This is a genomic window from Amphritea sp. GJ51-11, assembly GCF_055808735.1.
Map to the genome: position 1 here is coordinate 490001 of NZ_CM147881.1, position 57671 is coordinate 547671.

Below are 57671 nucleotides of genomic sequence, written 5' to 3' on the forward strand. Positions count from 1 at the left end.
TACCCCAAACCGACACAGGTGGTCAGGTAGAGAATACCAAGGCGCTTGAGAGAACTCGGGTGAAGGAACTAGGCAAAATGGTACCGTAACTTCGGGAGAAGGTACGCCGATGTGGGTGATAGGACTTGCTCCTTAAGCTCGCGTCGGTCGAAGATACTAGGTGGCTGCGACTGTTTATTAAAAACACAGCACTCTGCAAACACGAAAGTGGACGTATAGGGTGTGACGCCTGCCCGGTGCTTGAAGGTTAATTGATGGGGTTAGCTTCGGCGAAGCTCTTGATCGAAGCCCAAGTAAACGGCGGCCGTAACTATAACGGTCCTAAGGTAGCGAAATTCCTTGTCGGGTAAGTTCCGACCTGCACGAATGGCGTAACGATGGCCACACTGTCTCCACCCGAGACTCAGTGAAATTGAAATTGCGGTTAAGATGCCGTATATCCGCGGCTAGACGGAAAGACCCCGTGAACCTTTACTATAGCTTCGCAGTGGACTTTGATATTACTTGTGTAGGATAGCTGGGAGGCTTTGAAATCTGGACGCCAGTTCAGATGGAGCCAATCTTGAAATACCAGCCTGGTACTATTGAGGTTCTAACTCAGGTCCCTTATCGGGATCGAGGACATTGTGTGGTGGGTAGTTTGACTGGGGCGGTCTCCTCCTAAAGAGTAACGGAGGAGTACGAAGGTGCGCTCAGCATGGTCGGAAATCATGCATCGAGTATAAAGGCATAAGCGCGCTTGACTGCGAGACAGACACGTCGAGCAGGTACGAAAGTAGGTCTTAGTGATCCGGTGGTTCTGTATGGAAGGGCCATCGCTCAACGGATAAAAGGTACTCCGGGGATAACAGGCTGATACCGCCCAAGAGTTCACATCGACGGCGGTGTTTGGCACCTCGATGTCGGCTCATCACATCCTGGGGCTGAAGCCGGTCCCAAGGGTATGGCTGTTCGCCATTTAAAGTGGTACGCGAGCTGGGTTTAGAACGTCGTGAGACAGTTCGGTCCCTATCTGCCGTGGACGTTTGAGATTTGAGAAGAGTTGCTCCTAGTACGAGAGGACCGGAGTGAACGAACCTCTGGTGTTCGGGTTGTCATGCCAATGGCATTGCCCGGTAGCTACGTTCGGACAGGATAACCGCTGAAAGCATCTAAGCGGGAAGCCCCCTTCAAGATGAGATCTCACTGGGGCCTTGAGCCCCCTGAAGAGCCGTTCAAGACCAGGACGTTGATAGGCTGGGTGTGTAAGCGTTGTGAGGCGTTGAGCTAACCAGTACTAATTGCTCGTGAGGCTTGACCATATAACGCCAAAAGCGTTTGGGAAGCTGATAGATTAAGATACGACTGAAAAGTCACACGGATTAGAGCTTGTACAGCTCATCTCAAAGCAACACCGTTACAGGATTCTAATGACGCTTGAACTAACAAAGCGTTTAGTTCAATCGTTAGAGCAACCAGTTTTGCTTGGCGACCATAGCGAGATGGAACCACCCGATCCCTTACCGAACTCGGAAGTGAAACGTCTTAGCGCCAATGGTAGTGTGGGGATTCCCCATGCGAGAGTAGGTCATCGCCAAGCTTCAAATAAGAGACAGCCCCGATCATTAGTTTGATCGGGGCTTTTTCGTTTTGGGCGTTTTGTTTGCCAGCATAAGACTTAACTGTTGGCGCTGGTCTATCCCCTTCTAAGCAATCTCCGCCCCCCATTCTTACTGCTACAAAGGCTATACTGATATTTGTCATGAATCGTTGAAGTGGTCTATGTTATGGTTCACATCGGTTTGCCGTGTTCGCCCGAGTGGCTTTGCAGCTTGATTGGGGTGTTGTTTGGCTTGCTAGGAGGGGCAGTTATTTTATATATTGCCTATCTCGTTTATCAGGCTTGGCGCGATAATCGCGGCAACTGATTTCAATTACTAAGCAGGTAGATAATGTATACCGAAGAAGATATTCGCCGTTTACGTTGGCAGAGCCGCAGAGGCATGCTGGAGCTGGACGTACTGTTTGTGCCTTTTGTTGAAGACGCGTTTGCTGATCTCGATGAGGAGGACCAAGATCGATTTGTTAAATTACTCGCCTGTGAAGACACCGATCTATTTGTTTGGTTAATGGAGCGTGGTGAGGCAGATGACCCTGATTTACAACGTATCGTGCGGATAATTTTGGATCGTGTTCAGCCCGTTTCAAGTTGAGATAAAGCCCTCCGTCATTAGTCGGGGGGTATTTTTACTTCTAACTGTATTGTCACTGGTGTCGATATGGCTCTCCGGTCTGAGTGTTACTCTTCAGGTTGTACTTAGCCTTCTCTGTGGTTGTTATGTGTTTTATAGTTGGCCGCGCTTTATTTCCCTTACTCATCATCGTTGCATTACCGGATTGCGTTGGCTTGCGGATAAAAAGGTCTTGGCGGTCTGTCTCGTAGGGGAGGGCTGGGTAGAAGTTGAGGCAGTGCAACAGCGACTGTCGTTTCCATTGCTGCTTGGCCTCAGTGTCAAACTTAGAGGGGCGCGCAGAACAGTCGCTGTGGTGATCTGGCCTGATAGTGTTAGCGCTGATCAGTTTCGTAAGTTACGTGTGTTATTGCGGTTCGCACCACCGCCGCTTAATGCCAGTCATAATTAACGGGAGTTAGGATGGTATCCCTAGCTTCTAATCCGCTTTCTGGGTAATCAAGAGTGTAGTGAAGTCCGCGACTTTCCTGCCGACGCATGGCTGAGCGTATAATTAGATCGGCAACCACCGCTAGATTTCGTAATTCAAGCAGGTCTCGGCTTACCTTGTAGTTACTGTAATATTCGCTAATCTCTTGTTGTAATAGATCCACCCGATGTTTCGCCCGCTGTAGGCGTTTATTGGTTCTAACGATACCCACGTAATCCCACATGAAACGTCGTAGCTCATCCCAATTGTGGGCGATAATGACATCCTCGTCAGAGTCGGTGACCTGGCTTTCATCCCAGGCGGGTATCTCTGGCAGTTCTCCTAAGGGGTGGTTGTGGCTGATGATATGACTGGCAGCCGATGAGGCGTACACGATGCACTCTAACAGGGAGTTACTTGCTAACCGATTGGCACCGTGTAGTCCTGTAAAAGAGGTCTCTCCAATGGCATACAGCCCTTCTACATCACTCATACCATGTTGATTGACCATAATCCCACCACAGGTGTAATGAGCCGCCGGTACAACAGGTATGGCTTCTTTGGTGATGTCGATACCGTATTTTAGGCAACGTTCATATATAGTAGGAAAGTGTTGTTTTACAAATTCGGCGGGTTTATGGGAGATATCTAGAAATAGACAATCGCAGCCGAGGCGTTTCATTTCATGATCGATCGCTCTGGCGACAATGTCCCGTGGTGCTAGTTCGCCACGATCATCGAACTTGTCCATGAATCGACTGCCATCGGGTAACCGCAGTTTTCCGCCTTCACCGCGTACCGCTTCTGAAATCAAAAAAGATTTTGCTTGAGGATGGTATAGGCAGGTAGGGTGGAATTGATTGAATTCTAAGTTGCCTACGCGGCAACCGGCGCGCCAAGCCATGGCAATTCCATCTCCTGAAGCGCCATCAGGGTTGCTGGTGTAAAGGTAGGCCTTACTGACCCCGCCCGTAGCGAGTACCGTGGAGCCCGCTTTAAAGACGTCTACATGGCCGCTGTTATGGTCTAGGACATAAGCGCCAATACAGCGATTTTCAGGGAGGTTGAGCTTATGGCGTGTGATAAGGTCAACGGCGATGCGGTCTTCAAACAAATGAATATTGTTTCGGGCTTTGGCGCGTTCTATCAATGTTTGCTGAATCGCCTGGCCGGTCGCATCGGCGGAATGGATGATTCGACGATGGCTATGGCCGCCCTCTTTGGTTAAATGATACTCATTACCTTCACGGGTGAAGGGCACTCCTTGCTCAATAAGCCAGTCGATACTCTCTTTGCCATGTTCAACGGTAAAGGAAACAGCATCGGGGCGGCTTAGGTTGGCACCAGCGGTGATGGTGTCTTGAAAGTGGGCTTGAGTGCTATCCGTATCATCAAGAACGGCAGCGACACCACCTTGAGCTTGGTATGTCGAGCCGCTGGTGAGGCTGGCTTTACTGAGAACGGCGATTTTATATGAGTCTGGTAGCTGCAAGGCTAGTCCCAGTCCTGAGGCGCCACTACCAATGATCAAGACATCGAACTGAAACTCATTACTCATCTGCGCATTCTCTACCGCTATTATTTCAAGGGCTAATTATTGCTCGAACCACCGGTTGTGGGCCAGAGTATCGGGGTAAATTTATTAATTTTTTTTGATATAAGGGAACTTAGTGGCTAGAAAGGCCTCTTACCCTATAACTTAAGTTCAGCTCTGGTAAAGAGTTGCATGTAATAGGGGGTGGCATTCATACTTCCTTGTAGCAGCTGAGAAAAGCTACATTTGTTGGGAACTGTTCATACAATAAGGAATCGAATGTCCAGCGAGAGCCAAGCATCGATAGATCAAAAGCTGGTCAAGCGAGTTCAGGAAGGTGATAAAACTGCCTTTGATCTGTTGGTTAAAAAATACCAGCATAAAATAATCGGCCTAATAGGGCGATATGTTTATGACCATCATGAAGCGATGGATGTGTCCCAAGAGGCATTTATAAAAGCGTATCGTGCGCTACCGAATTTCCGCGGCGACAGCGCTTTTTATACATGGCTTTACCGGATAGCGATCAATACGGCTAAGAATCATTTAGTCGCTAAAGGTCGCAGACCACCGGATATGGATATCGACGTAGACGATGCCCATCATCTGGAAGGAGATAGCGGCTTAAAAGATATTGAAACCCCGGAGAATAGTTTATACCGGGATGAGTTGGCCCAGGTCGTTAGAAATGCGATGGATAAGCTCCCTCAGGATCTTCGCGCGGCATTGTCTTTGCGTGAATTCGATGGCTTGAGTTATGAAGATATAGCTCAAATTATGGATTGTCCGGTCGGTACTGTACGTTCACGTATCTTCAGGGCTCGGGAAGCGATCGATAAAGAGATATCGCCTCTGTTTAACTGACTTATATGCCTCCTCGTTGTAGGTGGTAAAGGATAACAGAGCGTTAAATTAAACAGTTGTGCTGTTTAGTACTAATAATGGGTGGAACGATTTCACCCTGTATCTGTAACGCAGGTACTTAATCCGTTAGGAGTTGGCTAATGAGCGAACAACCCAAAGAAGCTCTTTCCGCATTGATGGACAATGAAGTCGGTGACTTTGAGTTACGTAGCCTGTTGAAGCAGAGTGCTGAGAATCCTGCGCTGTCACAACAATGGCAACGTTACCATGTTGCCAGTTCGCTACTCAAAAATGAGCAGTTAGGTCGTGGCGATATTAGTGCTGCCGTTATGCAAGCTATTGATGCTGAGCCAGTGTTAGAAAAAGTAGCTGCTGATGTGGCTGAAAAACAGGGACTTTCTAAGAAAAGCTTCTTCAAGCCTTTGATGAGCATGGCGGTTGCCGCGTCAGTGACGGTGGTTGTTATTCTCGGCGGACAGAATTTTGGTCTTAATTCACCTGCGACCGTCGATGCCAGTTTAGCGCAGGCGCCTCAGCCTGCTACGAGTATGGGGCAGACAAGTCTTGTACCTTCTCGTAACTTGATGCGTGCGCAGTTTGGTGCTCCGGCGATTGCACATCAAGCGAATAGCGATAATGATAATATTATTCGCTTTAATGCCGGTCTAAATAGCTATATTCAGCAACATAATGTGTTGCGTCAAGGGCAGTTGGTCAGCTCAACACCGGGTTGGATTCCTGATGGATATTCTGCGGTAAAAAATGCGATGGCTCCCGGGGCCGAACTGACGGTGTTTAGTAATGGGGTTAACTCTTTTACGTTGAGCATTGAGCGTACCGGTAGTTCAGCTGTGCCTGAAGGTGCGACGCAAATGGGTGATATGGTTGCCGTTGGTAAAAAAGTAGATCAGTTCTTTGTCACCGTTGTTGGTGATGTACCTTTGATGGTGGCTGATCGGGTGGCTAATTCAATTGAGAAAATACAGTAATTAAACATGCTTGAAGAAAACGGTCGTGTTGTACGGGTTGGGTCTGACGCTGTTTGGGTTGAAATGATTAAACAGAGCGCCTGCTCGAGCTGTAGTGCACAAAAAGGCTGCGGGCAAAGCCTGCTAGCCAAAATTGGCGACGGTAAACGGTTAGAAATTCAAGTGGATAACCCGCAGCAGCTCGCTGTTATGGTCAATGACCAGGTGACCTTAGGGGTCGGCGAGCGATCATTTCTAACCGCTTCGTTACTGGTTTACCTTTTACCGTTACTGACCATGTTTATCGTTTCAGTGACCGTACAGCTGTCGGGTTTTTCTGAGCCACAAGTGATTTTAAGCGCTGTTTTGGGGTTAGTAGGTGGTTTCCTGCTAACCCGGTTTATGTCTGGTCTTATAAGCCAAAATTGCAGTTACCGACCGGTGCTGCTTCGTAGAGTTTGATTTACCTTTAGTAATCATTGATATGCAGGATAAACGATATGAAACTCGTCAGAGCGACTTTTAGTCTAGTTCTATTCTGGTTGTGCGTGAGCAGTGTGCATGCCGCATTGCCAGAGTTTAAGGATTTGGTAAAACAGACGTCTCCCGCCGTCGTTAATATTAGTACGGTGCAGCAGGTGTCTACGCGGGTTCAGGGAATGCCTGACCTTCAGCTACCGGAAGGGCAGCAGATTCCCGATATTTTCCGTCATTTCTTTCGTATCCCCGAAGGTTATGGTAATTCGCAGAAGCACAAAGCCCCGCAATCCTTGGGTTCTGGCTTCATTATCTCTGATGATGGTTATATTCTGACGAACCATCATGTGGTGGCTGATGCGGATAAAGTCATTGTCCGGTTGAGTGATCGACGTGAACTGGAAGCAAAGATTATTGGTTCTGATAAACGTTCTGATGTGGCGCTATTAAAAATTGATGCGACCGATCTGCCTGTGGTCAAAATTGGTGACTCTGCTAAAGCAGAAGTAGGTGAGTGGGTACTCGCTATCGGTTCTCCTTTTGGTTTTGATCATTCGGTCACGGCCGGTATTATCAGTGCCACCGACAGAAGCCTGGCGAATGAAACCTATGTTCCCTTTATTCAGACGGATGTGGCGATCAACCCAGGTAACTCTGGTGGCCCGCTGTTTAACTTGAAGGGGGAGGTTATTGGTATTAACTCCCAAATCTATACCCGTTCCGGCGGATTTATGGGGTTATCTTTTTCTATCCCGATGAATGTTGCGATGGAAGTCGTCGATCAACTGAAGGATAGCGGTAAGGTAAGCCGTGGCTGGTTAGGTGTGATTATTCAAGAAGTGAGTCGCGATTTAGCTGAATCTTTTGGCTTGGATAAGCCAGAGGGCGCGCTGGTTGCAACCGTGCTGCCGGATAGCCCAGCGGAAGCTGCGGGTATTCGTGAAGGGGATATTATTTACAGTTTTAATGGTCATCCGATTGATCGTTCCGGTGATCTGCCGCATCAAGTTGGCCGCATTCCGCCAGAAACCGATGCAACCGTGGGCGTTGTTCGTGGAGGCAAGAAACAATCGATTACCGTAACTATTGGCTTACTGCCTGCGTCGGGCGAAGTGCTGAAAACATCGGCTAACAATGAAAAAGCCTCAACCAATCGTTTGAATATCCATCTCAGTGAGTTGGATGATCAGTTACGTGAACGATTAGGGGTAACCTCCGGTGTTGTGGTGCGTCAAGTTGAAGAGGGCGCGGGCGCTGATTCCGGTTTGATGGTCGGTGATGTGATTACCATGCTTAATGGCGAAGAGATTAGTTCGATTGAATCCTTTGCTGATGCGGTTGAGGCACTGCCAGATAACAAAGCTGTGCCGATGCGGATCGTGCGTCGGGGTAGCCCAATGTTTATTCCGCTTAAACTTAAATAGTCTGTAGCGACTATACCGGGGGCTTTATGCCCCCTTTTGTTTATTTTCAGATGCGTTTCTCTTTGATGGTCGTAACAGATGAAATACGGTACACTTGCCGGCTTCAGAATTGCGCCCTGACGACGGGGTTGCATGGTTAAATTTATTAGCTGGTGATTCCGTAGTGAGTAAGCTCGAACACATTCGTAACTTTTCGATTATTGCCCATATTGACCATGGCAAATCTACCTTAGCAGATCGCTTTATTCAGACCTGCGGTGGCTTAGCTGAGCGGGAGATGGAACAGCAAGTTCTGGATTCTATGGATCTTGAACGGGAACGCGGAATCACCATCAAGGCACAGAGTGTAACGCTTAATTACACGGCCAAAGATGGCAAGGTCTATCAACTTAACTTTATCGATACCCCGGGGCATGTCGATTTCAGTTATGAGGTATCTCGTTCCTTAGCGGCCTGTGAAGGTGCCTTGCTGGTTGTTGATGCCGCTCAGGGGGTTGAAGCACAGTCCGTGGCGAATTGTTATACCGCGCTGGAACAAGGGCTGGAAGTGCTACCGATCCTGAATAAAATGGATCTGCCTCAGGCTGAGCCTGAACGGGTTCGTAACGAGATCGAGGAAGTTATCGGTATCGAAGCGGAACATGCAGTGGCCTGTAGTGCTAAGAGTGGCTTAGGTATCGACGATGTACTTGAAGCCCTAGTTAAGCATATTCCGCCACCAGAAGGTGATCCTGATGCGCCGCTGCAGGCGTTAATTATCGATTCTTGGTTTGATAACTACCTTGGCGTTGTTTCATTGGTGCGGGTAAAACAGGGCACTTTACGTAAGAAAGATAAGATTCTGATTAAATCGAACCGCCAAGTTCAGCCAGTTGATGGTGTTGGTATCTTTACGCCGAAACGTACTGAAACCGGCGTCCTGCGCGCGGGTGAAGTTGGCTATGTGGTTGCCGGTATTAAAGATATTCACGGTGCGCCGGTGGGTGATACGATTACTCATGCTAAAACTCCTGATGTTGAAACCTTGCCAGGCTTTAAGCGGGTGCAGCCGCAGGTCTATGCCGGTCTGTTCCCAACCAGTTCGGATGACTATGAAGACTTTCGTGAAGCGCTCGATAAACTGACGTTGAACGACGCTTCGTTGTTCTTTGAACCCGAATCTTCGGATGCACTGGGATTTGGTTTCCGTTGTGGTTTCCTCGGGATGCTCCATATGGAGATCATTCAAGAGCGACTAGAACGTGAATACAATCTTGATCTAGTCACTACCGCGCCAACTGTAGTTTACGAGTTGGAACTGAATAGCGGTGAAGTGGTTCAGATTGATAGCCCATCGAAACTACCCGATCCCGGCTCGATCAAAGAGATGCGAGAGCCGATAGTGGAAGCCAATATTCTTGTACCTCAGGAATATTTAGGGCAGGTGATCGGTTTGTGTGTCGATAAACGGGGCGTGCAGAAAAATATGAATTTCGTCGGCAATCAGGTTCAGGTGTCTTATGAGCTGCCGATGGCTGAAGTGGTATTGGACTTCTTTGACCGTCTTAAGTCGGTTAGTCGAGGATACGCTTCCCTTGAATATAACTTTGTCCGCTTTCAGCCTGCCCAACTGGTGCGGCTGGATATTCTCATTAATGGTGAGAAGGTCGATGCGTTGGCGGTTATTTTGCATAAAGATAATGCACCTTACCGTGGCCGTCTGTTGTGTGAAAAGATGAAAGAGCTGATTCCGCGGCAGATGTTTGATGTCGCTATTCAGGCAGCGATTGGCGGTAAGATTATCTCCCGAACCAATGTTAAGGCGCTACGTAAGAACGTTATTGCTAAATGTTATGGTGGCGATGTCAGTCGTAAGAAAAAACTGCTACAAAAGCAGAAAGAAGGTAAGAAACGGATGAAACAGGTGGGAAGGGTTGAGATTCCTCAGGATGCCTTCCTTGCAGTTTTGAAAGTTGATGGTTAGGACACAGACGCATGGATTTTGATTTCGCACTGATACTGGTGGTACTTACCTTTGTGGCCGCATTGGGCTGGGTGTATGACCGACTGGTGTTGGCTAGTGCGCGTAATGCGCGTATCGCCGCAGCAGAGCAAGCTAGTGGTGTACTACCCGAAGCCACACTCGAACAATTAAATAAAGAAAACGCTGTTGTCGACCTGTGTCGTTCGCTGTTTCCAGTGCTATTAGTGGTGCTGATTTTGCGTTCTTTTGTGGTTGAGCCGTTTCAGATTCCGTCTGGGTCAATGAAGCCAACGCTGAAGATCGGCGACTTTATTCTGGTTAATAAGTGGCATTATGGTTTCCGTTTACCGGTGATCGGTACTAAAGTTATCCCTATGAACACGCCGTTACGAGGCGATGTGGTGGTGTTTAAATACCCTAACGACACGCGTATTAATTATATAAAACGGGTTGTTGGGTTACCGGGTGATCGGATTCGTTATCAGAATAAAACGGTTTATGTTAATGGTGAACCACAAGCGCAGCAATTGCTTGAACAGTTACCGCCGCAGAACCCTCGGTTACTGTTGATCGATGAGACATTAGGTGATGTGAGCCATCAGATCTATCGCGATGTTGCGCCACCCCGTCAGCCCGCCGAATGGGTCGTACCCGAAGGACAGTATTTTGTCATGGGGGATAACCGTGATAATAGTAACGATAGCCGTTTCTGGGGCTTTGTGCCTGATGAGCTGCTAGTCGGCAAAGCATTCGCAGTGTGGATGCATTGGCAGGATTTCTTTACCCTGCCTAATTTCAGTGATGTACGCACTATCCATTAAAAGGAAAATTGGGGTAAGTTATGTCAATACGGAATAAGCAACAGGGCGTCTCTTTTTTCGCTCTGATGATCATCTTGATTGTCGCAGGCGTGTTTTTTGCGGTTGGAATGAAGTTGTTTCCGGTCTATTGGGATCACAGTCTGGTGACCTCCATGATGGAAGAGTTAGTAGAAGAGCCTGATACCAAAAAAGACAACCCGGCTGAAACCCGTCAAAAAATTAGTAAGCGACTGCGCATTAATCAGGTGAGCTTGCCGGTTAGTGACGCTGTGATTATCGCTGAAAAAGAAGGGGTGAAACTAATCACCCTGAAATACGATGTAACTGTACCTATGTTTTACAATGTTGATGCAGTGGTTAAATTCCACGAACAGTATGAAGTGATTATCCGTTGATTATTAAGCCTGCCACCGACCTCGCTAAAAAGCTGGGGTATCAGTTTAAAGATGAGAGCATGATTGAATTAGCTCTCACCCACCGTAGCCACGGAAAGCGTAACAATGAACGTTTGGAGTTTCTAGGAGACTCGATTCTTAATTTCGTTATCGCCGAAGCACTTTACCGACGCTTTCCTGAAGCGAAGGAAGGTCAGCTCAGTCGGCTGCGTGCTCAGTTAGTCAAAGGTGAAACGCTGGCCGAATTGGCTCGTGAAATGAAGCTTGGCGATTATTTGCGGCTGGGTTCAGGCGAGCTGAAAAGTGGCGGTTATCGACGCGATTCTATTTTGGCCGATGCGGTTGAGGCGATTATTGGCGCCATCTATCTCGATAGTGATATGGATAGTTGCCGGCCTTATATTTTGGGTTGGTATCAATCCCGTCTAGAGCAGACATCTCTGCTAGACACCCAGAAGGATTCTAAAACGCGCTTGCAGGAGTTTTTACAGTCCCGTCGTGCGCCGTTACCAGATTATGAACTGCTGTCTGTCAGTGGCGAAGCGCATCAACAGACTTTTGAAATTCGTTGTGCCGTAGCCCTGTTGGATCAGCCGACGGATGGTAAAGGTAGTAGCCGTCGTCAGGCTGAACAGAATGCCGCTAAAAAGGCGCTTGATAAACTGAAGGTGGTTAAATGAGTCGTGATCTGAGTTATCTGCTAGATCAGCCCAGTGATAATCAGCACTGCGGATTTGTTGCCATCATTGGTCGCCCGAATGTGGGTAAATCAACGCTGATGAATAATATCCTTGGGCAGAAATTGAGTATTACTTCCCGTAAACCTCAGACGACTCGCCATCAGATTGTTGGTATTAAAACCGAGGGTGATGTGCAAGCGGTGTATGTTGATACCCCGGGGCTGCATAAAGATCAGGATAAAGCGATTAACCGTTATATGAACAAAGCGGCGAGTTCTGCGTTGCGTGATGTTGATGTGGTGGTTTTTATTATTGATCGTACGGCTTGGACCGAAGAAGACGAAATTGTATTTGAAAAGCTAGGCGGTATTAAATGCCCAGTGATTCTCGTGATCAATAAAATTGATCAGCTCGATGACAAAGAGTCCCTCCTGCCACACCTTGAAACATTGTCGCAAAAAATGGACTTTCTCGAGATTATCCCGATCTCCGCTAAAAACGGCACCAGTGTTGATCGCCTAGAAGCGGTGATTAATGAACACCTGCCTAAGAGTATTCATTTTTACCCGGATGATCAGATTACCGATCGTAGTTCGCGTTTTTTGGCGGCTGAATTGGTGCGTGAGAAGTTAATGCGTAATCTCGGTGATGAGGTACCCTACGGGACCACCGTTGAGATTGAAGAGTTTAAGCGCAATGAACGGGGTATCTTGATTATTAGCGCTTTGATCTTAGTTGAACGTGAAGGCCAGAAGCGCATCGTTATTGGCGATAAGGGTGATAAGATTAAAGGCATCGGCCGAGACGCGCGCTTGGATATGGAAAAGATGTTTGACTCTAAGGTGATGCTAAATCTTTGGGTTAAAGTGCGTAGCAACTGGTCGGATGACGAGCGGGCCCTGCGCAGCCTTGGATACAACGATATAGAGTGACTGAAGGTCGCGGATGAGTTATCAGGTTGAAGCTCAGGCGGCTTACGTCCTGCATACCCGTCCGTACCGGGAGACCAGCTTATTGGTCGATCTCTTTACCTTAGAGCAGGGTAAAGTCAGTGCGGTAGTTAAAGGCGCTCGTAGCCCGCGTTCTCGAATGCGAGCGATGATGCAGCCATTCACTCCCTTACAGATTAGTTTACGTGGCCGTCACGAGTTAAAGACCTTAATTCAGGCTGAAGCGGTTGCCGCGCCGGTATTTCTTAAAGGGGATGCACTGATTTGCGGTCTGTATGTGAATGAACTCCTCGAACGCTTGTTACAACCCTCGGACCCCCATCCACGACTCTATGTTTTTTATCAATATGTTTTGAATGAGCTTCTGGCCGCGAACGATATCGAGTTAGCCCTGCGTACATTCGAGCAACATCTGTTACAGCAGTTAGGCTACCAATTTGATGTACAAGGCTGCCAGCCCGATAATATCTATCGCTATGAGTCATCCCAAGGTTTTATTTTGGTGAAGCAGTTTTCGGATGCCGTTAAACCGTTTTGTTTTAGTGGTGATCAGTTAATCGGTATTGTGGCTGAGCAGTATCATCGTCCGGAGATTCGTCGTGCCGCGAAACGCTTGATGCGGCTGGCGTTGGAAACGCAACTAGGGAGTCGGCCACTGCGCAGCCGTGAGTTATTACAGGGTTATCGACCCAAGCCTCCCGTTGCAACGCCATAAGGTTATCGGTCTGTTCAGACTATTGCTGGCAGCAGGATTCTAGTAAGCTTTGTCGAGATAGGTATCATCATCGTTTTGTTGATGTTTCGCTGTTTTTATTTCTATTTTAGAAGAGGTTAATCGTGGTTGAGCCAAGCCGTTTATTACTGGGTGTCAATATTGATCATATCGCCACACTGCGTCAGGCACGGGGCACCCGTTATCCTGATCCGGTACAGGCCGCGGCGCTGGCTGAAGAAGCTGGAGCCGATGGTATTACTGTGCATCTGCGCGAAGATCGTCGACATATTCAAGATCGTGATATCTACTTGTTGGCGGATACCCTGCAAACACGGATGAATTTTGAGATGGCCGTGACGGATGAGATGGTCGGCATCGCTGAACAAGTTCAGCCAGGTCATGCGTGTCTTGTGCCTGAAAAACGGGAAGAGCTGACCACCGAAGGTGGATTAGATGTGGTTGGCCAACAGCAAAAAATTAAAGCCGCCTGTGATCGTTTAGCTGCGGCTGGGGTTGAAGTCTCTTTGTTTATCGACCCCGAGCAAGATCAAATTGATGCAACCTTAGCTTGCGGTGCGCCGGTTATTGAATTGCATACCGGTGCTTATGCCGATGCGGAAACCGCAACCGAGCAGAAGGCCGAACTCGCACGTATTCAAGCGGCGGCTACTTATGCCTTCAGCAAAGGACTGATTGTGAATGCCGGACACGGGCTCAACTATCACAATGTTGAACAGATTGCTGAGATTCCGGAAATCAATGAACTGAATATTGGTCATGGGATTATCGCCCGTGCGGTTTTTGTTGGCTTAAAAGAGGCGATTGCTGAGATGCGTCGTTTGCTGATGGAAACTCAAGTGCGGGTTCAATCATTACGGGATGCCGTGCGTCGATGATCATCGGTGTTGGCACGGATCTATTGGATATCCGTCGCATTGGTAAGGCGCTGGAGCGAACGCCACGCCTTGCTGAGAGGATTCTGACGGCATCAGAACTAGCGCAGTTTCAGCGTGCCTCCCAACCGGTCAACTTTCTGGCAAAACGCTTTGCGGCTAAAGAAGCGGCGGTTAAAGCGCTGGGTACAGGAATTGGTCGAGGTATCAGTTGGCAGCATTTTGCGGTGAGCTACGATAGCTTAGGCCGGCCGTTAATGACGATGAACGGCGGTGCGCAGGAAAAAGCCGAGCAGCTAGGAATTCGTCAGATACATATCTCTTACAGTGACGAAACCGATCATATTATCGCGTTTGCTGTGGCTGAATCCTAATCGCGGCACTTAGCTCTGTTTAGTGTCATTCAGAACTGTTTTTGATTGAGCTTTTAGGGCGCCACCGGTACTATTCTGGTTGTTATTTCTGATATATAAAATCAATTTTTAATTTCTTTTAGTTATATTCTTATATTGGCTTTAAGAGCGGCGGGCGTACAGGTTTATGAGTATGAATTTTCCAACCATTGAAGATTATGTGGGTAACACGCCCCTTGTGCGTCTGCAACGGCTTGATGTTGGCCGTGGGAATACAGTGCTCTGTAAGCTAGAAGGCAATAACCCGGCTGGCTCGGTTAAAGACCGTCCGGCGATGAGTATGATTCAATTAGCTGAACAACGGGGGCAGATTTCACCGGGAGATACCTTGATCGAAGCAACCTCGGGGAATACCGGGATTGCCTTGGCAATGGCGGCGGCGATCAAAGGCTATAACATGACCCTGATTATGCCGGATAACAGCAGTGAAGAACGTAAAACGTCGATGACGGCCTACGGCGCTCAACTTATCTCGGTAACGTCAGAGCAAGGTATGGAAGGTGCACGGGATCTAGCACTGAAGATGCAAGCGGATGGACAGGGAATTGTACTCGATCAGTTTGCCAATATGGATAATCCTGAAGCCCATTACCGTGGCACAGGGCCTGAACTGTGGCAGCAAACAGAGGGGCGTATTACCCACTTTGTTAGTGCGATGGGCACAACGGGTACGATCATGGGCACCTCCCGCTATCTGAAAGAGCAAAATTCAGCGGTGCAGGTTGTTGGCTTGCAGCCAGCAGAAGGCGCCGCTATTCCCGGGATTCGTCGCTGGCCTGAAGCTTACCTACCAAAGATTTTTGAAGCTTCACGGGTGGATCGAGTGCTCGATATTACCCAGCCAGAGGCGGAGCAAACCATGCGCGCTTTGGCTCAACAAGAGGGAATCTTCTGCGGTGTTTCTTCCGGTGGGGCTGTTGCCGGGGCGTTACGGTTAGCGCAAGAGGTCGATAATGCCATTATCGTGTGCATTATCTGCGACCGTGGTGATCGTTACTTATCCACCGGCGTTTTTAGTCATTAACCTGGCGTCTTAACACTGCGCATTAAAGGGGCCTGTGGCTCCTTTTTTTGCCTGAATAGCGCTGTTTTCAAGTTAAATTAGACTAAGGGTGGCGCTTAATTCGGCTTAACTTACTCGCTATTAAAGGCCTGAAATAATAGAATGGGCCGCGGTATGCGCTATTGATTTTATACATTGTTTTAGCTTCTGTTATCGGTTTGTGGTGGTATTTAACAGAGGCTGTAGGGCGCAGACGTTTTTAGGGTATTAGGTAACTAGGGAGTGGCGTAGCGCTGTGGTAAAAGTACGCGAAGATCATCCGATACAGGCTGATGGTAGTATCGATCTGGAAATGTGGCTGGAACGGTTGCAAGAACAGGTCGAACTTAAGGATGTTGATACCGTCCGTCAGGCATGTTTGTATGCTCAACAGCTAAAAGAAGAGGCGGAGCCCTCAGAAGATTCATGGAGTGATTGTGATAGTTACCTAACCGGTCTGGAGATGGCGCAGATTTTGGTTGAGTTAAATCAGGATCAAGATGCTTTAGTGGCGGCTATTCTCTATCGCAGTGTGCGTGAGAAACGTACCACACTGGAAGATATTCGTCGTCGCTTTGGTCAGACAATTACGACGCTGATTGATGGCGTATTGCAGATGGCGGCTATCGGTAGCCGGCAGAACCCACGGCGTGAAAATGTCTTGGGACAGAGTGGCAATCCGCTGGATAATGTCCGCAAAATGTTGGTCTCAATGATCGATGATGTGCGGGTTGTGCTGATTAAAATTGCCGAGCGTACTTGTGCGATTCGACGGGTTAAAGGTGACTCCCGTAAGAAACGTTATCTGGTGGCCCGTGAGGTCTTTGATGTTTATGCGCCGCTGGCTCATCGACTGGGTATTGGTCATATTAAGTGGGAACTGGAAGACCTTTCTTTCCGCTATCTAAAGCCTAACGATTACAAGCAGATTGCCTCCCTGCTGGATGAGAAGCGTCTCGACCGCCAGCAGTTTATCGAAGATTCTGTCAATATTCTCAATACCGAATTAGAAAAGGTGAATATTGAAGGCGATGTGATGGGGCGTGCCAAGCACATCTACAGTATCTGGCGCAAAATGCAGCGCAAGAACATCGCTTTTAACCAAGTGTATGATATTCGAGCAGTAAGAATCTTGGTGCCGGAGATTCGTGATTGCTATACCGTTTTGGGTATTGTTCACGGTCTGTGGCGCAATATCCCTCACGAGTTTGATGACTACATCGCATCGCCTAAGCCGAATGGCTACCGCTCTTTACACACCGCGGTGTTTGGTCCGTCCGGTAAGGTGTTAGAGATTCAGATTCGCACCTTCTCAATGCATGAAGAGGCTGAGTTAGGGGTCTGTGCTCACTGGCTTTACAAAGGTACCGATACTAAATCAACCAGTTCGAGTTACGAAGATAAGATCGCTTGGTTGCGTCAGGTGCTGGAGTGGACTGAAGACCTGAGTGATTCAGAAGCGTTTTCTGAAGTGATCAGTGGTGATGTTGCTCATGACCGAGTGTATGTCTTTACTCCTGAGGGACATGTGGTTGATATGCCGGTTAAATCGACCCCGGTTGATTTTGCTTACCGGGTTCATACCGAGGTTGGGCACCGTTGTCGCGGCGCCAAAGTGAATGGCCGAATCGTACCATTAACTCGGCAGTTACAAACCGGTGATCAGGTGGAAATTTTGACCGCCAATGAGGAACATCCTCGGCGTGATTGGTTAAACCCTAACTTGGGGTACATCACCAGCGCTCGTTCCCGGGCTAAAGTTCAGCACTGGTTTAAACTGCAGGACAAAGACAAAAACGCGGCGGCGGGTAAGAAAATTATTGATCGCGAGTTCCGCCGTTTGGCGCTTGAGAGCAGCGACCTTAACTTTACCCAGATGGCCAAAGAGGTGAATCATCGCACCGCCGACGATATGTACGCGGCCCTAGGTGCCGGTGATATCCGCCTGTCGCAGGTTATTAATGCGGCGCAACAGCAGGTTGAAACCGATCATCAAGAAGCGCAGCTTGATCTTGCGCTGCCGGGTAATAACGGCCGGGTTAATCGGGGTACGGGCTCTGACGGTATTAATATCCGTGGCGTCGGTAATCTATTAACCACGATTGCGCCTTGCTGTAAGCCGGTGCCTGGCGATCTGATTATTGGTTATATCACCAAAAATCGGGGTGTTTCCATTCACCGGGAAGACTGTATTAATGTGTTTCAGTTGCGCCAGCATGAAGGTGAACGGGTCGTTGAGGTTAGCTGGGGTGAAGAGGCTGAATCAACCTACCCAGTGGATATCTTCGTCGAAGCGTTCGATCGCGCCGGTTTGCTACGTGATCTGATGATGGTTATGGCCAATGAAAACATCAACCTAGTGGCTGCGCATACTCAGTCGGATAAGAAGAGTAATATTGCTCAACTGACCCTGACCATTGAGATCAGTCGCCTAGAGTTACTGGGTAAAATTATGGATAAAATTAATCAGATTCCGAATGTGACCGATGTTCATCGACAGCGAAGTGGCTCCTGATGGCCGTGCAATATAGCCTTAATGACCTGATCTCTCTGATGGCGAGACTGCGAGACCCTGAGGATGGCTGTCCTTGGGATCTCAAGCAGGATTTTGCCAGTATTGTCCCGCATACGTTGGAAGAAGCTTATGAAGTGGCTGATGCTATCGAGCGTCAGGATTGGCCCCATCTACAAGGTGAGCTGGGTGATTTACTGTTTCAGGTGATCTTTTATGCTCGCCTCGCCGAAGAACAGCAGGGCTATGGTTTTGGTGAGATTGTTGACACGCTGGTTAAAAAATTGATCCGTCGTCATCCACATGTTTTCCCTGATGGTACTTTAGCCAGTCGGCGCACCGCTGAACCGCTGAATGAACAAACCATCAAGGCAACGTGGGAGGCCATTAAAGCGACTGAACGGGGTGAAAAACCACTTCAGGATGTGCGCGTTTTAGATGATATTCCGATGGCACTTCCGGCCCTTAATCGTGCCGAGAAATTACAGAAACGGGCTGCTCAGGTCGGCTTTGATTGGGGCGATGTACTGCCCGTACTGGATAAAATCGAGGAAGAGATCGCCGAGTTACGTGAAGCGATCGCAGCCGGTGATCAGCTAGAAATGGAGCATGAACTGGGCGATTTGATGTTTGCTCAGGTTAATTTGGCGCGGCATATGGGGATCAATCCCGAAAGTGCTTTGCGCTACACCAATCAGAAATTCACAAACCGTTTTAACTATATCGAAGATCATGTTACCAAAAGTGGTAAAGGTTGGCAGGATTTTACCTTGGATGAGCTCGATAGCTGGTGGGACGAGGCCAAACAGAAAGGTTTGTAGCCATGCCGTTGTCACTCGGGCGTCAATATACCGATGTTAGATAACGCCTAAATGGAGATCACTATGGGTTCGGTACAATGGGTTATTATGGCGCTGATCGTGATGGCTGGGCTAGGCTATTGGAATTACCAACGGATTGATGGTCAACGTAAAGAGCTACAAGCGACAGGGTTTCAGATCTCGGATGATCTCAAAGGCAATCCCGGTCTGCTAATCAGCACCTCGCAACGTGAAATTGCGGTATTAAATCCCAACGGTTATCTGCGTTTCAGTTTTGCTCAGCTACAGCGGGCCGAAGTACGTTCAGATGCGTTCGCACAAACCGATCATAATTATCGTATTGCTCTGATACTCTCCGGGGCGACACAGCCCGAGGTTGAGGTCGGCTATGAAAATGAACCACGGGCTGAGAACGCCTTGAAACGGCTACGGCGCTTGACCGGTCATTAATCTGCTACTTTTATATTGAGACTAAGATAGTATTTGTGCTTTGCACCAATCGTGTAGTATCAATGTTATTGTGTTAACAGTGCTTTAGTTATTATCCTGTGGATAACGCATATGGATTTAATAGTGCTGCATTAACAATACTTTGCAGATATGACAGGGGACGCTGAATGACAACGCTTCACGAAGACCTGCGGGACGATGTTCGGATGTTAGGGGACTGCCTTGGGCAGACCATTGTGGCCCATAAAGGCCAAGCATTCCTAGATAAAATCGAAACCATTCGAGCCCTATCGAAGGCGGGGAGATCATCTGGTAAACCTGTCGCTGACGAGCTGCTAAAAACACTCAGCGAGCTCGATGATGATGATTTATTGCCAGTCGCCCGGGCATTTACTCAGTTTCTTAATCTCTCCAATATTGCTGAAGAACATCACCGCGTGCGTCGCCGCTCTGGGGTGATGGATGTATGCACCAGTGACTCTTTCTGCGGTTTGCTTGGTCGTTTATTGCAGCAAGGGTCAAGTAAGCAGCAGATTGCCGATGCGGTCTGTAATATGGATGTTGAGTTGGTGTTAACAGCCCACCCGACAGAAGTTAACCGGCGTACCCTGATTCAGAAGTTTGATTCGATTACCGATTGCCTACAGCGTATTGACCGGGGTGAGGACCTACGTCACCGGCTGCATGATTTAATTAGTCAGGCTTGGCATACCGACACTATTCGTAAACAAAGACCGACGCCCGTTGATGAAGCCAAATGGGGCTTTGCGGTGATTGAGAATTCCCTTTGGGAGGCGGTGCCGGTATTTTTGCGGCATATTGATCAGCAACTATTTGCTGCCACCGGCATTCATCTTCCCTTGACCCGCTCGCCGGTTCGGTTCGCGTCTTGGATGGGGGGCGACCGGGATGGCAACCCAAATGTTACCTCCGTGACCACGGAAAAAGTCTTGTTGTTATCCCGCTGGATGGCGGCCGACCTCTATATAAAAGATATCGAGCGCTTGCGCACCGAACTATCGATGAATCAGTGCAGTGAGGCGATGCGACAGCGGGTAGGCCCTCACCCTGAACCTTATCGAGAATTACTGCGAGAGGTGAGTCAGAAGTTGAGCCAAACGAAACATTGGGTCACCGAACGGCTGGATGGGCATCCTGTTGATAATGAAGGTGTTTATATTCTACCGGAGCAACTACTTGAACCCTTGCAGTTGATCGACGCTTCGTTGCGCGCCTGCCAAATGGAAGTGATTGCCGATGGTTTATTGAGCGATACCATCCGTCGGGTCGCTTGTTTTGGCATGATTTTGGTGAATCTCGATATCCGTCAGAATGCTGATCGTCACGCTGAAGTATTAGATGAGTTAACGGGCTTCTACGGTATTGGTTGTTATAGTGAGTGGAGCGAAACCAATAAGCAGATGTTCCTGCTGAAAGAGCTGCAGGAAAAACGTCCGCTGTTTCCCCGCGACTGGCAGCCCTCTGCGGATGTGCAAGAGGTGCTGGATACCTGCAATGTGGTGGCACGGGAAGAGCCTAATTCGTTAGGGTCTTACGTGATTTCGATGGCTAGTCAGCCTTCGGATGTACTGGCGGTTATTTTGCTGCTGAAAGAGAGTGGCATTCAGCACAATATCCGCGTGGCCCCCTTATTTGAAACCCTAGATGATTTAGATAATGCCGAGAACTGTATCCGGCAACTGTTGGCGATTCCTTGGTATAAAAACTATACCGAAGGTCATCAGGAAGTCATGATTGGCTATTCCGATTCGTCCAAGGATGCCGGCCAACTGGCGGCAGCGTGGGGCCAGTATCGGGCTCAAGAAGCTCTGACTAAGGTTTGTCAGGAATACGATGTACATCTAACCCTCTTTCATGGTCGTGGTGGCACGGTGGGGCGGGGAGGCGGTCCAAGTCATACCGCTATTCTGGCGCAACCGCCGGGCTCTGTTGCCGGCAGCTTGCGGGTTACCGAGCAGGGGGAGATGATTCGGTTCAAATTCGGCGTGCCAGAGATCGCCGTGCGCAACCTCGAACTCTATACCTCGGCAACGCTTGAAGCGACCCTAGCTCCGGCTCCGGGCCCTAAACCTGAGTGGCGTCAGTTGATGGATGAGATGTCGCAGGCTGGTTTAACAGCCTATCGACAGGTGGTACGCTTTGATCCTCAATTTGTACCTTACTTCCGTTCGGCTACACCGGAGCAGGAGCTGGCAAAACTACCGCTGGGGAGCCGGCCTGCTAAACGTAAAGCGGATGGAGGGGTGGAGAGTTTACGAGCAATTCCGTGGATCTTTGCCTGGACCCAAATTCGTCTAATGTTACCCGCATGGCTCGGCAGTGATGTGGCCTTGCAGCAAACGCTCGATAAAGGGCAGTTTGAGTTAGTGCAGACGATGCGTAGGGACTGGCCTTTTTTCCGTTCCTATATGGATATGTTAGAAATGGTGATGGCGAAGTCTGATGGTAACATCGCCGCCTATTATGAAAAACGGCTGGTCTCCGAAGAGTTAGGGGTGCTGGGTGCTGATCTTCGTTGTCGGTTGGCAAATACGATCGAGCTGGTGAAGAAGATCAAACAGCAGGATGTTCTTCTGGAGCATAGCCCGGTTATTCGTCAGTCGATCGAGGTGCGTAATCCTTATATTGATCCACTGCACTTTCTTCAGGCAGAACTGCTATACCGTGATCGAAATCAGCCGGATGAACGCTTAGAACAGGCGTTGATGATCACTATGGCGGGTATCTCTGCGGGGATGCGCAATACCGGTTAGATTGCTCTCAGCCTTCGTTGTAATGGTGCAATAGGGCTGAGTTGATGATTGATTGGGCAGGTAAAGATTGAGAGGCGGCGTTGTCTGACAGGCCTTTTTGAAAGAAGTTGTCGTTCGACGCGATTGATAACAAGGGTCAACAAAAGCGGATCTTATCCCTTTGGGGGGTTGCTACCTTAGACCGTTTTGACTACCCTCGATCGTTCTTTTTTCGCCCTTGTGATGTAAATATTACGATATTGGCGAAAATAGCCTCCCATGATTGGTAACATTTAGGTGTAGATTGTAGGTCGAATGTCCAATTGTGCGTAGCAGGCATAGGGTTATAGTGTGACACATTGCCTTTCAGGAAAATTTCAGCCGGTGGTTATCCAATAAGCGCCAGGCACTAAGGTTTTAGATTATAAGCTTTTGAATTATAAAATTAGAAACGGAGCAATCCTTACATGCGAATCATTCTTTTAGGTGCCCCTGGTGCCGGTAAAGGCACTCAGGCCCAGTATATCTGTGAAAAATATAGCATTCCTCAGATCTCTACCGGCGATATGCTGCGTGCAGCAGTCAAAGCGGGTACGCCTTTGGGTATCGAAGCTAAAAAGGTAATGGATGCGGGTGGTTTGGTATCCGATGATATTATTATCGGTTTGGTGAAAGAGCGTATCACCGAGTCTGACTGTGCGAATGGTTTTCTGTTTGACGGCTTTCCACGCACCATTCCTCAAGCGGATGCAATGAAGGATGCCGGCGTTGCTATCGACGCCGTGGTTGAGATCGATGTGGCTGACGAAGAGATTATTAAGCGTATGGCGGGCCGCCGTGTTCACCCGGGTTCTGGTCGTACCTACCATGTGATCTTTAACCCACCGGCTGCCGAAGGCAAAGATGATGTTACCGGTGAAGATCTGGTTCAGCGTGAAGATGATAAAGAAGAAACCGTGCGTCAGCGTTTGGATGTTTACCATGAACAGACTGCGCCATTGATCACGTATTATAAAGGTTGGTCAGAAACGGCGACTGCGGATGCACCGAAATATAACTATATTCCGGGTGTTGGTGGTGTCGAAGATATTCGTGATGCAGTGTTTGCATCATTAGAAAAGTAACTCTTTGTTGAGTTTATGAAAAACCGCTCCTCTGAGCGGTTTTTTATTGTCTGCGATTCCGCGATAATAGCGCTTTGCTTTTAATCGGAAATAAACTGATGTCTCAGCCCAAAACAGCGGTGCTGTTGGTCAACCTTGGCTCGCCTGATGAGCCGACGCCAGCAGCGGTTCGCCGGTATCTTAAAGAGTTTTTGTCGGATCGCCGAGTGGTGGAAGGCAACGGTATTATGCGATTGGTTTGGTTGACGGTGCTAAATGGCATTATTCTGACCTTTCGTCCCCGCAAGGTTGCTAAACTGTATGCCTCAATCTGGGATCAAGACTCCCCGTTGCGGTTGATATTGAATCAGCAAGTTGCGGCATTACAATTAGCATTACAGCAACAGATGCCGGTTCAGAATATTCAAGTTTATTCGGCGATGACCTATGGCAATCCGGGTTTAACTGCGCGACTCGAAGAGCTAAACGAAGCAGGTTATAAGAAGATTCTAGTGGTGCCGCTGTATCCTCAATATTCGGCAACCACCACCGCGCCTATCTATGACCTAATCGCTCGCTTTCAGATGAAGACCCGTGATTTTCCCGATATTCGGGTTATTCATGATTACCATGATCATCCACTTTATATTCGGGCACTGGCTGAGTCGGTACAGGCTTTTCAGGCGAACAACCCCCACAGTGATAAGTTGATACTGTCCTATCATGGTATCCCCCAGGAGTATGCCGCTAAAGGTGATCCTTATCCCGAGCATTGCCATCGTACCTCGGAATTACTGGCAAAAGCATTGGGGTTGGTGGCAGATCAGTGGCAAACGACGTTTCAGTCCCGTTTTGGACCAAAAGCTTGGTTGCAGCCCTACACCGATAAAACCCTTGAAGCGCTACCGGAGCGCGGCGTGAAAAAGGTGGATATTATCTGCCCCGCCTTTGCCGCCGATTGTTTGGAAACCCTCGAAGAGATCGCCGTCGAAAACCGGGATGTGTTTGTCGGAGCGGGTGGCGAACAATATCAGTATATTCCGGCATTGAACGCCGAGCAGGGTATGATTAATCTGCTGGTGGCACTGGTACAAGAAAATAGCACTGGCTGGTTTAACCAAGCCGGTACCGTTAATGAACAGAAAGAGACAAACGATGCGTCCTGAATATATCTTTGGTATCCACGCGGCCAGCACCACGCTGCAACGTGACAGCAAGCGGGTTAAAGGAATGTGGGTGCTTAAAGGGCGGGTTGATGGGAGGATGCAGACGCTGCTGGACTTGGCTACTGAAAAAAACATCAGCATCGAACGGGTGAGTCGTAAAGAATTGGATGCGATGGCCGAAGAGGGTGTCCATCAGGGTGTAGTGGTTGCTTGTGAGCCGATTCAAGCTAAGAATGAGCAGTTCCTTGATGCGATGTTGGATAAGTTGGAAGAGCCCGCTTTTCTGTTGGTGCTCGACGGTGTTACCGATCCACATAATCTAGGGGCGTGTTTACGTACTGCCGATGCGGCTGGCGTGCATGCGGTTATTGCGCCGAAAGACAAATCAGCCCCTTTAAACGCCACGGCGAGTAAAGTGGCCTGTGGTGCGGCAGAAGTGATGCCTTATGTACTGGTGACCAATCTTGCTCGTACCCTGAAAGAGTTACAGCAGAAGGGCATCTGGGTCACGGGCACGGCCGGCGAAGCCGATACTCTGATCTATGATGCGGATTTGAAAGGTCCGATGGCATTAGTAATGGGGGCTGAGGGACAAGGAATGCGTCGTTTGACCCGCGAACACTGTGACTTTCTGGTGAAGATTGATATGGCCGGAGAGGTTTCATCACTGAACGTCTCGGTTGCTACCGGCGTTTGTTTGTTTGAAGCGGTTAGACAACGAAAAGCCTAAGCTTTTCGTTGTCTACAGACGTGACTGTTGACTGTGATTTTTTCAGCGATTAGCTTGAAAATAATGGTTGGTTGTCTTTGCTCGACTGGGCGTAGGTTTGCAGTCGACCACGCGTCGGCGCGGCGTTGTCGTTTGAGTGGTGACCGCCTTCAAACCGCATGCCAGCGGTTATTCGACGTTTGCCCTTAATACTCGTTTGTAGCACACTCAGTTGATGACAATGTTCGATCGAGCTAATGCTGCGGATCAACATCGCCTATACACTGCATGACATTAAGCAAGACAAAACAGTGGCACTTAGTCAGTTGACAAAAATAACGATAAGACGAGGCAATAATGAAGCACATAATCGGACTATTAGCGTTAACCTCGAGTCTGTCTGCCATGGCAGTAGAGGGCTATCAAGATATCTATCTTGATAAAAAGGCTGACATTATTATTCATGGTGTTATGTGTGGCGATGATTTAAATAATCTTAATAAACTCAAACCCGCCAATGTTTATACCAATACCGCTGAGATCGAGAAGGGTACCTATTACTTTAGCTCGGCATACGGGGAATATTCACTCACGTTTAATCCGACCGACAATGACGCGGTGATGGCTCGTGGACTGTTAGCCGCCGGGAAAACTTCAACACAGGATATGGAGAAAAAACTCTGTATCGTGAAAGATGTCGAAGGCTTGCCAACTGCGTTGAGGGGGTATTTGAAAAAAGTAACGCTGAAAGCTAACGATCCAAATTGGGCACAAACAATGAAAAATTACGCGCTGGTGGCGGGTAAGCCTGCTTTTGGTAAGGGAGAATATTAACGCCGGGTTTCGTATGCTTGGTTGGTAAAAACAGAGAGCCAGTGGCTCTCTGTTTTTTTGCCATAGGACTGTCGCTAGCCGCGCAGTGGCGGTCTAGCGATGCTGAGCAGTTTTAGCTTTCAGCGGCGGCTAAAATGTTTTCCGTATGCCGGGCGATCATGGCTTCTTCATTGGTGGGGATTACCCGAACAATGACGGGGCTGGTGGCTTTGCTGATAATCGCTTCACTTTCTTGGTTGGCGCTTTTGTTTAGCTTAACACCGAGCCAGCCGAGTTGATCACAGACCCGTTTACGTAATGAACTATCGTTTTCGCCTACGCCAGCGGTAAATACCAGTTGATCCAAGCCTTGTAAAGCGGCGCTCAGGCGTCCGATTTCCAGTGCCGCACGATAGACGAACATGGCAATAGCTTCTTCCGCTTCGGGTTTATCCGATTTTTTCAGTTCTTGCATATCAGAACTGATGCCCGAGACACCCAACCAACCGCAGTCCTTATAAATAAAGCTTTCTAGTTGGTCTGTATTCATCTGGTAGTTACGCTGCAGATAGAGCAAGACTCCAGGATCAATATTGCCGGTACGTGTGCCCATCGGCAGGCCTTCTACGGCGGAAAATCCCATAGATGAGGCAATCGACTTACCCTCTTTGATGGCACACATGCTAGAGCCTGCGCCTAGGTGACAGACAACGGTTTTAGCGCTTTCGGCGCCATCACCGATTTTATTCAGTGCGTGTTGAATAAATTCATAGGATAAACCGTGGAAACCATAGCGGTGTATGCCTGCTTCGGTGAATTTTCGCGGAATGGCATAATGCTGTTCTACATCGGGCTGATCCGAGTGGAACATGGTATCAAAACAGAGAATTTGAGGTAGGTCGGGTTTAAGGTGTTGGCAGGCACGGATCAATTTGATGCTATAGGGCTGGTGTAATGGCGCTAATGGAATGAGATCTTCAAGGTTCTTGAGTATCTCGTCATTAACAACAACCGGCTTACTAAACAATTCACCGCCATGTACCACCCGATGACCAACGGCTTTGATATCGCTATCGGGTAGGTTTTTGTGAACCCATTGTATGACTTCATCAAGGCAGGATTGATGACGGTGATCAATGGCTATCTCTGTCATATCCAGTTGATGCTGTTCCAATATCTCTCCTTTAGGGGACATCACCTTCATTGTCGGCGTGTTGAGGATATTGCTTAACTTAATCGTATACACATTATCCGCAATATCATCATGACGAAAAAATAGCGCACACTTTAAGCTGGATGAGCCGCCATTGACGGTTAGAATCAGACTCATGTTATTTTTTCTCCTGTGGATGCAGAACCATATGTGATGCGAGAGCGCAGGACGCTAAACGTGTAAGGGTACCTTCAGCGCGGCTGTTGAGAATAATCGGCGCCCGTGCACCTAGAGCGATCCCTGCTGATTTCGCATCGGCAAGGTAGATCAACTGCTTAGCGATCATGTTGGCGGCTTCCAGATCGGGTGCCAATAGAATATCAGCATCGCCGGAAACCGGGGATGAGATGTGTTTATCGATGGCCGCCTGTAAGGAGATCGCATTATCAAAGGCGAGTGGTCCGTCTAGAATACCGCCGGTGATCTGTCCTCGGTCAGCCATTTTGCATAACGCAGCCGCGTCAATGGTGCTTTGCATTGAGGGTTTTACTTTCTCAACAGCTGCCAGAATGGCGACTTTTGGTTCTTTGATGCCTAGGGCATGACAGAAGTCGATGGCGTTTTGAACGATATCTTGTTTGGTGAGTAGGTCCGGCATGACGTTAATGGCGGCATCGGTGATCATCAAAGGCTTATGATAGTTTGGTACATCGAGTACAAAAACATGACTCAGACGGCGCTCGGTACGGATCCCCTCGGTTTTATGAATCACAGCGCTTAGTAGTTCCGAAGTGCCTAAGTCTCCCTTCATTAGGGTTTCTGCGCGAGCCTCACGGATCAGTCGTACCGCTGCTTCAGCCGCTGCATGGCTGTGCTCGACATCGATCAGTTCATAGTCGTCGATGTTTAATTCATATTTATCGGCTGCAGCCTTGATCTTAGCGGATGGGCCTACCAAAATCGGTACGATCAAGCCTCGCTCAGCTGCTTCAATTGCGCCACTCAAACCGTTATGTTCGACGGGATGTACCACTGCGGTGGTGACGGGGCGCGCTTTTACTGCTTCTTCAATAAAGAATTCAAGTTGATTATGAATAGGGGGCTTATCTGAAAGAATCATGGCAATACTCCAAGTGCTCAGTCCTGATTTCCGAGTAGGTCTTCTACGGTCTTGGACACAGGATTGTCGCGATATTAATTATATATTCGGTTTTGTTTCGGTTTGTCGCTGAACGTATGACAAGTGTATGAATTTCTTATGATGCGGTGCAACAAGAGAAATGACTAATACAATGATTCTATAACCAATGATAGGGTGTTTTCTATGACGCAGGTGCGGAAAAATGATTTTTGTTGCAGCAGAGTAACCATACTGTGGGAACGGCAGACTGTTGAACCGTGGTTCTGTCGTTGATAATTTAACTTGAACTCTATCCCGCCCAGATGATGTAATCCGGTGAATAGTTTTTAGCGAAGGGTGAGAGAAATGGACTGTCTATTTTGTAAAATACTGAATAAAGAGATTCCGGCGGAGATTATTTATGAGGATGATAAAGTCATCGCCTTCAATGATATTAATCCACAGGCACCAACCCATGCGCTGGTTATTCCTCGCAAGCATATCGCGACATTAAATGATATTGAGCCACAAGACTGTGACCTAGTGGGTCATATGGTGCTGGCGGCCGGTAAGATCGCAGAGCAGCAAGGGTTTGCGGCTGATGGTTATCGTACCGTGTTTAACTGTAACAGCCACGGCGGCCAGACTGTTTATCATATTCATCTACATGTATTGGGCGGAAAACCAATGGGGTGGCCGCCTTATCAAGACACGTTAAAAGTGCCGGTATAGCCGTATCAGGATAGGGAAAAAACCGCCATGGCGGTTTTTTTTATGGCTGGCGATCAGGCGACGGCATCGACGTTGACTTTAGCTGGGCAGTGACGTTCCTGTTCCACATTGCCGTCGGGAGAGACGGATTCTAAGTGAATATCAAAGCCCCAGAGTTGGTGCAGATGTTTCAGTACCTCATCCGTATCTGGGTCGAGAGGTTGTTGGTTGTGCATATAGTGACGCAGGGTTAGAGAGCGATCGCCTCTGATATCGACATTGTAGATCTGGATATTGGGTTCTCGATTGCCGATATTATAACTCGCCGCTAGATCTTCACGTACTTTCTGATAACCAATATCGTTATGGATCGCGCTAATTTGCATGGTACTGAGCGCAGCGTTATCGGTAATGGTAAATAGTTTGAGTTCCCGCATCATATGGGGCGACAAATATTGCAAGATGAAGCTCTCATCTTTGTAATTGCGCATGGCATGCTGCAGGGTTTCATTCCAATCACTGCCAGCGATGTCGGGAAACCATTCGCGGTCTTCATCGGTGGGGTTTTCACAGATGCGGCGGATATCCTGCATCATGCCGTATCCGAGCGCATAAGGATTGATCCCGTTAAAATAGGGTGAGTCAAACGGTGGCTGGTAGATAACGCTGGTGTGGGAATGAAGGAATTCCATAATAAAGCCGTCGGTGACTAGCCCTTCATCATGCAGGTGGTTGAGGATGGTGTAGTGCCAGAAGCAGGCCCAGCCCTCATTCATAACCTGTGTTTGTCGCTGAGGGTAATAGTATTGCGCTATTTTTCGGACGATCCGCACAATTTCCCGTTGCCAAGGTTCGAGTAATGGGGCATTTTTTTCGATGAAATAGAGTAGGTTCTCTTCGGGGTCTTTGGGAAAACGGGGCGCCTTATCTTGAATAACTTCATCCTTTTTCGGGATGGTGTTCCAAATCTGATTAAGGTGACGCTGAATATATTCTTCCCGATCCAGTAGACGACTCTTTTCTTCCTCAGGGGTGACAGGTTGAGGGCGCAGGTAGCGATTAACGCCATAATTCATCAGGGCATGACAGGAGTCCAGCATCTGTTCGACGGCATCGACACCATGCTGTTCTTCACATTTGGCGATGTAGTTTTTGGCAAACAGGAGATAATCAATAATGGCAGAGGCATCGGTCCAGGTTTTGAACAGATAGTTACCCTTAAAGAACGAATTATGGCCATAGCAGGCATGAGCGATAACGAGTGCCTGCATAGTCATGGTGTTCTCTTCCATTAAGTAAGAGATGCAGGGATTCGAGTTGATAACGATCTCATAGGCCAGCCCCATCTGGCCGCGTTTATACTGCTGCTCGGTAGAAACAAACTGTTTGCCAAACGACCAGTGGTTGTAATTAAGCGGCATACCGACCGACGAATAGGCGTCCATCATCTGCTCGGAAGTGATAACCTCGATCTGATTAGGGTAGGTATCCAGCCCGTAATGTTCGGCGACCCGAGCGATTTCCTGATCATACTTTTGAATCAGTTCGAAGGTCCATTCTGAACCGGTGGAAATGGGCTCTCGCTGTTTCATAGGCTCACTCCTTTTTCTCAAACAGTTTACGAAACACCGGGTAGATATCGGAAGCCTCTACGATGGTTTGCATGGCAAAGGTCTCACCGAACTTTTCTCGTATCTGTTCATACTCTAACCAGAGGTTTTGGTGCGGTCCGGTGGTGATTTCGACGTAGGCAAAATATTGCACCATCGGTAGAATTCGTTGCTCTAACACTTGACGACACAGATGCGAATCGCCATCCCAGTTATCGCCGTCGGATGCTTGGGCGACATAGACGTTCCAGTCGCCGGGAGGGTAGCGTTCTTGAATGATTTCGGCGCTTAGGTTGAGGGCACTTGAGACGATGGTGCCGCCGGTTTCCCGGGAATAGAAAAACTCCTCTTCGTCGACCTCTTTAGCGTGGGTATGGTGGCGGACAAACACCACCTCTATTTTTTTATAGCTGCGGGTTAAAAATAGATAGAGCAAAATAAAGAAGCGTTTGGCGGTATCTTTAATCGACTGTGTCATTGACCCCGACACATCCATAACGCAAAACATCACCGCTTTAGAGCTTGGCACCGGGGTGCGGATTAGATTGTTGTATTTAAGATCGAACTCATCAATGAAGGGCATCCGTTTGATGCGCTTATTGAGGGTTTTGATCTCTTCATTGAGGGCGGCAATTTGCAATACCGTCTCTTGGCTGGGCGGCAAGCCCTCTAAGGTTTTGATCTCAGCTTTAAGTTCGCGTATTTTGCGTCGCTCTTTACCAGAAAGTGCGATTCGTCGAGCGTTAGCGGCCCGCAGTGAGCGCACCACATTGAGTTTGTCGGGTGAGCCAACACTGGTGAAGCCTGCCCGACGTACCTCAAAGCTGGTGGCATCGCGCAGTTGTTTTTTGATCATATTAGGCAGTTCGAGGTCCTCAAACATAAAGTCGAGAAACTCTTCCTGATTGATCTGAAAGGTGAACTCATCCTCTCCTTCGCCCTGATTGCTTGCCTGTCCCTGACCAGAACCGCCACCACCGCCGCCTTCGGGGCGTTTAATTTCATCGCCCACCACAAACTCTTTGTTGCCGGGGAAAACCCGCTGGCGAATGCCACCACTGCCATGATGAAAAACCGGTTCGGAAATATCCTTGCTGGGGATACTGACTTCGCCTCCCCGGTCAATATCACGGATGCTACGGGTATTTACCGCGTCCTCAACGGCCCGCTTAATATGTTTCTTGTAGCGGCGTAGAAAGCGCTGTCGATTAACAGTACTTTTTTCTTCGCATTGAGGCGGCGGTCGATGATATAGCTCATACAGCGCTCTCCTGATCAGACCCGACTTAGGTAAACCCCTTATTGGGATTTACGCACTCTGATGTACCATTCTGACAGCAGCCGGACCTGTTTCTCGGTATAACCGCGTTCGGTCATTCGCTTCACAAATTCACTGTGTTTATTCTGATCCTCAGTGGAGGCTTTCGGGTTAAAGGAGATAACGGGCAGCAGATCTTCGGTATTGGAGAACATTTTCTTCTCAATGACCGAGCGCATCTTCTCATAGCTGTTCCACGCTGGGTTTTTACCATCGTTCTCGGCTCGCGCCCGTAATACAAAATTAACGATTTCGTGGCGGAAGTCTTTAGGATTACTGATGCCAGCAGGTTTTTCGATTTTTTCCAATTCTTCGCTGATGGCTTGACGGTTGAGGATATCGCCGGTGTCTGGGTCGCGGTATTCCTGATCCTGAATCCAGAAGTCAGCATAGGTGACATAACGGTCAAAGATGTTCTGGCCGTATTCTGAATAGGACTCAAGGTAGGCGGTTTGAATCTCTTTGCCGAGATATTCGATATATTTGGGTGAAATATACTCTTTCAGATAGCCAATCAGTCTGTCATGGGTCTCTTGCGGGAACTGTTGCTGTTCGATCTGTTGCTCAAGCACATACATCAGATGAACCGGGTTCGCAGCGATCTCCGTGGAATCGAAGTTGAATACCTTGGAGAGAATCTTAAACGCAAACCGGGTGGAAATACCCTCCATACCCTCATCGACACCGGCATTATCTTTGTATTCCTGCATCGATTTAGCTTTAGGATCGGTATCTTTTAGATTCTCGCCGTTATAGATCCGCATTTTGGAATAGATATTGGAGTTTTCTGGCTCTTTGAGACGCGACAGCACGGTAAATTGCGCCAACATATTCAGTGTGTCGGGGGCGCAGGGTGATTGAGCAAGAGAACTGTTTTCAAGCAGTTTCTGGTAAATTTTCACCTCTTCAGAGACCCGCATACAGTAGGGTACTTTGACAATATAAACCCGGTCGATAAAGGCCTCATTGGTTTTGTTGTTCTTGAAGGTTTGCCACTCAGATTCGTTCGAGTGGGCCATGATAATACCATCGAAGGGAATGGCTGCCATCCCTTCGGTACTGTTGTAGTTACCTTCTTGAGTGGCGGTTAGCAATGGGTGCAGCACCTTGATCGGCGCCTTAAACATCTCGACAAATTCCATCATGCCTTGGTTGGCATGACACAGGGCACCGGAGAAACTATAGGCATCGGGGTCGTGTTGGGGGAACTCTTCGAGCATACGAATATCGACTTTACCCACGAGACTGGAGATATCCTGATTGTTTTCGTCACCGGGCTCGGTTTTGGCAACCGCAATCTGGTTGAGAATAGAGGGGTAGAGTTTTACCACTCTGAATTGCGAGATATCACCACCAAACTCATGTAGGCGTTTCACCGCCCAAGGTGACATCAGGCCTTTGATATAACGCAGCGGAATATTGTATTCCTCTTCAAGGATAGCGCCGTCCTCTAAAGGGTTAAATAATCCCAAGGGTGATTCATGAATTGGCGAGCCTTTAATCGCATAGAAAGGAGTATGCTCCATCAGCGCTTTTAGGCGTTCGGCGAGTGATGATTTACCGCCGCCTACCGGCCCGAGTAAATAGAGTATTTGTTTGCGTTCCTCGAGACCTTGCGCGGCGTGTTTAAAGTAATCCACAATCTGCTCGATCGCATTCTCCATGCCATAGAACTCATAAAACGCAGGGTAGCGGCGGATCATTTTGTTGGAAAAAATGCGACTGAGCTGAGGATCGCGGGAAGTGTCGATCAGCTCTGGTTCACCGATCGCGGACAGTAAACGTTCTGAGGAGCTAGCATAGGCCAGCGGGTCATTTTTACAAATTTCGAGATACTCCTGCAGGGAGTATTCCTCTTCCTGTTTGGAGTCATAACGCGCTTTATATCGTTCAAAAATACTCATATGCCACCTTCCTGCTATAGTCTGACCTTGTTAGGCTAACGTCGCAAATAGCCCGAAATTGATTGAGGGCTTAGATCATCTACTCACACCATTTCTTTCTATAAGCTTAGTTCATGGATAGCTAGTGGGTAGAAAATCTGTAATTTTTTATCCTCGTTTTGGTTAAAAATATTTTAATTAACTAATTGATTCTTCGGCTAAATCGTCTATTACAGCACGTAAAAACCTTGCAGCTTCTCCTCCGGTTGCGGCCCGGTGATCGAAGGTCAGTGACAGCGGCATTACCCGGTGTATAACGACTTTACTGTCGACTGGAATGACCTGTTCTCGAATCACGCCTGCCCCGAGAATCGCCACAGTGGGTGGTACGACGATCGGACTGGCGTAGCGCCCAGCAATGGTGCCGAAATTACTCAGGGTGATGCTGGAACCCTGAAGTTCAGCCGGTGGAATGGTACGTTGGACTACATCCTCTCTCAGACGATTTAGCCCTGCACGGATATCTTTTAGGCTTCGATTGCCGATATCTCGTAGCACTGGTACGAACAATCCCTGATCGGTATCCACCGCGACGCCTAGATTAATTTGATTTAGCATTCTTCGTGCCAGTTGCTGGCCATCGAACCAGACGTTGAGGGCCGGTTCTGCCTTACAGCCCGCGGCTACCGCATGAATCAAGCGGATGGTGATATCTTCGGCGACAGCCCAGGAGTGAATGTCTACGTCTTCGTAAAGGGTGACGGGAACGACGTTGGCGTGGGCGAGTGTCATATTACGAGCCATCTGTTTGCGTACGCCCCGTAATGGTTCAGCCTTACCGTGGGTGCGGTCGGTTTTGGCCAGCCGTTCAATATCATCTGCAGTGAGCTGGCCATCTTGGCCGCTACCTTGAATATTATGGGTTGCAACATCCAGACGATGGGCGAGTGAACGCACCGCGGGCGTCATTTTTTGTCGATAAGCTTGCGTGCTAGGCGCGGCTCCGATAAAAAAATGGTCGGTCGATGCGCTGTCGGATGCCTGTTTTAGCTCGCCCACCACGGTGCCGCTATCATCCTCTTCGCCGGCAAACTCCAGCAGAGGCTCTCCGGTGTGAATGGTGTCGCCTGCTTGGCCGAATAGGTGGGCAACCACGCCATCCTGAGGTGAAGGAATCTCAATAATCGCCTTTGCTGTTTCCACGGTGGCTAAGATTTGATCGGTTTTGACCGCGTCACCTTCGTTGATTTTCCATTCAACAATTTCAGCTTCGGGGAGTCCTTCCCCAAGGTCGGGTAGCTTGAAATATTTCATGAGAACTCCAGTGTGCTATTAACCGCATCAATAATATCGGCGGTATTGGGCAGATAGTGGTTTTCCATTCGATAGTAAGGCATCACGGTGTCATAACCGGTTACCCGCGTGATGGGGGCTTGCAGGCTAAGTAAGCCGCGCTCAGCTAAGGTAGCTGATATTTCCGCGCCGACGGCGCAGCTTTTTGGCGCTTCGTGAATAATCACACAGCGCCCTGTTTTCGCCACGGAGGCGAGCATCGTTTCATGGTCAATGGGGTTAAGTGTCACCACATCGATGACTTCGCAGCTAACCCCTTGTTTGGCGAGTTGATCGGCGGCTTCAAGAGTTTCCTTGATCATCGCTCCCCAACTGATCAGGGTGATATCGTTGCCCTCCCGCAGGGTATAACAGCTATCCAATGGCAGTGCTTTACCGTTATCTTCAACCGGTTGTGCGTTGAGTCGATAGATCCGCTTAGGCTCCATAAACAAGACCGGGTCAGGATTACGGATAGCGGCTAATAGCAGGCCATAAGCTCGGGCCGGCGATGACGGGATAACCACCCTAAGCCCGGGTATGTGGGCGAACAGCGCTTCGGTGCTCTCTGAATGATGCTCGGGTGCATGAATGCCGCCGCCGAAGGGTACCCGTAAGACCATTGGGCAGTGAAGCCGTCCGCGGGTACGGTGACGTAACCGGGCAGCGTGACAGATAAGATGCTCCATGGTAGGAAAAATAAAGCCCATAAATTGAATTTCGGCGACGGGTTTCAGCCCCTGGGCCGCCATCCCGACTGAGAGCCCCGCAATCATAGTTTCGGCCAGCGGGGTATCGAGCACGCGTTTGATACCAAAAGCTTCCCGTAGGCCGACGGTGGCGCGGAACACGCCGCCATTCACGCCGACATCCTCGCCAAGAATCACCACCGTATCATCCCGTTGCATTTCTGATCGTAACGCGAGGTTGATCGCTTCGACCATGGTCATTGTGTCACTCATGATGGTTACCTCCCGGTTGAGCATGACGGATCAAACGCTCGCGCTGCTCTTTCAGTGCCTCTGGTAGCTCGGCATAAAGAAAGTCGATTAAGTGTTCAACCGGTTGATTCGGTTGTTGTAAATAGCGATTTAAGCCCTGTTGAATCATCTGTCCAACTTCACTTTGCCAAGCGGATTCTTGTACTTCATCCCACCATCCTCGTTGATGCAGGAAGGTTTGTAGGCGTTTAATCGGCTCTCGCTCCCAGGCTGCTTTGAGTTCGTCGTTACTCCGGTAGCGGGTCGCATCATCGGCGGTAGTATGATCCGACAAACGATAACTGATCGCTTCGATCAGTGTGGCGCCTTTGCCTTCTCGAGCGTGTTGTAGTGCATTACTGACCGATTCATGCAGTGCTATCACATCATTCCCGTCAACCTGCTCACCACGGATACCTGCACCGATCGCCTTTTGGGCCAATGTCGGTGCGCCGCACTGCAATGACCGGGGCACCGAAATCGCCCATTGATTGTTATTAACCATAAAGACAACGGGGAGCTGCCATGCGCCGGCGACATTAAGGGCTTCCATAAAGTCCCCTTTTGAAGTGGCACCATCGCCGCAAACGGTGACTACGGCGCGCTTTTCTGCTCTTATTTTGATGGCGGTTGCTACGCCGGTGGCGTGCAGCGCTTGGGTTGCAATGGGCACGGCGTTTGGAAAGTCTTGTCCCATCGCCGCCGAGGCATTACCTCGTTCATCACCGCCCCAGTAACTGAGCATGTCTTCCATTGATAACCCCCGGAGCATCTGTACCGCATGGTTACGGTAGTAGGGAACTAACACATCATCGGCCTGCATCTGCTCACCCAGCACCACTTCGATTGCTTCAGCCCCCAGTAGAGAGGCATAGGTGCCCATCTGGCCGGTACGCTGCAGGGCAATAATTTTGTGATCGAGCTGTCGTGCCAGCACCATATTACGGTAGTAACTGACTAAGGTGTCTGGCTGTTCTGCCCAGTTGGGTAGTGGTTGTAACGGCTCGCCGCTGGCGGATAAATAACGATTAAAATTGATCTGAGCCTGATAGACGGTTTCCATTTTCGGCCTCCTTAGGCGGCGTACGCTTCTGCCAGACGAGCTTGCTGAGTAAGCTTTTCAGCTCTGAGATCGGCGGTTGTGCTGGTGTTTTTATATTGGACATTGGCCTGAGGGTAAGGCCGGTTCACAGTGCCACTCATCAGAGTGATGTTGTGGGTAATCACGGTATGAGGTTGTCGACTGTGGTGTAAGGCAGCGAAGGTTAGTCCGCCGGCATTGACCGGATAGTCAGGTGTATCGAGTATGCCGCGACAAGGTAGGGCTTTGCCTGGGTGCCTAGCGGCCCGTTGACTATTAGTCGCAGCGGCGATTATGGCGTATTGTAAGCGCTTGCTCGCCGCCGGGGTGATAATTGTCTGCAAGTAGTCTGTTGGATCTTGCCAAATAGCTAGATCCTGTAAACCGGTGTTTTCCATCTGTCTAAACATGACGGGATCCTCCGTGCGCGTTTCAAACGTTGGAACTACTTAATGTCTCTATCGGTGAAGGTGGTTTTGTTCGCCACGCTTTCAGCTCGATGTGTGATCGACCTTTGAGTCGATTTATTGGTTGCTCTGCCTTTTGGATAGCACAGAGCGAAGTAAAGTTCAGCTTGCTCAGGAGTGGAAAAATAGTTTTAGCGTTGTGTCTTAGCCGGTGGCATCGTTTGCTGCAGCGCATTAATCATAGGACTGGCAAGGCTTCGGCGTGAAATTGATAGTCTGTAGGCCGAGGGTGCTAATGGGTAAAAAATATTTTTAAAAATCTTGCTGCTTGAATAAAGCAGAATACTTGCTACTTGTAAGAGCGAAAGGGATGATTTGCGTCTAAAATCTATGAATATGAATTAAATTGATGGATTTACTGGTTAAATGGTGTAAATCCTGATGTTCGACAAGGCTTCACCGAATATAATCTCTATCAGTCGGCGATTACAGCTGCAAATGCCTACTGTATAGGTATAATTCGATAAACTTCATTCATTTGTCAGTGTTAAAGGTTACCAATCTGAGTTATGAAAAACCTGCCTGTTGTATATTTGCTAAAGCCGCTTAGAAAAGCAGTGCTGGTATCTCTTTGTGGTTTGTTTCCCCTCGGTGTACATGCCGATACCGATACTCTAAGTCTCGATCAAGAAAGTCTTCTGCTAGCTAGTTTAGGTGACCTGCAGCAGAATCAGATGACCGGGGCGATGGATAAGTTACGTACCCTGATAAAAGAGCAGCCTGATTTTCGGCTGGCGCAATTGATCTATGCGGATCTGATGGCGGCTCAGGGAGGCACTCTGAGTGCTGTTGGTAATAATGGCCGCAGTGATAAGAAAACCTTGCAAGGGCTCATTTCAGAAGCGCGTGCACGTATGAGCGTCGACCGTTATAAGCCTCAGCCCGGCACCATTCCGGGTAGTTTGCTGCAGATGTCACCGAAGCAGAAACATGTCATTGTGATCGATACGAATTTGTCCCGTTTATATCTGTTTGAAAACAATAACGGTATGCCCCAGCTGATTAAAGACTATTACGTCTCTTATGGTCGGGGTGGGGTTGATAAGCGTAAGCGTGGTGATCTTAAGACGCCATTGGGTGTTTATTTCACTACCGGACGGCTCACCGATGATCAACTGCCGCCGCGTTATGGCACCGGTGCGTTGCCGATCAATTATCCTAATGCTTGGGATCAGCGCCTTGGCAACACTGGTAGCGGTATCTGGGTACATGGATCGCCTAAGGATACTTTTAGTCGTCCACCGCAAGCCAGTGAGGGCTGCCTATCACTGAGTAATAATCACTTCAGCGAATTGGATCAGATTGTCGACTTTACCGATACGCCGGTGTTGATTGGCACCCATTTCGAGTGGCTTGATCCGGACAGCTGGAAGCAAAAGAAGAAAGCCTTTACCGAGGTAGTCGACAGCTGGCGCAAAGATTGGGAAAGTCGTGATACCGATACCTATCTGACCCACTACTCAGAAAAATTCAATAATGGCAAAATGGGTTTCAACCGTTTTGCTCAGCATAAGCGCCGGGTTAATAGCAGCAAGTCATTTATTGATGTAGATATTGAGAATCTTAGTATTTATCAACATCCTGACAAACCCGATTTATTCGTGGCCACTTTTAAGCAGAACTATAAGAGTGATAACTATAGTGGTAGCAGCTTAAAGCGGCAGTACTGGGTTAAAGAAAATGGCCAATGGCGTATCGCCTATGAGGGTGATCCGCAGAAAGGTAAGCCTTAAGCGCAAGGCTTCATGTTAGCCGCAAATGATAGAGACAAAAAAACCGCCGATTGGCGGTTTTTTTGTCAGCGTAAGCTCGCTTATCTCAGTATTACAGGGTGGTTTCGGTCAGAATTTTCCAAATACCGTTTTCCTGAGTCAGGGTTAAAGTTTTATAAACGTCATCCTGATAGGTGTCAGATTGGTATTTCTGGCGGAACACTGAGCGCACTTTGCCATCACCGGCTTCAGCCAAGGAGATATCAGAGATCACCACTTTAATAAACGATGGTTTGCTCAGGCGTTGTTGGCGTCCCCAGACCCATTGCTTGTGGCTCACTGAAGCTGGGTCGGGTGAATAGCTGTCAGTATAGAAATCGAGGTAAGCCGGAACATTTTGCGCAGACCAACTGGTCGCCCAGTTAGTGATTGTTTGTAAAATTTCTGCTCGTACCGGTTCGCTTAGTACTTCACCGGCTTTGTTTTTCAGCTCAGCTTTGGCGACGGTCTTCGTTATAGCGACCGGTTTGGCGCTGGCGATTACGTCAGTTGCGGGCTTATCAGCGATAGGCGTAGGCACCGTTCCTTCAGATTGATCTCGTTCTTCTATGATCAATTTTGCCGCAGGTTTAGTGCTAACAGTGGCTTGGCTTGGCGCTGCGGCTTTAACTACGGGTTTGGCGACGGGCCTTACCGGTTGAGGCGTTGCTGTAGCCAGCACTGTTTGTGGTAAAGCTGGTTGATAGACCTGATCTAGAATGCCGAGACTGACACGATCAGGCTTTTTGTTACTACTGTTGAGATCCAATGCGCGGTTGTATGCTTGAGTCGCCATCGCAGAATAAACCGTTTTCAAGTTGCTTTGAACCTGAGCGTAGCTGGGATTGGTCTCAAACGCCTGTAACAACACTTCGACGGCTTTGTCATTATCACCTTGGCGGGCATAAACCACCGCAAGGTTGTTGTAAGGCTCGGGTGAATCGGGGTAAAGGTGGCTGAGTTTACGGAAAATATCAGCCGCTTCATTAAGCTTGTTTTGATTGATCAGTGAGATACCGTAGAGCAACCAACCGTTGGGGTCTTTTGGATTCGAGACGAGGTAATGGTTGACCTGATTAAATGCGCCTTGCAAGTCGCCTTTGCTTTGCAACTGTTTGGCTTGCTTTAACTCAGTGGCCAGTAATTGAGCATTAAACTCAATTTTTTGGCGTAGCTTATCTGATTCTGGTTGATTCTTTTTTAACGGCATTGCGCTTTGGGCCTGTTCTTCATCGGCCATCCAGCGGTTGAGTTCATTTAGCTTGGCTTCAATATCGTCCTGATTAGCCTGAAAGGTCTGAGATTTTGAACAGTCGTAACCATTCTTCGCGCCGGCACTTTGACAGAAGCTGTCTTGTTGCGAGGCTGCGCTGACTGAAACAGAGCCGGTTAACACACCGATCGCTAGTGCGAGGGTCAGTTTGCGGGTCTTAGCTAAACGTATTTGTCTGCTACCTTTCTTTGTCATCGGGGAGGTCCATTGTGGCATAATCAGGCACTATCGCTTTTCGTAACTTGCGATTATAACTGGAAAAAAGTTATGAGAAAGCCCTCAAAGGTCATATTGGTGAGATAAAAAAACAGCCACCATTGGGTGACTGTTTTTAGACTAGCGTGATTGTTTAGCTTTGTTCCCGGGCGATAGCCCGATAAGCGATGTCGTCACGGTAGTAAACTCCGTTCCAATCGATCTGCTTAACCAGCTCGTAAGCACGTTGCTGTGCTTCGGTAACGCTGTTGCCCAGTGCGGTTGCGCAAAGTACTCGACCACCGTTGGTAACCACCTGGCCATCTTTCATCGCCGTGCCAGCATGGAAGACTTTAGCGCCTTCTTCAGTGCTCTGTGGCAGACTGATGACGTCGCCTTTGGTGTAATCGCCTGGATAGCCGCCAGCGGCTAATACGACGCCTACGGCGCAACGAGTATCCCAGTCGGCGCTGGTTTGATCCAGCTTGCCATCTAATGCCGCACCGCACAGTTCGACGATGCTGGATTTTAGACGTAGCATAATGGGCTGAGTTTCTGGATCACCAAAGCGGCAGTTGTATTCAATCACTTTCGGTGTGCCGTCGGCCATAATCATCAGACCCGCATAAAGGAAACCAACATAGGTATTACCCTCGTCAGCCATGCCTTTAACCGTTGGCAGGATAACCTCAGCCATAATGCGCTGATCGATCTCAGGCGTTACAACCGGAGCGGGAGAGTAAGCCCCCATGCCGCCGGTATTTAGTCCGGTATCACCGTTGCCGGCCCGTTTGTGATCTTGGCTGGTGGCCATTGGCAGTACATTAGTGCCATCAACCATGACGATAAAGCTCGCTTCTTCGCCATCCAAGAACTCTTCGATGACGACGCGGTGTCCCGCTTCACCAAAGGCGTTACCTGCTAGCATATCCTGCACGGCGTCTTCCGCTTCTTGCAGCGTCATGGCGACAATCACGCCTTTACCGGCGGCTAGACCATCAGCTTTAACAACGATGGGCGCACCTTTTTCACGTAGATACGCTAAGGCTGGCTCAATTTCAGTAAAGTTTTGATAGTCGGCGGTAGGAATTTGCTGACGTTCGAGGAAATCTTTGGTGAACGCTTTTGAGCCTTCCAGTTGCGCCGCGCCTTTAGAGGGGCCGAAACAACGCAGACCTTCGCTGCTAAAACGATCAACAATACCTTCAACCAGTGGCGCTTCAGGGCCAATAATGGTCAGTGCAACGGCGTTGTCTTTAGCAAAGGCAACCAGTGCATCCTGATCCATGACGTCGATCGCCACGTTTTCAAGCTTAGGCTCGAGTGCCGTACCGGCATTACCCGGTGCAACAAATACTTTACTTACCTTGCTGTCTTTGGCCGCATGCCAGGCTAATGCGTGTTCGCGACCGCCGGAACCAATAACTAATACGTTCATATCTCTACCTTAATTCTGAAATCGTCCGATAACAAAAGAGCCAGATAAACTGGCTCTTGCTGTCGTCGCTGTGCTTAGTGGCGGAAGTGACGCATGCCGGTAAAGACCATCGCCATACCGTGTTCATTAGCCGCATTAATGACTTCCTGATCGCGCATTGAGCCGCCTGGCTGAATCACTGCTTTGATACCTGCCGCCGCAGCCGAATCGATACCGTCACGGAAGGGGAAGAACGCATCAGAGGCCATGACCGAACCTTTTACTTCCAAGCCTTCATCGGCCGCTTTAATACCGGCGATTCGAGCGCTGTAAACACGGCTCATCTGTCCCGCGCCTATACCGATGGTTTGACCCTCTTTGGCATAAACAATCGCGTTAGATTTAACAAACTTAGCCACTTCCCAGCAGAACAGCAGGTCACGAATCTCTTGTTCGGTTGGCTGTAAGGTGGTGACAACTTTCAGTTCGCTGACATCAACCATGCCGAGGTCTTGATCCTGAACCAGCAAGCCGCCATTAACGCGTTTGTAGTCGAAGCGTTTGGTGCGTTCAGTTGACCATTCGCCGCAAGCTAGCAAGCGAACATTAGGCTTAGCCGCAACGATATCCGATGCTTCTTGTGTGACTGATGGGGCGATAATCACTTCAACAAACTGACGATCAACGATCGCTTTAGCTGTTTCTGCATCCAATTCGCGGTTAAAGGCGATAATGCCACCAAAGGCTGAGGTTGGATCTGTTTGGTAGGCTTTGTTGTAAGCTTCCAACAGGTTGTCGCCAATCGCTACACCGCAAGGGTTAGCGTGTTTAACGATAACACAGGCCGGTTCTTTGAATGGTTTAACACATTCCAGCGCAGAATCAGTATCGGCCACGTTGTTGAATGACAGCGCCTTGCCCTGTAATTGACGTGCGGTCGAAACACTGGCTTCAGCTGGGTTAGACTCAACGTAGAAAGCCGCTTTTTGATGTGGGTTCTCGCCGTAACGCATCTCCTGCGCTTTAACAAATTGAGTGTTAAAGGTGCGCGGGAAATCAGCGGGCTCGTCAACGCTACCGTCAGTGATCGCACCGAGATAGTTAGCGATCATGCCATCATAAGCGGCAGTGTGTTCAAACGCCTGAACGGCTAGATCGAAACGGGTTGGGTGAGTCAGACCTTGGTTGGCATCTAGCTCAGCAATGATACGATCATAGTTGTCAGCAGTGACAACGATAGCAACGTCTTCATGGTTTTTAGCAGCAGAGCGAACCATGGTCGGTCCACCGATATCGATGTTTTCGATAGCCAGTGGCAGATCACAGTCTGGGCGAGCGATGGTTTGCTCGAATGGGTACAGGTTAACCACGACCATATCGATCGGGGTGATGCCGTGTTCATTCATAATGGCATCATCGATGCCGCGACGACCCAAGATACCACCGTGTACTTTGGGGTGTAGAGTCTTAACGCGGCCGTCCATCATTTCCGGGAAACCGGTATAGTCAGATACTTCAATAGCCGGAATATCGTTTTCTTTCAGCAGCTTGTATGTGCCACCAGTGGAAAGGATCTCAACACCGCGCTGGCTAAGTGCCTGGGCGAATTCAACGATACCTGATTTATCAGACACGCTGATCAGTGCGCGACGTACCGGAGTGATTTTCTGCTCTGCCATGGTTTTGTCTTCTGAGTTAAGGTTAAAAAATAGTCGTTTACAGCAGGCCGTACTGCTTTAGCTTTTTACGTAGCGTGCCGCGGTTTAAACCGAGCAGCTCGGAGGCTTTCGTTTGGTTGTCCCGGGTGTAGGTCATCACGGCTTCAAACAAAGGGGCTTCAATTTCAGCCAGTACCATTTGATACACGTCGGTGACAGGTTGTCCATCCAGCTGGCGAAAGTAGTTATGCATAGATACTTGTACGCTATCTCGCAAAGTGCGTTCCTGCACATCGATGTTTTCTATATGTGTTACTTGTGTATTCAATGTCTTGTTATCCACTTGCATCAACCTAAAAAATTGAACCGTTACTCAGGCAGCAGCGTCTGCTTTACCCGGTACGATGAAAAATGACCGGATCGCGTCTTGCTGATGTTCGGTTTCTTCTATCTGATTAAACTCTTTTCTAAATAGCTCTGGATCGTGTAATCGTTCTGCGCCCGGATTGTTTTTGAGGTACCAGCCGACATGTTTGCGGGCAATACGTATCCCGGCATAGTCGCCATAAAAACGGTACAGCGCAGACAGATGTTCCAAGAGCGTATCCCTGACTTCAACGGCGGTCGGGGAGGGTAGCATTTTGCCGGTCTGAAGGTAATGACTTATCTCACGGAAAATCCAAGGATTCCCCTGTGCGGGGCGGCCTAGCATCACCGCATCGGCACCGGTGTATTCGAGCACCTGGCGGGCTTTTTGCGGGCTGTTGATATCACCATTAGCAAACAGCGGAATATCGATAGCCTGACGAATACGGGCGATGGTGTCGTACTCGGCATCGCCCTTATAACCACAGGCCCGTGTCCGACCATGGACGGCCAATGCCTGAATACCTGAATCTTCAGCGATGCGGGCAATGGTTTCACCGTTACGGTTGTCGGTATCCCAACCCGTACGGATCTTCAATGTGACCGGCAGTTCCACGGCTGCAACCGTTGCCTGAAGGATCTCTTTGACCAGGGCTTCATCTTTCAATAGGGCGGAACCGGCAGCCTTGTTACAGACTTTTTTGGCGGGGCAGCCCATGTTGATATCGATGATATGCGCGCCATTGGCCGCATTGGCTCTGGCAGCCTCTGCCATCATCTCAGGATCACCACCGGCGATTTGGACGACATTGAGGCTATTATGGGTATCTTTCTGTAAACGGTAGCTGGACTTGCGGCTGTTCCATAGACGCGTATCAGAGGTGACCATCTCGGAAACCACCATGCCCGCGCCCAGTTGTTTGCACAACCGGCGGAATGGCAGGTCGGTTACACCGGCCATCGGCGCCAGAATAACCTGACTATCAATGGTGTGCTGTCCGATTTGAAACATGGCCAACCCCGAATTTAGAGAAATAGCTGCCTGTGGCTATCAAAATGATAACCCCGATACCGCTGTTTGGAAGGCGGACAATCATACTCTTTCAGGCGGGGAGGGCCAAGGATTTTTTGATGGTTTTTTGATCATATTGTTGTTGCAAAATGTGTTACAAAATGATCAGAAAGGGCTGGAGGGGCCGGTTTGGTTGCTGTTTTAGGGGTGTATAAATTTGGTGGTTGGGGCTATCGAGGGGCGTTGTTCGGCTGGGTAGGTTTGACTAAGGTAGCTTCATAACTGAGTGCTCTGCGGCCCGGATCGAGAATCTCAAACTCAATCTGTACCGAGCGTTTGGGGGATATTATCTGCGGTGCGGTGTGTGCTGTATCGAGGTACTCGGTTGGCTGAAAGGTTCGCTGGCTGACGGGTTGTCCGAGGCGATCTGAGAAGGATAGCAAAATCGCCGGGTAGGGTTGGGCGACATCCGCCAGATTTTCGAGTCGCAGATTCACCCTTAACGCGCCTTGAAAGTCGGGGTGTTGCCGTACCAATAGTTGTTGGGTCTTGATCTTGTCGAGCATGATGGGAGCATCGAGCTGACAGGGTAGATATTGGCAGGCATATTGATAGGCTGCAGATAGCTCGGAGTAAGCGCTGAGTGGCTGGCGGTTAAACCAGAGGTATTGCCCGAGCAGCAGTAAAACCGCGATCAACGTCAGTACTGTCCAGCCGCGGTGTGTTGCGGTGGGCGTTGCGGCACGATTGATAAATAGGGGTTCTGCCTGAAAGTCGGTTAAGGGGCGTATTGATTGTGTTGTGGGCTTAGGTGACGCATTGGTTGGCGTTATGCTTGCCGTAAGGGTATCGGTCAAGTCGGTTGTATTATTCGCTGCTGGCTGTTCAATGGCAACGGAAGGTTGTGCTGCGGTACTGATCGGTAATAGTTCGCTAACCGGCTGTTCTAGATCGATGTCGATGGTTGTTATTGTTGCAGCATCAGCATCAGCATCAGCATCAGCATTAGCGCTGAGTCCTATTGTATTCTCCGCGGCGAGAACGTCGTTATCGTCATCGAGTGGTTCGGGCAAAATCGGTTGAGCGCTGCTTGAAGGGTAGCGTTTATCGTCACCGCTAAGGTTATCAGGTGAGGTGAATAGAGCTACTTCGATCTGATCAAATAACGGGTCGTTATCGAGCGTGTCACTTAGGTCGTCCAGTTGATCAACCGGCCTTAAATCTATCTGAGGGTCGACCAGCGTATCGCAGCGATAGACCTGAGCATTAAAGACTTCAAGGCATTCGCCACAACGCACCTTGCCATGGGCAATTTTGAGTTGCCCGGGAGTGACCTGAAACCGTGTGGCACAGGTCGGGCACTCGGTGATGATGTTGTGGCTCATACTAGCGCCGGATTACCGTTTTATACCAGTAATGCGGATCCAGCCTTCTTTCTCAGTGACCGGATCTAGGTCGAAGTCTGGACTATACGCGGCACGTAGTTCTTCTTCCTGATCGGCCAACAATCCGGATAAGATTAGTTGCCCGCCAGACTTGCACAGGGCGGTCAGCGTTGGCGCCAGTTGTACCAGTGGTCCCGCTAGGATATTGGCAACGACCAGATCAGCCTGATCTTGTGGGGCTTTTTCGGGGAAGAATACCTGTAGCTTATCTTTAGATAGCTGATTACGTTGTAGGTTATCGAGACTGGCATCGAGGGCTTGAGGGTCGATATCCACTGCGGTTACATGTTCAGCGCCGAGCAGGAGCGCCGCAATACCGAGAATGCCGGAGCCGCAACCATAATCGACCACCTGTTTTCCATCCAGTGTTAGAGAATCGAGAAATTCAAGGCACAGTGCCGTGGTTGGGTGGGTGCCGGTACCGAATGCTAGACCGGGGTCTAGCATCAGATTAACCGCGTTGGGTTCAGGCACCTCTTTCCAGCTAGGACAAACCCAGAGGCGTTGACCAAACTTCATGGGATGATAATTATCCATCCACTCTCTTTCCCAATCTTTATCTTCGACGATTTCTGTTTTCATCGGTGGGAAAGGGGTATTAGGAAATAGCTGTTCGTGGGATTTTTTTAAGAAGACCTGAGTGGCGTCTAGGTCATGATCAGCGGAAAACAATCCAGTCAGTACGGTGTTTCTCCACAGGGGAGTGGTTCCCAGTTCTGGCTCAAAGATAGGGGTATCTTCTTTATCCTGTAGGGTGACAGCGGCGCAGCCAGCTGCAAGCAGTAGGTCTTCATACTGTTCGGCGTTATCTGGTAGGACATCCAGTTTAATCTGTAACCAGGGCATGACGTTTTCCTTATAACCTACGATATCTGTTCTTTATAACAAGAGGATCAAACGAAAAAAAGCCTCCAGTGGGAGGCTTTTCGCGGAAACTGGCATCAAATGATCAGTCCAGTCCCAGTTTCTTTTCCAAATAATGGATATTGACGCCGCCTTCAGCGAAGTGGGTGTCACGCACAATGATTTGATGCAGCGGGATATTACAACGAATCCCTTCTACCACCATTTCATCGAGAGCGATCTCCATACGACGCAATGCGGTTGCCCGGTCTTCACCATAGGTGATCAACTTGGCGATCAGTGAATCATAATGCGGCGGCACGGTATAACCGTTGTACAGATGCGAATCAACACGCACGCCAATACCGCCCGGCGCATGGAAATGATTCACTGTACCTGGGCAGGGCATAAAGGTTTTCGGATCTTCAGCGTTGATACGACACTCAATGGAGTGGCCTAGCAGCTTGACGTCTTCCTGTTTGAACGACAACGGCATGCCAGAGGCGATGCGCAGCTGTTCTTTAACGATATCGATACCAGTAACCATCTCGGATACAGGGTGTTCAACCTGAACACGGGTATTCATTTCGATAAAGTAAAAACGGCCATTTTCGTACAGGAATTCGAAGGTGCCAGCACCGCGATAGTTAATCGCTAGGCAGGCATCAACACAGCTTTTAAGCACTTCGGCACGGGCAACAGGGTCGATACCCGGTGCAGGAGCTTCTTCAACGACCTTCTGATGGCGGCGCTGCATTGAGCAGTCACGGTCATACAGGTGGATCGCATTGCCCTGTCCGTCAGATAGTACCTGAACTTCTACGTGGCGAGGGTTCTCGAGGAACTTCTCCATGTAGACGGTTTCGTCACCAAAAGCACCTTTCGCTTCGGATTTGGTTACATATACAGCGTTCAGCAAGCTCGCTTCGCTGTGTACTACTCGCATACCACGTCCACCACCACCGGCGGCCGCTTTGATAATGACGGGATAACCAATTCTGCGCGCGATTTCGATGATCTTGTCACCGTCTTCCGGTAGTTCACCGTCGGAGCCTGGTACGGTCGGTACGCCGGCTTTTTGCATCGCTTCAATCGCTGCGACTTTATCACCCATGATGCGGATGGTTTCCGCTTTCGGGCCGATAAAGGCAAAACCGCTTTTTTCCACCCGTTCAGCAAAATCAGCATTTTCAGCTAAGAAGCCGTAACCGGGATGGATACCCATCGCATCCGTCACTTCGGCAGCTGCGATGATGGCAGGAATGTTCAGGTAGCTTTGTGCAGACGCGGGTGGCCCGATACACACGGCTTCATCTGCGAGACGAACATGCATCAGATCACGATCCGCGGTGGAGTGGATCGCAACCGTTTTGATGCCGAGTTCTTTGCAGGCCCGGAGGATACGCAGTGCGATCTCTCCGCGGTTGGCAATAACAACTTTTTCTAGCATGTTGAGAACCTGTCTGGTGGATAGCTTAAACGATGATTACCAGTGGCTGATCAAATTCAACCGGTTGGCCGTCTTCGACCAAGATAGCTTCTACAACACCGGAACGGTCAGCTTCAATTTGGTTCATCATCTTCATCGCTTCAACGATGCAGATTGGGTCGCCTTCTTTCACGGTTTGGCCAACTTCAATAAAAGAAGGTGAGCTTGGTGATGGTGAGCGGTAGAACGTACCAACCATCGGCGAAAGAACAGCCTGACCATTGTAGGCAGGTGCGGCAGCAGCAACCGGTGCTACTGGCGCAGCGACAGGCGCAGCAACCGGTGCCGGAGCGGCTGCAACAGGTGCAGGTGCTGCCAGAACGGTGGTGCCGCGGCTGATGCGTACAGACTCTTCGCCTTCTTTAATTTCTATTTCGTTGATGTTGGATTCTTCCAACAACTCAATCAGTTTTTTTACTTTGCGAATATCCATACTAATGAAATTCTCTATCAATTCAGATGTTAAAGTTTGTCAATCCGGCTGAATGCGGATTGTAATGCAAATTCATAACCCTGGACGCCCAGTCCGCAGATAACGCCCACCGCCACATCAGAAAGATAGGAGTGGTGACGGAACGCTTCGCGGGCGTGCACATTGGAGATATGGATCTCTATAAAAGGGATCGCCACACCTAATAGTGCATCACGCAAGGCAACACTCGTATGAGTGAATGCTGCTGGGTTGATCAGTATAAAATCCACCTGTTCGACACGGGCCTGATGGATCCGTTCAATCAATACATGCTCAGCGTTACTTTGCAGGCACTCAATTTGGTGACCTGCTTGCTCAGCAAGGGTAGTAAGGCGTTGGTTAACGTCCTGCAATGTCGCAGCGCCATAAACCTCTGGCTCGCGAGTACCGAGCAGATTTAGGTTGGGGCCGTTAAGAAGCAGTATTTTAGCCATTAAATAAGCCTATAATGACGTACAATTACGTCCGATGGATATAAAAGTGAGTAGTTTGCCGGAAAAGCTAAACTGTGTAAACAGCTTTACTACTTATTGTGTTTTATCATCAGTTTTGCCGACGTTGTGGCTGGTTTCTGATCATAATTTGATTTAGTTTCGTCTATATGACGGTATTAATTGGCTCTTTTCTTGATCTTCTGTCGGTGTTTAGTCGCGCTGTTTTGAGGATCGGATAAATACCGCTGTATCAATGGTAGTATAATGTTCCATTATTTACAGGCGACGGGCATTGACCCGTTGGGTCAAATCGGACATATTGCGGTGCAATAAAAGCGCGTTTACGTTAAAGGATATACCATGGATATGTTACAGCGGTTGTGGTTCTCATGTTGGGATAAACTGACAGGCACTGTAGGCCGTGTGAGATTGTTACGGCCGATATTGGCGCTGGTTGGTCTCTATCTGCTGGTGAGTGTTGGTCTCGGTATTTGGTGGAGCCAAGAGCCGGCCCCTTTTACTATTGAACCGCTAGTGGTTCAGAGCGCCGATGGTCAATCGCAAAAGGTTATCGGTTCGGCCACCGTTTCAACCTTGATTAAGATTACCGATACGTTACTGCAAAAGCAGGGCGGTTATTTATCGAACGACCGTACTCCTCCGGGTATTTGGTTGGATAATATCCCTAACTGGGAATTTGGTGTGCTGGTGCAAGCACGGGATATGTCTCGGGCCATGCGGAAAGATTTTAGCCGGTCACAGTCTCAGTCTACTGAAGATGTCGATCTTAAAGCCGCCGAGCCACTGCTGCACTTTGATAGCGATAGCTGGGTGTTGCCTTCCAGTGAAGGTGAATATAAGAAAGCTTTGAAATACTTGCGTGCCTATGAGGTGCGTCTGTCTGATCCGCAACAGCAGGATGCACAGTTTTATTCCCGTGCCGATAACCTGCGCGGTTGGCTGGCGGATGTGTCTACTCGCTTAGGCAGCTTATCTCAGCGGTTGAGTGCCAGTGTTGGCCAGAAACGAGTGAATACTGATTTGGCGGGCGAATCCAGTGCGCGTCAGTCCACCGATAATGCCGGTGACCGGGAAGTTAAAACGGGCTTCCTTGAGATTGATGATGTCTTTTATGAAGCACGCGGCACAGCTTGGGCATTGATTCATCTGCTGCAAGCGGTTGAAGTGGATTTTGCCGATGCGTTGGAAAAGAAAAATGCGTTGATCAGCCTGCGACAGATTATTCGTGAGTTGGAAGCGACTCAGGGCACCGTCTGGAGTCCGATGATTCTCAACGGTAACGAGTTCGGATTGTTGGCGAACCATTCGTTAGTGATGGCCTCTTATATCTCCCGTGCTAACGCTGCCATTATCGATCTGCGCTCACTCTTAGAGCAGGGTTGATCGCTAGAAAGATCGATTGATCCTGTATCTGTGTCGCGGTGGTTAAGTAAAAGGAAAGACGTATGATTCGAGTTGTCTTTAATCAGAAGGGTGGCGTGGGTAAGTCCAGTATTAGTACTAACTTGGCCGCCATCAGTGCCAGTCAGGGAAAGCGGACACTGGTGATTGATTTAGACTCCCAATGTAACACTAGTCATTATTTACTGGGCGACCAGGTGAATGAGACGGTTGGTGATATTAACGATTTTTTTGAGCAGACACTGAGCTTTCAGGTGCGTCCTAAAGCAATAACGGAGTTTATTCATCCGACTGCGTATGAAAATCTGCATCTGTTGCCCTCAAATCCTGAGCTGGGGGATCTGCATTCTAAGTTGGAAGCGAAGCATAAGATCTACAAGTTGCGGGATGCGCTACAAGATTTGGATCAGTACGATGCGGTCTATATTGATACGCCGCCCGCGTTTAATTTTTATACGCTGTCAGCGCTGTGTGCCGCCGATAGCTGTTTGATTCCATTTGACTGTGATGAGTTCTCTCGTCAGGCGCTCTATAGTCTGATGTACAATGTGCAGGAAACGCAGCAGGATCATAATAAAAAACTCGTCATTGAAGGGATTGTGGTCAATCAGTACCAGCCTCGTGCGAATGCCTCAAAGACCATCGTTGAAACCCTGCAAGACGATAACCTACCGGTATTAAATGCGAAGATCTCTTCATCAGTGAAGATGAAAGAGTCTCATAATGAGTGTGTCCCGCTGATTCACTTTGCCCCCAAGCATAAGCTTACCTTAGAGTTTATCGCGCTCTATGACGAGTTAAACGCCTAGCTAAGGTGTTACCCCGCCATCCACAATAAACGTATCGTTGATGCGTTTATTGAGAGCTGTTTCCTCATGGTTGTTTATAAAATCGATCCGGTTAGCCTTCTGCTGCCTATTTTGTGACGTCCGTCTAAGACTTTCTCTTAAGCTCAAGGTATTATATTGCAAATTTTTTAGGCTCAGTGCGGTGGTGTGCCATCGGTTGACGCTTTCGTTCTTCGTCGCTTTAAAAAGAGACTTCAGCATGCGTATACATGAAATTAACCACCCTTTGGTAAAACATAAAATTAGTCTGATGCGGGCCGCGGATATCAGCACCCGAGCATTTCGTCAGCTGGCCGCAGAAGTGGGCGCTTTGTTGACCTATGAAGCGACTAAAGACCTGAAAACAGAAAGCTATCAGTTTGAAGGCTGGTGCGGTGAGATGACTGGCGAACAGATTAAAGGCAAAAAGGTTACGGTTGTGCCTATTTTGCGGGCCGGTATCGGTATGCTCGATGGTGTGCTGGATCTTATTCCGAGCGCCAAAATCAGCGTAGTCGGCCTATATCGCGATGAAGAAACGTTGCAACCGGTGACCTACTTCGAACGTTTGACCAGTGATATGGAAGAACGGCTCGCGCTGGTGATCGATCCAATGCTGGCAACAGGTGGCTCGATGAATGCTACCATCGATATGTTAAAACAGTCCGGTTGTCAGGATATTAAAGCCCTCGTATTAGTGGCTGCGCCTGAAGGCATCAAAGCGGTCAATGAGGCACATCCGGATGTCGAGTTGTATACCGCGGCGATCGATAGCCACCTTAATGAACAGGGTTATATTATTCCGGGCTTAGGCGATGCCGGCGATAAGATCTTTGGCACTAAATAAAGGAATCTCTGATGAACCGGAAGATGAGCGAAACCCTCGACGGTAATGAACCACTCTGGCGAACGATACTAGCCGGTTCACAAATGTTGTTTGTCGCCTTTGGTGCGCTGGTGCTGATGCCTCTGCTCACGGGCATGGACCCGAGTGTGGCACTGTTTACCGCAGGTTTTGGTACGCTGTTGTTTCAAGTGGTCACCAAGGGCCAGGTGCCGGTATTTCTGGCGTCGTCATTTGCCTTTATCGCGCCAATTATTTACAGCACCACGACCTGGGGCATGCCTGCAACCTTAGGGGCGCTGTTCTGTGCTGGCTTGGTGTATATGCTGTTGGCGCTGGCGGTAAAGTTCCGCGGTGTGGGCTTTTTACACCGGGTTCTACCCCCTGTTGTGGTCGGTCCCGTCATTATGGTGATTGGCTTAGGGCTAGCACCGGTGGCGGTGAATATGGCGATGGGTAAAGCCGGAGACGGTAGCATCGAACTGTTTCCCTATGTCGATTCGATGATCGTGTCGATGTCTGCATTAGCGACAACTCTGCTGGTTGCGACCTTTGGTAAAGGGATCTTCCGTTTACTGCCGATTATGGCGGGGGTTGTGGTGGGTTATCTGATGGCTAACTTCTTCGGCATGGTGAATTATCAAGTCGTTGCCGATGCTGCCTTCATCGCGGTGCCTGCGTTCGTTCTGCCTGAATTCAACTGGCAAGCGATTCTGTTTATGATTCCGGTAGCGATTGCACCGGCGGTTGAGCATGTGGGCGATCTGTTGGCCATTGGCCATGTGACCGGAAAAGATTATATTAAAAAACCGGGTCTGCACCGCACACTGTTTGGTGATGGCTTGGCCACGTCGGCAGCGGCACTGTTTGGTGGACCACCGAATACCACCTATTCTGAAGTGACTGGTGCGGTTATGCTAACCCGTTCATTTAATCCGATGATCATGGTCTGGGCTGGGGTGTTTGCTATCCTGCTGGCGTTTGTGGCTAAGTTCGGCATCCTGTTACAAACCATTCCCTCTCCGGTAATGGGCGGTATTCTGATTCTGTTGTTTGGCTCCATTGCCGCGGTGGGTTTGAATACCCTGATTAAAGCCCGTGTTGATCTAGCCGAGCAGCGTAACCTCGTGATCGTAGCAACCACCTTAGTGTTTGGTATCGGCGGTATGGTGGTCGGTCAGGGTGAATTCAGTATGCAGGGCGTTAGCCTCTGTGGTGTTGTGGCTATTCTGCTTAACCTGTTGTTGCCGGGTCATAAACCTGAAGCGGATGATCTGCATGAAGAGCAGGGTGTGGTCGATGACCTGATTGATCATGTGAAGTGATCCACTTTAACGCTTAATTCGGCTCTTGATACGGGGCTGAATCTAGGCTAAGAGAAAACCGGCGAGAGTCGGTTTTTTTGTCAATAACATAAGCATAGGGGTATTCCCTTATTTTGTGATTGAAATTTGGCGCTAATGATGGAACACTGTGGGCTGATTTTAAGAGGATAAACGCGATATGAAGATTAACAGTTTTGGTGTAGTCGGTGCCGGCCAGATGGGTGGTGGTATTGCTCAGGTAGCTGCCTGTTCTGGTTTCGACGTAGTGTTGTATGATCTGAATGATCCCGCTTTGGAGCGAGGCATTAAGGCCATCAATTCCAGTTTGGCGCGGATGGTGAATAAAGAGAAGCTGACGCAGGCGGAAGCGGATCAGGCGTTGGCACGCATCAAACTGACAACCGATATGGCGGATATGGCTGCAACTGGTATCGTGGTAGAAGCGGCCAGTGAAGATGAAGAGATTAAAAAAACCATCTTCCGTAAGCTCGACGAAGTCTGTCAGCCAGAGACGATTTTGGCGACCAACACCTCATCTATCTCTATTACGCGTTTGGCCGCGGTGACTTCCCGCCCGGGTAAAGTGATCGGTATGCACTTTATGAACCCTGTGCCGATGATGCAGTTAGTGGAAATCATCCGCGCGCTGCAAACCGATGATGCGGTGTTTGATGCGGTACAGCAGTTGTCGCTGGAGATGAGCAAAGTGCCGGTGGATGTTAAAGATGCGCCGGGTTTTGTTTCCAACCGCATTCTGATGCCGATGATCAATGAAGCCGTGTTTTGCCGTTATGAGAATCTGGCAACCGCAGAAGAGATCGATACGGTGATGAAGCTAGGGATGAGTCACCCGATGGGGCCGTTGGCACTGGCGGATCTGATCGGTCTAGACACCTGTTTGAGCATTATGAATGTGCTCTATGATAACTTTAAAGACTCCAAGTACCGTCCTTGCCCACTGCTGGTACAGATGGTGGATGCCGGTTATATGGGCCGTAAGAGCGGTCGCGGATTTTACACCTACGACTGAGTTTTTATGTCGGTGATTCGTTGAAATGTGTTGGATTTGTGTAGGTACTGATGAAGCATGAATCGCACCGGTTGTTCGTATAGCCGATGGTGCGGTTCGCAAAGCTCACCAGCACTCTACGACGTTACGGCGCAAAAGCCTGTTTAATTTTTGCCTGATCTACATGCTTGGCTGAATCCGAGATAGCTGATCTGACTGCGGTATTGGCGACTAAATCCTTGATGGGGAGCTTGACGATCAGTGCGATGGCTTTCTGTATCGCCCGAGGGTCGGTGTGCAAGGCGGTTTTAGATTCGTTATAGCAGTCTTCGACCATGAGCCGGGTAATGAGTGCCCCGAACTCTTTTTTGGATGCCAGTAGATCCTCGGCTGAAATCTGGCTATAGGCGGTTAGTTCTGGGTGGGTCGACATTGAGAAAAACATCCATTTTACCAGTGCTTTCCGCTCTTTGCCGGTTAACGAGTCGACGAAGCAGGTTTCGAGCGCTTGAGCATGGGCCGTGATCGGCAGCATCAAACAGAGGCTCGTCATCAGTGTTAAAGCAAACGCCGGTATGATGTGTTTCAAAGTCAATAACCCCGTTTTTGGCCAATCAATATCGTAGCGACTGTCAGCGATGCAGGATTGATCGATGCCTGTGGATAAGATAGTCAGCATACCCGCCCAGTCGCAGCAAAGAAAGTTGGCTTAGCGGCAGAAAAGCCGCATTAGCCATAGAAATGCGAGAGGCTGCGGTTATTTCGACAGATGACGGATGCCATCTTCTAACCCTTCCAGTGTTAGGGGGAACATTTTCTGATCTAATATCGTTTTGATCATCTGGGTGCTGGCAGTGTAATCCCAGTAGCGTTGATGGCTGGGGTTAAGCCAGATGGCTTTATCCCAGGTATCGAGAATCCGTCTTAGCCAGACCTCGCCCGCTTCTGGATTACGGTGTTCGACACTGCCAAACCGTTCGGTGACCTCATAGGGTGCCATCGCGGCATCGCCAACAAAGATCACCCGATAATCGCGGCCATAGGTGTGCAGCAGATCGAAGGTATCGATATGCTCGTTCCAGCGACGTTTGTTATCTTTCCAGACGCGCTCATAAACACAGTTATGAAAATAGAAATACTCTAGGTGTTTAAACTCGGTGCGGGCCGCTGAAAACAGTTGTTCGCATTGACGAATGTACGGGTCCATCGAGCCACCGACATCAAAAAATATCAGTACCTTGGCGGCGTTATGCCGTTCCGGTACCATTTTTAGATCGAGGTAGCCGGCATTATTGGCGGTAGAACGGATGGTGTCATCGAGGTCTAATTCATCGGCGGCGCCGGTGCGGGCAAACTTACGCAGCTTGCGCAGGGCGACTTTGAGGTTGCGGGTGCCCAACTCAACACTGTCATCGAGATCGCGAAATATCCGCTTTTCCCATACCTTGGCCGCCCGCTTATGTTTACTTTCTCCGCCGATACGCACCCCTTCGGGGTTATAGCCACTGTGACCAAACGGCGAGGTGCCGCCAGTACCGATCCATTTGTTACCCCCAGAGTGACGTTCTTTTTGTTCCTCAAAGCGTTTAGCGAGGGTTTCCATCAGCTTATCTAATCCGCCGAGTTTCTCGATTTCGGCTTTATCTTCATCGCTGAGGTTGCGGATAAAGTCGGCGTCCAGCCATTGCTCGGGGATTAGGTTGTCGAATGGATCGGGTAGCTCGGCGAGACCTTTGAAGTAGTGGCCAAAGGCGAGGTCGAAACGGTCGAAATATTTTTCATCCTTCACCATGCAGGTGCGCGCCAGTAGATAGAAATCATCCCAGTTGGCAAACGCCAGATGATTTTCCAGAGCCTCGAGCAGCATTAACAACTCTTTAATGGAAACGGGCACCTGAGCTTTGCGCAGGGTGTAGAAAAAATCGACTAGCATCGCGATACTCCCAGAACTGGCTTAACGGCTTCCACGGCGGGCCATAAAGGCCAGTCGTTGTAGCATATGAACGTCTTGTTCATTTTTCAGCAAGGCACCATAGAGAGGCGGAATCGCTTGGCTGGCATCACGGCTTTGCAGCAATTCGAGGGAAATGTTATCGGCCAGTAGTAGTTTCAACCAGTCGATCAGCTC

52 protein-coding genes, 2 rRNA genes and 1 pseudogene (2 of these 55 running past the window's edge) are annotated in these 57671 nt (G+C 49.1%); 32 read left to right on the top strand and 23 right to left on the bottom strand.

Going from position 1 to position 57671, the window contains the following annotated elements; all coding sequences use genetic code 11:
* The 4 genes from AC0L4K_RS02080 to AC0L4K_RS02095 all read left to right on the top strand — a co-directional run.
* A 23S ribosomal RNA gene (locus AC0L4K_RS02080) occupies window positions 1-1301 on the top strand; it begins 1592 nt to the left of the window's first position.
* A 162-nt stretch (window positions 1302-1463) separates the two neighbouring features.
* Window positions 1464-1579: ribosomal RNA gene (gene rrf, locus AC0L4K_RS02085) — 5S ribosomal RNA — on the top strand.
* Window positions 1580-1931: 352 nt separating this feature from the next.
* Window positions 1932-2192 carry an FAD assembly factor SdhE gene (locus tag AC0L4K_RS02090; protein ID WP_417224978.1) on the top strand — a complete coding sequence of 87 codons (261 nt, stop codon included), beginning with the start codon at window positions 1932-1934 and terminating at the stop codon, window positions 2190-2192.
* Window positions 2170-2622, top strand: coding sequence for a protein YgfX (locus AC0L4K_RS02095; protein ID WP_473268035.1), 453 nt, complete (start codon window positions 2170-2172; stop codon window positions 2620-2622). The genes AC0L4K_RS02090 and AC0L4K_RS02095 overlap by 23 nt, the downstream gene beginning before the upstream one ends.
* On the opposite strand, the gene nadB is transcribed toward AC0L4K_RS02095, so the two are convergent.
* Window positions 2603-4198, bottom strand: coding sequence for an L-aspartate oxidase (gene nadB, locus AC0L4K_RS02100; RefSeq protein ID WP_473268036.1), 1596 nt, complete (start codon window positions 4196-4198; stop codon window positions 2603-2605). The two genes, AC0L4K_RS02095 and nadB, sit on opposite strands and share 20 nt — an antisense overlap.
* A gap of 255 nt (window positions 4199-4453) precedes the next feature.
* On the opposite strand from nadB, the gene rpoE reads away from it, so the two are divergent.
* From rpoE to AC0L4K_RS02205, 21 genes are all read left to right on the top strand, one after another.
* Window positions 4454-5038, top strand: a complete 585-nt coding sequence (gene rpoE / locus AC0L4K_RS02105; RefSeq protein WP_417224972.1) for an RNA polymerase sigma factor RpoE — start codon at window positions 4454-4456, stop codon at window positions 5036-5038.
* A gap of 140 nt (window positions 5039-5178) precedes the next feature.
* Entirely contained in the window at window positions 5179-6027 is an 849-nt protein-coding gene (locus tag AC0L4K_RS02110) for a MucB/RseB C-terminal domain-containing protein (protein ID WP_473268037.1), read from the top strand.
* A gap of 6 nt (window positions 6028-6033) precedes the next feature.
* Window positions 6034-6468: a SoxR reducing system RseC family protein gene (locus AC0L4K_RS02115; RefSeq protein WP_417224968.1), complete on the top strand. Its 435-nt coding sequence runs from the start codon at window positions 6034-6036 to the stop codon at window positions 6466-6468.
* Between the two features lie 38 nt (window positions 6469-6506).
* Window positions 6507-7907 carry a DegQ family serine endoprotease gene (locus AC0L4K_RS02120; protein ID WP_417224966.1) on the top strand — a complete coding sequence of 467 codons (1401 nt, stop codon included), beginning with the start codon at window positions 6507-6509 and terminating at the stop codon, window positions 7905-7907.
* Between the two features lie 163 nt (window positions 7908-8070).
* The gene (gene lepA, locus AC0L4K_RS02125; protein WP_417224964.1) at window positions 8071-9870 is read left to right on the top strand and encodes a translation elongation factor 4; all 1800 of its coding nucleotides are present in this window, start codon (window positions 8071-8073) and stop codon (window positions 9868-9870) included.
* Between the two features lie 11 nt (window positions 9871-9881).
* Window positions 9882-10691, top strand: coding sequence for a signal peptidase I (gene lepB / locus AC0L4K_RS02130; RefSeq protein WP_417224962.1), 810 nt, complete (start codon window positions 9882-9884; stop codon window positions 10689-10691).
* Window positions 10692-10711: 20 nt separating this feature from the next.
* A complete protein-coding gene (locus tag AC0L4K_RS02135) occupies window positions 10712-11086 on the top strand; it encodes a DUF4845 domain-containing protein (RefSeq protein WP_417224960.1) in 375 nt (124 codons plus the stop codon).
* The gene (gene rnc / locus AC0L4K_RS02140; RefSeq protein ID WP_417224994.1) at window positions 11086-11766 is read left to right on the top strand and encodes a ribonuclease III; all 681 of its coding nucleotides are present in this window, start codon (window positions 11086-11088) and stop codon (window positions 11764-11766) included. Before AC0L4K_RS02135 ends, rnc begins: the two co-directional genes overlap by 1 nt.
* Complete coding sequence (gene era / locus AC0L4K_RS02145) at window positions 11763-12698, top strand: GTPase Era (protein WP_417224958.1); 936 nt, start codon at window positions 11763-11765, stop codon at window positions 12696-12698. Before rnc ends, era begins: the two co-directional genes overlap by 4 nt.
* 13 nt (window positions 12699-12711) lie before the next feature.
* Window positions 12712-13431: a DNA repair protein RecO gene (gene recO / locus AC0L4K_RS02150; protein WP_417224956.1), complete on the top strand. Its 720-nt coding sequence runs from the start codon at window positions 12712-12714 to the stop codon at window positions 13429-13431.
* Window positions 13432-13553: 122 nt separating this feature from the next.
* Window positions 13554-14327: a pyridoxine 5'-phosphate synthase gene (gene pdxJ / locus AC0L4K_RS02155; protein WP_417224954.1), complete on the top strand. Its 774-nt coding sequence runs from the start codon at window positions 13554-13556 to the stop codon at window positions 14325-14327.
* On the top strand, window positions 14324-14698 hold the full coding sequence (gene acpS / locus AC0L4K_RS02160) for a holo-ACP synthase (RefSeq protein ID WP_473268038.1): 375 nt from the start codon (window positions 14324-14326) through the stop codon (window positions 14696-14698). The genes pdxJ and acpS overlap by 4 nt, the downstream gene beginning before the upstream one ends.
* Window positions 14699-14864: 166 nt before the next feature.
* A complete protein-coding gene (cysM, locus tag AC0L4K_RS02165; protein WP_473268039.1) occupies window positions 14865-15761 on the top strand; it encodes a cysteine synthase CysM in 897 nt (298 codons plus the stop codon).
* 274 nt (window positions 15762-16035) lie between these two features.
* Window positions 16036-18294 (top strand): GTP diphosphokinase, encoded by a 2259-nt coding sequence (relA, locus tag AC0L4K_RS02170; RefSeq protein ID WP_417224948.1) that lies wholly within the window; start codon window positions 16036-16038, stop codon window positions 18292-18294.
* Window positions 18294-19112 (top strand): nucleoside triphosphate pyrophosphohydrolase, encoded by an 819-nt coding sequence (gene mazG / locus AC0L4K_RS02175; RefSeq protein ID WP_417224946.1) that lies wholly within the window; start codon window positions 18294-18296, stop codon window positions 19110-19112. Before relA ends, mazG begins: the two co-directional genes overlap by 1 nt.
* A gap of 63 nt (window positions 19113-19175) precedes the next feature.
* The gene (locus AC0L4K_RS02180) at window positions 19176-19562 is read left to right on the top strand and encodes a hypothetical protein (RefSeq protein ID WP_473268040.1); all 387 of its coding nucleotides are present in this window, start codon (window positions 19176-19178) and stop codon (window positions 19560-19562) included.
* Between the two features lie 167 nt (window positions 19563-19729).
* Window positions 19730-22336, top strand: a complete 2607-nt coding sequence (ppc, locus tag AC0L4K_RS02185) for a phosphoenolpyruvate carboxylase (RefSeq protein WP_473268041.1) — start codon at window positions 19730-19732, stop codon at window positions 22334-22336.
* 446 nt (window positions 22337-22782) lie between these two features.
* Window positions 22783-23439 carry an adenylate kinase gene (gene adk, locus AC0L4K_RS02190; RefSeq protein WP_417224940.1) on the top strand — a complete coding sequence of 219 codons (657 nt, stop codon included), beginning with the start codon at window positions 22783-22785 and terminating at the stop codon, window positions 23437-23439.
* Window positions 23440-23537: 98 nt separating this feature from the next.
* A complete protein-coding gene (hemH, locus tag AC0L4K_RS02195) occupies window positions 23538-24584 on the top strand; it encodes a ferrochelatase (protein WP_473268042.1) in 1047 nt (348 codons plus the stop codon).
* Window positions 24574-25314: a 23S rRNA (guanosine(2251)-2'-O)-methyltransferase RlmB gene (gene rlmB / locus AC0L4K_RS02200; protein WP_417224992.1), complete on the top strand. Its 741-nt coding sequence runs from the start codon at window positions 24574-24576 to the stop codon at window positions 25312-25314. Before hemH ends, rlmB begins: the two co-directional genes overlap by 11 nt.
* 336 nt (window positions 25315-25650) lie before the next feature.
* The gene (locus AC0L4K_RS02205; protein WP_417224936.1) at window positions 25651-26127 is read left to right on the top strand and encodes a hypothetical protein; all 477 of its coding nucleotides are present in this window, start codon (window positions 25651-25653) and stop codon (window positions 26125-26127) included.
* A 112-nt stretch (window positions 26128-26239) separates the two neighbouring features.
* On the opposite strand, the gene AC0L4K_RS02210 is transcribed toward AC0L4K_RS02205, so the two are convergent.
* Both AC0L4K_RS02210 and AC0L4K_RS02215 read right to left on the bottom strand, forming a co-directional pair.
* A complete protein-coding gene (locus AC0L4K_RS02210) occupies window positions 26240-27436 on the bottom strand; it encodes an acetate/propionate family kinase (protein ID WP_417224934.1) in 1197 nt (398 codons plus the stop codon).
* Between the two features lies 1 nt (window position 27437).
* Window positions 27438-28379, bottom strand: coding sequence for a bifunctional enoyl-CoA hydratase/phosphate acetyltransferase (locus tag AC0L4K_RS02215; protein ID WP_417224932.1), 942 nt, complete (start codon window positions 28377-28379; stop codon window positions 27438-27440).
* 366 nt (window positions 28380-28745) lie between these two features.
* Here AC0L4K_RS02215 and AC0L4K_RS02220 point away from each other — a divergent pair, with 366 nt between their 5' ends.
* On the top strand, window positions 28746-29111 hold the full coding sequence (locus AC0L4K_RS02220) for a histidine triad nucleotide-binding protein (RefSeq protein ID WP_417224930.1): 366 nt from the start codon (window positions 28746-28748) through the stop codon (window positions 29109-29111).
* Window positions 29112-29164: 53 nt separating this feature from the next.
* On the opposite strand, the gene AC0L4K_RS02225 is transcribed toward AC0L4K_RS02220, so the two are convergent.
* From AC0L4K_RS02225 to AC0L4K_RS02255, 7 genes and pseudogenes are all read right to left on the bottom strand, one after another.
* Window positions 29165-30682, bottom strand: coding sequence for a SpoVR family protein (locus AC0L4K_RS02225; protein ID WP_473268043.1), 1518 nt, complete (start codon window positions 30680-30682; stop codon window positions 29165-29167).
* A gap of 4 nt (window positions 30683-30686) precedes the next feature.
* Window positions 30687-31960, bottom strand: a pseudogene (locus AC0L4K_RS02230) (YeaH/YhbH family protein).
* A gap of 39 nt (window positions 31961-31999) precedes the next feature.
* Window positions 32000-33922 (bottom strand): PrkA family serine protein kinase, encoded by a 1923-nt coding sequence (locus AC0L4K_RS02235; protein WP_473268044.1) that lies wholly within the window; start codon window positions 33920-33922, stop codon window positions 32000-32002.
* A gap of 177 nt (window positions 33923-34099) precedes the next feature.
* Window positions 34100-35215, bottom strand: a complete 1116-nt coding sequence (locus AC0L4K_RS02240) for a dihydrolipoamide acetyltransferase family protein (RefSeq protein WP_473268045.1) — start codon at window positions 35213-35215, stop codon at window positions 34100-34102.
* Window positions 35212-36195, bottom strand: a complete 984-nt coding sequence (locus AC0L4K_RS02245) for an alpha-ketoacid dehydrogenase subunit beta (RefSeq protein ID WP_473268046.1) — start codon at window positions 36193-36195, stop codon at window positions 35212-35214. The genes AC0L4K_RS02240 and AC0L4K_RS02245 overlap by 4 nt, the downstream gene beginning before the upstream one ends.
* Window positions 36188-37276 (bottom strand): pyruvate dehydrogenase (acetyl-transferring) E1 component subunit alpha, encoded by a 1089-nt coding sequence (gene pdhA / locus AC0L4K_RS02250; RefSeq protein WP_473268047.1) that lies wholly within the window; start codon window positions 37274-37276, stop codon window positions 36188-36190. Before pdhA ends, AC0L4K_RS02245 begins: the two co-directional genes overlap by 8 nt.
* Window positions 37277-37287: 11 nt before the next feature.
* On the bottom strand, window positions 37288-37704 hold the full coding sequence (locus AC0L4K_RS02255; RefSeq protein ID WP_473268048.1) for a hypothetical protein: 417 nt from the start codon (window positions 37702-37704) through the stop codon (window positions 37288-37290).
* A 614-nt stretch (window positions 37705-38318) separates the two neighbouring features.
* On the opposite strand from AC0L4K_RS02255, the gene AC0L4K_RS02260 reads away from it, so the two are divergent.
* On the top strand, window positions 38319-39494 hold the full coding sequence (locus tag AC0L4K_RS02260) for a L,D-transpeptidase family protein (RefSeq protein ID WP_417224915.1): 1176 nt from the start codon (window positions 38319-38321) through the stop codon (window positions 39492-39494).
* Between the two features lie 91 nt (window positions 39495-39585).
* Here AC0L4K_RS02260 and AC0L4K_RS02265 read toward each other — a convergent pair whose 3' ends face one another.
* The 10 genes from AC0L4K_RS02265 to aroQ form a co-directional block, all read right to left on the bottom strand.
* Window positions 39586-40980 (bottom strand): L,D-transpeptidase Cds6 family protein, encoded by a 1395-nt coding sequence (locus AC0L4K_RS02265; RefSeq protein ID WP_473268049.1) that lies wholly within the window; start codon window positions 40978-40980, stop codon window positions 39586-39588.
* A gap of 154 nt (window positions 40981-41134) precedes the next feature.
* Complete coding sequence (gene purD / locus AC0L4K_RS02270) at window positions 41135-42418, bottom strand: phosphoribosylamine--glycine ligase (RefSeq protein WP_473268050.1); 1284 nt, start codon at window positions 42416-42418, stop codon at window positions 41135-41137.
* A 74-nt stretch (window positions 42419-42492) separates the two neighbouring features.
* Window positions 42493-44076 (bottom strand): bifunctional phosphoribosylaminoimidazolecarboxamide formyltransferase/IMP cyclohydrolase, encoded by a 1584-nt coding sequence (gene purH / locus AC0L4K_RS02275; protein WP_473268051.1) that lies wholly within the window; start codon window positions 44074-44076, stop codon window positions 42493-42495.
* A gap of 37 nt (window positions 44077-44113) precedes the next feature.
* A complete protein-coding gene (fis, locus tag AC0L4K_RS02280; RefSeq protein WP_126158370.1) occupies window positions 44114-44404 on the bottom strand; it encodes a DNA-binding transcriptional regulator Fis in 291 nt (96 codons plus the stop codon).
* A gap of 24 nt (window positions 44405-44428) precedes the next feature.
* Window positions 44429-45433 carry a tRNA dihydrouridine synthase DusB gene (gene dusB / locus AC0L4K_RS02285; RefSeq protein WP_473268052.1) on the bottom strand — a complete coding sequence of 335 codons (1005 nt, stop codon included), beginning with the start codon at window positions 45431-45433 and terminating at the stop codon, window positions 44429-44431.
* A gap of 230 nt (window positions 45434-45663) precedes the next feature.
* Entirely contained in the window at window positions 45664-46818 is a 1155-nt protein-coding gene (locus AC0L4K_RS02290; protein WP_473268053.1) for a zinc-ribbon and DUF3426 domain-containing protein, read from the bottom strand.
* Between the two features lie 12 nt (window positions 46819-46830).
* On the bottom strand, window positions 46831-47724 hold the full coding sequence (prmA, locus tag AC0L4K_RS02295; RefSeq protein ID WP_417224903.1) for a 50S ribosomal protein L11 methyltransferase: 894 nt from the start codon (window positions 47722-47724) through the stop codon (window positions 46831-46833).
* Between the two features lie 103 nt (window positions 47725-47827).
* Entirely contained in the window at window positions 47828-49171 is a 1344-nt protein-coding gene (gene accC, locus AC0L4K_RS02300) for an acetyl-CoA carboxylase biotin carboxylase subunit (RefSeq protein ID WP_417224901.1), read from the bottom strand.
* 25 nt (window positions 49172-49196) lie between these two features.
* Window positions 49197-49643 carry an acetyl-CoA carboxylase biotin carboxyl carrier protein gene (accB, locus tag AC0L4K_RS02305; protein ID WP_417224899.1) on the bottom strand — a complete coding sequence of 149 codons (447 nt, stop codon included), beginning with the start codon at window positions 49641-49643 and terminating at the stop codon, window positions 49197-49199.
* A 29-nt stretch (window positions 49644-49672) separates the two neighbouring features.
* On the bottom strand, window positions 49673-50116 hold the full coding sequence (aroQ, locus tag AC0L4K_RS02310) for a type II 3-dehydroquinate dehydratase (RefSeq protein ID WP_417224897.1): 444 nt from the start codon (window positions 50114-50116) through the stop codon (window positions 49673-49675).
* A gap of 360 nt (window positions 50117-50476) precedes the next feature.
* Between aroQ and AC0L4K_RS02315 the strand changes: the two genes are divergently transcribed.
* The 5 genes from AC0L4K_RS02315 to AC0L4K_RS02335 all read left to right on the top strand — a co-directional run bounded on the left by AC0L4K_RS02315 (window position 50477) and on the right by AC0L4K_RS02335 (window position 55564).
* A complete protein-coding gene (locus AC0L4K_RS02315; RefSeq protein ID WP_473268054.1) occupies window positions 50477-51520 on the top strand; it encodes a DUF2333 family protein in 1044 nt (347 codons plus the stop codon).
* Between the two features lie 62 nt (window positions 51521-51582).
* The gene (locus AC0L4K_RS02320; RefSeq protein WP_417224893.1) at window positions 51583-52347 is read left to right on the top strand and encodes a ParA family protein; all 765 of its coding nucleotides are present in this window, start codon (window positions 51583-51585) and stop codon (window positions 52345-52347) included.
* Between the two features lie 238 nt (window positions 52348-52585).
* Entirely contained in the window at window positions 52586-53212 is a 627-nt protein-coding gene (gene upp / locus AC0L4K_RS02325; RefSeq protein ID WP_417224891.1) for a uracil phosphoribosyltransferase, read from the top strand.
* Window positions 53213-53223: 11 nt separating this feature from the next.
* On the top strand, window positions 53224-54534 hold the full coding sequence (locus tag AC0L4K_RS02330; RefSeq protein ID WP_417224889.1) for a uracil-xanthine permease family protein: 1311 nt from the start codon (window positions 53224-53226) through the stop codon (window positions 54532-54534).
* A gap of 178 nt (window positions 54535-54712) precedes the next feature.
* On the top strand, window positions 54713-55564 hold the full coding sequence (locus AC0L4K_RS02335; protein ID WP_417224887.1) for a 3-hydroxybutyryl-CoA dehydrogenase: 852 nt from the start codon (window positions 54713-54715) through the stop codon (window positions 55562-55564).
* A gap of 124 nt (window positions 55565-55688) precedes the next feature.
* On the opposite strand, the gene AC0L4K_RS02340 is transcribed toward AC0L4K_RS02335, so the two are convergent.
* The 3 genes from AC0L4K_RS02340 to AC0L4K_RS02350 form a co-directional block, all read right to left on the bottom strand.
* Entirely contained in the window at window positions 55689-56222 is a 534-nt protein-coding gene (locus AC0L4K_RS02340; RefSeq protein WP_473268055.1) for a hypothetical protein, read from the bottom strand.
* Window positions 56223-56300: 78 nt separating this feature from the next.
* On the bottom strand, window positions 56301-57476 hold the full coding sequence (locus AC0L4K_RS02345) for a vWA domain-containing protein (RefSeq protein WP_417224883.1): 1176 nt from the start codon (window positions 57474-57476) through the stop codon (window positions 56301-56303).
* A gap of 21 nt (window positions 57477-57497) precedes the next feature.
* On the bottom strand, window positions 57498-57671 hold the 3' end of the coding sequence (locus tag AC0L4K_RS02350) for an AAA family ATPase (protein WP_417224881.1). Its footprint extends 672 nt past the window's final position; only the last 174 of its 846 coding nucleotides appear in the window; its start codon lies beyond the right edge, outside the window; the stop codon is at window positions 57498-57500.

What these genes read in the sequence shown, in the direction of transcription:
- AC0L4K_RS02090 (WP_417224978.1), top strand. Translation starts at nt 1,932, where the DNA reads ATGTATACCGAAGAAGATATTCGCCGTTTACGTTGGCAGAGCCGCAGA.
- nadB (WP_473268036.1), bottom strand. Translation starts at nt 4,198, where the DNA reads ATGAGTAATGAGTTTCAGTTCGATGTCTTGATCATTGGTAGTGGCGCC.
- rpoE (WP_417224972.1), top strand. Translation starts at nt 4,454, where the DNA reads ATGTCCAGCGAGAGCCAAGCATCGATAGATCAAAAGCTGGTCAAGCGA.
- AC0L4K_RS02110 (WP_473268037.1), top strand. Translation starts at nt 5,179, where the DNA reads ATGAGCGAACAACCCAAAGAAGCTCTTTCCGCATTGATGGACAATGAA.
- AC0L4K_RS02115 (WP_417224968.1), top strand. Translation starts at nt 6,034, where the DNA reads ATGCTTGAAGAAAACGGTCGTGTTGTACGGGTTGGGTCTGACGCTGTT.
- AC0L4K_RS02120 (WP_417224966.1), top strand. Translation starts at nt 6,507, where the DNA reads ATGAAACTCGTCAGAGCGACTTTTAGTCTAGTTCTATTCTGGTTGTGC.
- lepB (WP_417224962.1), top strand. Translation starts at nt 9,882, where the DNA reads ATGGATTTTGATTTCGCACTGATACTGGTGGTACTTACCTTTGTGGCC.
- AC0L4K_RS02135 (WP_417224960.1), top strand. Translation starts at nt 10,712, where the DNA reads ATGTCAATACGGAATAAGCAACAGGGCGTCTCTTTTTTCGCTCTGATG.
- era (WP_417224958.1), top strand. Translation starts at nt 11,763, where the DNA reads ATGAGTCGTGATCTGAGTTATCTGCTAGATCAGCCCAGTGATAATCAG.
- recO (WP_417224956.1), top strand. Translation starts at nt 12,712, where the DNA reads ATGAGTTATCAGGTTGAAGCTCAGGCGGCTTACGTCCTGCATACCCGT.
- acpS (WP_473268038.1), top strand. Translation starts at nt 14,324, where the DNA reads ATGATCATCGGTGTTGGCACGGATCTATTGGATATCCGTCGCATTGGT.
- cysM (WP_473268039.1), top strand. Translation starts at nt 14,865, where the DNA reads ATGAGTATGAATTTTCCAACCATTGAAGATTATGTGGGTAACACGCCC.
- mazG (WP_417224946.1), top strand. Translation starts at nt 18,294, where the DNA reads ATGGCCGTGCAATATAGCCTTAATGACCTGATCTCTCTGATGGCGAGA.
- AC0L4K_RS02180 (WP_473268040.1), top strand. Translation starts at nt 19,176, where the DNA reads ATGGGTTCGGTACAATGGGTTATTATGGCGCTGATCGTGATGGCTGGG.
- ppc (WP_473268041.1), top strand. Translation starts at nt 19,730, where the DNA reads ATGACAACGCTTCACGAAGACCTGCGGGACGATGTTCGGATGTTAGGG.
- adk (WP_417224940.1), top strand. Translation starts at nt 22,783, where the DNA reads ATGCGAATCATTCTTTTAGGTGCCCCTGGTGCCGGTAAAGGCACTCAG.
- hemH (WP_473268042.1), top strand. Translation starts at nt 23,538, where the DNA reads ATGTCTCAGCCCAAAACAGCGGTGCTGTTGGTCAACCTTGGCTCGCCT.
- rlmB (WP_417224992.1), top strand. Translation starts at nt 24,574, where the DNA reads ATGCGTCCTGAATATATCTTTGGTATCCACGCGGCCAGCACCACGCTG.
- AC0L4K_RS02205 (WP_417224936.1), top strand. Translation starts at nt 25,651, where the DNA reads ATGAAGCACATAATCGGACTATTAGCGTTAACCTCGAGTCTGTCTGCC.
- AC0L4K_RS02210 (WP_417224934.1), bottom strand. Translation starts at nt 27,436, where the DNA reads ATGAGTCTGATTCTAACCGTCAATGGCGGCTCATCCAGCTTAAAGTGT.
- AC0L4K_RS02215 (WP_417224932.1), bottom strand. Translation starts at nt 28,379, where the DNA reads ATGATTCTTTCAGATAAGCCCCCTATTCATAATCAACTTGAATTCTTT.
- AC0L4K_RS02220 (WP_417224930.1), top strand. Translation starts at nt 28,746, where the DNA reads ATGGACTGTCTATTTTGTAAAATACTGAATAAAGAGATTCCGGCGGAG.
- AC0L4K_RS02225 (WP_473268043.1), bottom strand. Translation starts at nt 30,682, where the DNA reads ATGAAACAGCGAGAGCCCATTTCCACCGGTTCAGAATGGACCTTCGAA.
- AC0L4K_RS02235 (WP_473268044.1), bottom strand. Translation starts at nt 33,922, where the DNA reads ATGAGTATTTTTGAACGATATAAAGCGCGTTATGACTCCAAACAGGAA.
- AC0L4K_RS02240 (WP_473268045.1), bottom strand. Translation starts at nt 35,215, where the DNA reads ATGAAATATTTCAAGCTACCCGACCTTGGGGAAGGACTCCCCGAAGCT.
- AC0L4K_RS02245 (WP_473268046.1), bottom strand. Translation starts at nt 36,195, where the DNA reads ATGAGTGACACAATGACCATGGTCGAAGCGATCAACCTCGCGTTACGA.
- pdhA (WP_473268047.1), bottom strand. Translation starts at nt 37,276, where the DNA reads ATGGAAACCGTCTATCAGGCTCAGATCAATTTTAATCGTTATTTATCC.
- AC0L4K_RS02255 (WP_473268048.1), bottom strand. Translation starts at nt 37,704, where the DNA reads ATGTTTAGACAGATGGAAAACACCGGTTTACAGGATCTAGCTATTTGG.
- AC0L4K_RS02265 (WP_473268049.1), bottom strand. Translation starts at nt 40,980, where the DNA reads ATGACAAAGAAAGGTAGCAGACAAATACGTTTAGCTAAGACCCGCAAA.
- purD (WP_473268050.1), bottom strand. Translation starts at nt 42,418, where the DNA reads ATGAACGTATTAGTTATTGGTTCCGGCGGTCGCGAACACGCATTAGCC.
- purH (WP_473268051.1), bottom strand. Translation starts at nt 44,076, where the DNA reads ATGGCAGAGCAGAAAATCACTCCGGTACGTCGCGCACTGATCAGCGTG.
- fis (WP_126158370.1), bottom strand. Translation starts at nt 44,404, where the DNA reads ATGCAAGTGGATAACAAGACATTGAATACACAAGTAACACATATAGAA.
- dusB (WP_473268052.1), bottom strand. Translation starts at nt 45,433, where the DNA reads ATGTTTCAAATCGGACAGCACACCATTGATAGTCAGGTTATTCTGGCG.
- AC0L4K_RS02290 (WP_473268053.1), bottom strand. Translation starts at nt 46,818, where the DNA reads ATGAGCCACAACATCATCACCGAGTGCCCGACCTGTGCCACACGGTTT.
- prmA (WP_417224903.1), bottom strand. Translation starts at nt 47,724, where the DNA reads ATGCCCTGGTTACAGATTAAACTGGATGTCCTACCAGATAACGCCGAA.
- accC (WP_417224901.1), bottom strand. Translation starts at nt 49,171, where the DNA reads ATGCTAGAAAAAGTTGTTATTGCCAACCGCGGAGAGATCGCACTGCGT.
- accB (WP_417224899.1), bottom strand. Translation starts at nt 49,643, where the DNA reads ATGGATATTCGCAAAGTAAAAAAACTGATTGAGTTGTTGGAAGAATCC.
- aroQ (WP_417224897.1), bottom strand. Translation starts at nt 50,116, where the DNA reads ATGGCTAAAATACTGCTTCTTAACGGCCCCAACCTAAATCTGCTCGGT.
- AC0L4K_RS02315 (WP_473268054.1), top strand. Translation starts at nt 50,477, where the DNA reads ATGGATATGTTACAGCGGTTGTGGTTCTCATGTTGGGATAAACTGACA.
- AC0L4K_RS02320 (WP_417224893.1), top strand. Translation starts at nt 51,583, where the DNA reads ATGATTCGAGTTGTCTTTAATCAGAAGGGTGGCGTGGGTAAGTCCAGT.
- upp (WP_417224891.1), top strand. Translation starts at nt 52,586, where the DNA reads ATGCGTATACATGAAATTAACCACCCTTTGGTAAAACATAAAATTAGT.
- AC0L4K_RS02330 (WP_417224889.1), top strand. Translation starts at nt 53,224, where the DNA reads ATGAACCGGAAGATGAGCGAAACCCTCGACGGTAATGAACCACTCTGG.
- AC0L4K_RS02335 (WP_417224887.1), top strand. Translation starts at nt 54,713, where the DNA reads ATGAAGATTAACAGTTTTGGTGTAGTCGGTGCCGGCCAGATGGGTGGT.
- AC0L4K_RS02340 (WP_473268055.1), bottom strand. Translation starts at nt 56,222, where the DNA reads ATGCTGACTATCTTATCCACAGGCATCGATCAATCCTGCATCGCTGAC.
- AC0L4K_RS02345 (WP_417224883.1), bottom strand. Translation starts at nt 57,476, where the DNA reads ATGCTAGTCGATTTTTTCTACACCCTGCGCAAAGCTCAGGTGCCCGTT.